This window comes from Streptomyces sp. NPDC024632, from assembly GCF_055559175.1.
In genome coordinates this window covers 408,588-455,510 of the sequence record NZ_JBVHLD010000005.1, presented here as the reverse complement: position 1 = coordinate 455,510, position 46,923 = coordinate 408,588, and the positions used below count along the sequence as shown (strand labels likewise).

Here is a 46,923-nt window from a genome sequence, read left to right as displayed (position 1 = left end):
CGCCCCCCCCCCCCCCCCCCCCCCCCCCCCCCCCCCCCCCCCCCCCCCCCCCCCCCCCCCCCCCCCCCCCCCCCCCCCCCCCCCCCCCCCCCGGGACCGGAATTCCGGCCGGGCGCGGGCACGTAGACTGGAGGGCTTGTCCCCTCGGACACCCCGGCACGCGCGGGGCCCGTCCCCGCGCACCCCACCTTGAAGCTCAGGAGCACCGCCCCCATGCAGACCGAATCCGCACCGTCACTGGTCGGCCAGGAGTACGAGGTCGAGGTCGGCCAGGTGGCGCACGGCGGCCACTGCGTCGCGCGCACCGACGCCGGGCAGGTGCTCTTCGTCCGGCACGCGCTGCCCGGCGAGCGGGTCGTCGCGCGGGTCACGGAGGGCGAGGAGGGCGCGCGGTTCATCCGGGCCGACGCCGTGAAGGTGCTGACCGCGTCCAAGGACCGGGTCGAGCCGCCGTGCCCCTTCTCCGGGCCCGGCCGCTGCGGCGGGTGCGACTGGCAGCACGCGGCGCCGGGCGCGCAGCGCCGCCTCAAGGCGACGGTCGTCGCGGAACAGCTCGAACGGCTTGCCGGGCTCACTCCGGAGCAGGCCGGCTGGGACGGCACCGTGATGCCCGCCCCCGGCGACAAGGTCGCCAAGGGCGAGGTGCCCGCGTGGCGGACCCGCGTGCAGTACGCGGTGGACGCCGAGGGCCGCGCCGGACTGCGCAAGCACCGCTCCCACGAGGTCGAGGTGGTCGACCACTGCCTGATCGCCGCCCCCGGCGTCAGCGACCTCGGCGTCGAGGACCGTACGTGGCCGCAGATCGCCACCGTCGAGGCCATCGCCGCCACCGGTTCGAACGACCGTCAGGTGATCCTCACCCCGCGCCCCGGCGGGCGGCTGCCGATCGTCGAGCTGGACCAGCCGGTGTCGGTGCAGCGGATCGGCGAGCGCGACCACGCCGTGCACCGCGTGCACGGCCGCCCCTTCGTCCGTGAGCGGGCCGCGGGACGCACCTGGCGCGTCGGCGACGGCGGCTTCTGGCAGGTCCACCCGAAGGCCGCCGACCTGCTGGTGGAGGCCGTCATGCAGGGCCTGATGCCGCGCAAGGGCGACATGGCGCTCGACCTCTACTGCGGGGTCGGCCTCTTCGCGGGCGCGCTGGCCGAACGCGTCGGCGACCAGGGCGCCGTCCTCGGCATCGAGTCGGGCAAGCGCGCCGTCGAGGACGCCCGGCACAATCTCCAGGACTTCGACCGCGTCCGCATCGAGCACGGCAAGGTCGAGCAGGTCCTGCCCAAGACGCGGATCGACGAGGCCGACCTCATCGTCCTCGACCCGCCGCGCGCGGGCGCGGGCAAGCAGACCGTCCGCCGGCTCGCCGCCCTCGGCGCCCGCCGCATCGCCTACGTCGCCTGCGACCCCGCCGCCCTCGCCCGCGACCTCTCCTACTTCGCCGAAGCCGGCTACCGCCCCACCACCCTGCGGGCCTTCGACCTCTTCCCGGTCACCCACCACGTGGAGTGCGTCGCGATCCTCGTGCCGGAGAAGCCGGAGAAGAAGGACGCCTGACGCCGGAATGACGCGCGGGGCGTCCGGCTCGCCCTGGTCGCCACGGCCGCCGAACACGAGCGGCTGATGGACCGGCTGTCCGAAGCGCTCTGCCCCGACCCGGACCACGAGGGCCCCTGCCCGGTCCCCTGGGCGATGCACAGCAGCAACGAGGACTCCCTCCCGCTCCGACAGTCAGTCCGTGAAGTAGTCGGGGTACTGCTCGCGCAGGGCGACGCCGTAGCGGCGGACGCGGCTCACGTGGTCGCTGAGCAGGCGACGGCCGCCGGTGACGTCGGCGGCTTCGAGGGCGTCGACGATGGCCGTGTGCTCGGCGACCAGGGCGCGGACGGTGTCGGGGTCGGGGAGGCTGAGGCGGCGCAGCCGGTCGAGCTGGAGCTTCATCGGCTGCATGACGGTCCAGACGCCGTGGTAGCCGCTGATCACGAAGATCTGCTCGTGCAGGGCCTCGTCGGCGTCGAAGAATCCGGCGAGGTCCTGTTCCGCCTCGCAGCGGACCTGTTCCGCCAGCAGGGCGCGGCATACGCCCAGGCGGCGGTCCGGAGCGGCGCACGCGACGGCGAAGGCGGAGATCTCCAGGCTTTCGCGGACGAACCGCGCTTCCTCGACGTCGCGCAGGCTGATCTTCGCCACGGTGGTGCCGACTTGGGGGATGACGGTCACCAGTCCGTTGTCCACCAGGCGGGCGATGGCCTCGCGCACCGGGGTCCTGCTCACCTGGAGCCTGGCCGACAGGTCGGTCTCGGACAGCGAGGCGCCGGGCGCGATGCGCAACGTCCTGATCGCCGAGACCAGCTCTTCGTAGACGCGGTCGGAGGTGCGGGCGCGACCGCGGACGACCGGACGCAGCGGGGAGCCGCCGCCGCGCGCTTCCGCTGGGGGGCTGTTCAACGATCGTTCCACCCTCGCAAGATTTTCGGGCCAAACTCCTCGTCAGGATATCGGGATTCGTCCGTCGGGCAGCGGGTCCCGCGCACACCGCGGCCGGCCGGGTCCCGCGACCCGGCCGGCCGTGTGTCTCATCGATGCGACGCGGCGGTCAGCGCTTCGCGCTCTGTGTGCCGGGCGTCACCGTCCACTGGTCGAAGTCGTACGCGACCGACTCGTCGCCGACGGTCGCGGTGAACGTCGAGCCGAGCTTGTCCTGCTGGAGCCACGGCGTGTCGAACAGCTTGAAGCTGTCGTAACCGATCGCCTGGCCGTTGACCAGGTGGGTCGCGCCGGGCGCCTGGGACGCCTTGTCGTAGGTGAGGTCGAGGTCGTCCCCGGCCAGGCTGTGGTAGACGACGCGCGGGGTGGCGTCGTTCACGTGGCTGGTGTCCAGGCCGGTCTGCGTGGTCAGCGCCGTCGCGAAGGCGTCGAGGTCGGCGTACGCGGAGGCGTCGGCCGTCTCCAGCACCCACGCGTTGGTGTCGGCCTGGCTGCGCAGGATGTCGTAGGTGTAGCCGAGCGTCGCGGTCGGGTGGATCTGCGTCGTCGTCTTCACCTTGTTCGACGGGTCGTTGGGCGTCTGGTGGTACCAGGTGCCGGGCTTCGCCAGCTTGAACGCGAAGTACATCGGCCCGGTGCTGACGACCGTCCAGCCGTCCACCTGCTTGCGCTCCACGATCGAACCGTTGTCGGGGAACATCGCGTTGATGTAGTTCGACGTCTGGTCACCCGACGACTTGTAGATGCCCAGCGCCGTCGGACCGTCCTGCATCACCCGGTGGTTGTCGGGCTGGTCGTACGACCCGATCTGCGCGGTGCCCTGGTCGAGCGAGATCCGGAACAGCGGATTCGCCGCGTTGGACTGCCAGCGCAGCACCATCGGCATGTCCTCGATCCAGTTGTCGACCCTGCGGTACTGCGTCTCGGTGGCCAGTCCCCAGGTGGGCCGCACATAGCTGGTGCGGTAGACGTCCATCGCGTTGCCGCCGGAGTTCTGCAGATTCGCCTTGTACGCGCTGTACGACTTGTCGGTCATCCGACCGATCTTCACCGCGAGCGGCGGCGGCGTGTAGGACGTGCCGGACCAGGCCAGCATGCCCACGTACTCCAGGTCGGGCCGGTACGCCGACGGCGCGGTGTTGTCCGACTCGCCCACGCCCTGCTGCGCCCGGTGCTCCCCGAAGTACGTCCAGGCGAGCGTCGTGTGGTCCGCGGACCGCCAGGTCGGGTCGTTGGCGGAGGCCAGGTCGCCCTTGGCGCGGCTCTCCGACGAGATCAGGTAGCCGTTGTCCCAGTCGTTCGCCCACTCGAACCACATGACGTCCATGGCCATTTTGACCTCGGAGCGCAACTGCTGGTCGTCGGACCACTGGTAGATCGCGTTCAGACCGACATACGTCATGATCGTGTACTCGGGGCTCTCGTACTCGGCCCAGCCGCGCCGCACCCCGGCCTTGACCATCTCCTCGATGTTGGCCTTGCTGCTCGCCTTGAGCGCCGCCCCGGAGCTGCCGTTGAGGTCGGCCACGTCCGGGAAGTACTGCCCGACCAGATAGCCGGTGACGTACGTGCTCATCCGCAGGTTCTCGGTCTGCGGGAGCTTCTGGTAGCCGTACTTGGCGAAGTACGCGCGCACGTCCTGGAGCATCGCGGGGCTGAACTGGTCACCCGCCATCAGGTACGTGTACATCTTCGCCATGATCTTGTACTGCTCGTAGTCGTAGCCCTGGTAGAGCTTGTCCAGCTTGCCGAGGTTGGCCGCCACGTTCTGGTGGTCCACCAACTGCGCGGTGTACTGCGCCACGTTGATGGGGCCGTCCTCCTCCTTCATGGCCTTCGTCCGGTCCCACAGCCACTGCGTCCGGGTCTGCTGGGTGCCGGGGAACGGGGCGGGAGCCGCGGGTACGTACGTGGCGGTCGTGACGTGCACGGGGGCGCTCAGCGCGCTGACGTGGCCGAACGCGTCCTTCGCGCGCACCGCGAAGTCGTAACCCGTGCTCGGCATCAGGCCGGTGACGACCGCGGAGGTGCTGGAGCCGCTGACCGAGGAGGCCAGGTAGCCGTCGCGGTAGATGTCGTAGCCGCTGACCCCGGTGTCGTCGGTCGAGGCGTTCCACAGCAGCGGGACGCTGTCCGAGGAGGCCGTCCCGGCGTGCAGGGACGTCGGCGTGGTGGGCGGCGCGCTGTCGGACACCGCGCCGGCGTCGTACACACCGACGTTGTCGACGTCGATCGCCTCGTCGGTGCCGCCGGTGTCGACGCGCACCTGGAAGCCGAGTTCGACGGTCGTCACGAGCCGCTGGCCGCCGTTGGGCACCACGGTGAAGCGGTACTCGGGGATGTCGCTGTCGTCGACCGTCGCCAGGGCGCCCGACGTGCTCTTGTACGCGGCGGTGCCGGTCAGGCTCACGGCCGGTACGGCGAACCGCGGCACCAGGACGTTGTCGGCGTTGCCGAACTGGATCTCCGCGTAGATGTCCTTGGCGACGGGCTTGCTGCTGGCCGCGGCGCGCTTGAGGTCGAACTTCAGGACGAACTGCTCGGCCGGGCTGCCGACCGGCGCCCCGTAGACGGCGTTGACGCGGCTCACCAGCGAGCCGGTGGAGAACCGGTGGTAGAAGTAGCTGGCGAGGTTGGTCCCCTGGGAGGCGTCGCGCAGTTCGAGCGCGTTGTTCCCGCCGACGCTCACGATCTGCTGGCTGCCCCCGCCCGAGGCGGTGGACATGGTCAGCGGACTGGTGCCGCTGTCCATCGTGGTGTCCATGTCCGCCGCGAGCAGGTTGACCTGTGGGTCGTCGGCGGCGACGGCACCTTGGGACGGTGCCGCGAGGAGCACGATGACGCACGCGGACGCCATGGCTCCGTACAGGACTCTCATTGATCATCCTTTCGTTGGCACTGGCTGACTTGCCGACCGTTGAACCGACCGGTTACTTGACCGACCCCGCGACCAGGCCCTTGCTCCAGAAGGACTGCAAGGACACGAACATGGCGACGACGGGCACGACCGAGAGCAGCGCGCCCGTGACGACGGTCGCGTAACCGATCGGATAGCCCTGCATCTCACGCCAGCCGACGAGCCCCACGGTCACGGGCTGGAGCGATCTGTCGGCGAGCATGAGTGAGGGGAGCAGGAAGTTCGTCCAGATCGCGACGAACTGGAACAGGAAGATCGTCACCATCGCGGGCGCCATGATCCGCATCCCCATCACGAAGATGCGGAACTCGCCCGCCCCGTCGATCCGTCCGGCCTCGATCAGCGCGTCCGGGATCGACGACGCGGCGTAGATCCGGCTCAGATACACGCCGAAGGGGCTGACGATGCTGGGGATGAACACCGACCAGAAGGTGTTGATCACGCCGGTGTGGCTGAAGAGCAGATACAGCGGGACGGCGAGTACGGGGGCGGGCAGCAGGACGGCGGCGAGCACCGTGCCGAAGACCGCCTCACGACCGGGGAAGGGGAACTTCGCCAGCGCGTAGCCGCACATCGTGGCCAGCAGCGTGGAGACGACGCCGCCGCCGACCGCGTACAGCAGCGAGTTCAGCAACCAGCGGGAGTAGATGCCGCCTTGGGCCTCGAACAGCGTCTGGACGTTGTCCCAGAGGGCGAAGTGCGCGCCGAACCAGAAGCCGTTGCCGGAGAAGAGCTCCCCGCTGCCCTTGGTGGCGGAGACGATCAGCCACCACACCGGGAGCAGGAAGTAGAGGGCGAACAGGCCCATGACGGCCAGCACGAACATCCGCGAGGCCGGGTTCACGGTCGTCAGCGGGCTGCCCGAGGCGCGCTTGGGCCCCGGTCGCGGCTTCGGGGGAGCCGGCGTGGCGGGCGCGGGTGATTCCACGGTGGCGGTCATCAGTCGGTCCTCTTGGCCGACGCGCGGAAGACGGCGACGGAGAGCACACAGATCAGCGCACCGAGCACCACCGACTGCGTGGCCGCGTAGTTGAAGTTGTTGGAGGAGACCGACCGCAGCGTGGCCATGATCGGCGTGTAGGTGGAGGACAGGTTCGGCGCCACGGACTTCATGGTCGCGGGCTCGTTGTAGAGCTGGAACGTGCCGATGATCGAGAAGACCAGGGTCATCAGCAGGGCGGGGCGGATCTGCGGGACCTTGATCAGCCACGCGGCCCGCCACCCCGTGCAGCCGTCCATCGCGGCGGCCTCCATGGTCTCCTCGGGGATCGCCTGGAGCGCCGCGTACAGCAGGATCGTGTTGTAGCCGGTCCACGCCCAGGTGAGGATGTTCGCGATCGAGAACGGCAGCGCGGCGTCGGTGACGAAGCTGGCGTGGACGCCGATCGAGTCGAGCGCGCGGGTGATCGGGCTCAGCGACGGCGCGTACAGGAACGACCAGACCAGTCCCGCGATCACACCGGGCAGCCCGTACGGGACGAAGTAGGCGAGCCGGAAGAACCGGCCGCCCTTGATCGCCGCGGAGTCCAGGAGAAGGGCGAGTACGAGCGCGATGCCGAGCATCACCGGCACCTGGATCACGCCGATGAACGCCACCCGTCCCAGCGAGGCGAGGAAGTCCGCGTCGTGGAACACCTCGACGTAGTTGTCGAAGCCCGCGAAGACGGTCTTCGAGCCGCCGAGCCCGAGGCCGGAGCGCTTCACCGAGAACAGGCTCTGCTCCAGTGAGTACGCGGTGGGGATCAGGTAGACGACGACGAAGAGCAGGAGGAAGGGCAGGACGAACGGCGCGGCCCGGCGGAGCTCGCGTAGTCGGCGCCGTTGAGTCGTCACGGAGGACACGGTCACCTTCTCTCTGAAGGAACGTGGGTGCTGGGGGACTTGTCGGGGCGGGGGCGGGGGCGGGGGCGAGGGCAGGGCAGGGCAGGGCAGGGCAGGGCCAGGGCGGCGGCGGGGGCGGCGGATTCGCGGCCCCCGCGCGGCCCTTCTTCCTGGCCCCGGCTAATTGACCGAGAAGCCCTGGGACTTCAGCGCCTTGAGCGTGTCCTTCTGGGCGTTGCCGAGCGCGTTCTCGTACGTGGCCTTCTTCGTGTGCACCTTGCCGAGGCCGTCACCGAGCGTCGTGGCCGAGATCGACATGATCGGCCCCCACATCCAGCCGGAGTTGACCTTGGCCGACTCGGTGCGGAACAACTGGTAGACGGGCTGGCCGCCGTAGTAGCTCTGCGGGGCGTCCAGCGCGGGGTTGGTGAGCCCGGACTTGGACGCGGGCAGGATGGCCGCGGAGGCGATGAGGTTCGACACCGACTCCTTGTCCGTCGACATCCAGGTGGCGAATTCGGTCGCCTCCTTCGGGTGCGAGCAGTCCTTCATCACGGCCGTGGCCGATCCGCCGGAGTTCCCGACCGCGTCCGTACCGGCCCATCGGGGCATCGGCGCGACGGCCCACTTGCCCGCGGAGCCCGAGGCGTTGTCCCGGATCAGGGACGCCGACCAGACGGGACCGACCTCGGCCCAGACCGTCCCCTTGCTCCACGCGGAGTACAGCGCCGCGTCGAAGGCGGGGTACGAGGCGAGCAGCCCCTTGTCGTACAGGCCCTGCCAGTAGTCGCCGACCTTGCGGTTGGCGGCGCTGTCGAACGACACGGACCACGCGTCGTTCTTCACCCCGAACCAGGGGGCGCCGCCCTGCCACGCGAACCCGGCGTAGAGGTAGGGGTCGGTGGGCAGGTTCATGATCCGCGACGCCGGGTCCGCGGCCTTCACCGCGGCGGCGGCGGCCGTGAACTCGTCCCAGGTCCTGGGCAGTGCGATGTGCGCCTTCTTGAACAGGTCGGCCCGGTAGAACATCGCCATCGGCGCGGTGTCCACCGGTACGCCGTACGCCTTGCCGTCGACGCCGACGTTGCCCCACACCCAGTCGGGGAACTCGCTCCTGCCGTCCTTGACGTACGTGCTGACGTCCTGGAGCACGCCCGCCGCGAGGAAGCTGGAGAACGTCTCGTACCCGACCTGGGCCAGACAGGGCGCCTTGCCCGCCTTGGCGGCGGTGAGCATCTTGTCGTAGCCGCCGGCGCCGCCGTTGGTGATGGCCTCGTACTTCACGTGGACGTCGGGGTGCGTCTTGTTCCAGAGCGCGACGGACTTCTCGTAGCCCGCGGCCCAGCCCCAGAAAGTGATGTCCGCCGGGCCGCCGGTGTCCGCCTTGCCGCTGCCGCTGCCGTTGCCGCCGCCGCATCCGGTCAGCGCGAGGCTGAGCGCGGCGAGGACCGCGGCGGTGGTGAGTCTTGCCCTGCGCATGATCATGGCGACCTCTCGGTTTGCTGCTGTACAGCGCGGTTCGTGTCTTCGTGCCGTGGTGATGGGGGGCGTTGGCGGGGGCGATGAGGGGGCGATGGGGGAGCGGACATACCGCCGCGGACGACACCGGGTAGGCGACCGGGATACTTGCATACAAGAATACTGGCATGCAAGGATTCGGACGTGAATCCTCCCCGACCAGCACGCATCCAGGAGCAGGCACCCCCCGGCCCCGCCGGAGGGCTGTCGCCGATCACCCGGGACCGCACGCGGAACCGCGCCTCCGACCACGTCTACGACGAGTTGGTCTCCGCGATCCGCAGACTGCGGCTCGCCCCCGGCTCCTCCCTGTCGGAGACGGACATCGCGGAACGGCTGCACGTCAGCCGTACGCCCGTCCGGGAGGCCATCGCCCGGCTCGCCGACACCGGCCTCGTCCACGTCGTGCCGCAGGTCGGCACGCAGGTCGGGCTGATCCGGCTACGCGACGTCGAGGAAGCGCGCTTTGTGCGCGAGAGCCTGGAGGTCTCGGCCTTCGAGGCGGCCTGCGGCAATCCGGCACTGGACGTCGGCATCCTCCGCGACCTGCTCGAACAGCAGGAGCACGCCTACTGCACCGCCGACTACGACACGTTCTTCCAGGCCGACGAGGCCCTGCACAGTGCGATCTTCACCCTCAGCGGCCACCCCGGCGCGTGGCAGGTCGTCCAGCGGATGAAGCTGCAACTCGACAGAGTGCGCCGGCTCGCCCAACCCGACACCGCCACGATGCGTGACCTGATCGACGAACACCGGCTGATCGTCGACGCGTTGGAGTCCCGCGACATCGCGGGCGGGCGCGCCCTGATCAGCCGTCACGCCAGACGCGCGCTCGAACGCGTGCCAGGGCTGCGCGCGCAGTATCCGCACTACTTCACGGCGTGACCGCGCGCGGCGGCGTACGACCGGGCGCGGGGGCGTACGACCACGCGCGGCAGCGTCGTACGACCGGGCGGGGCAGCGTCGTACGACCGCCCCATAACGTGCACGACCGCGCACGACCACGCACGACCGCGCATGACAGTCAGGTGCACCGAATCACCGCGACGAAAGGACAACCCCACGTGAACAGGTTCGCCGGACGGACGGTTCTCGTCACAGGCGCCGGTTCCGGCATCGGCCGCGAGATGACGCGCCAGTTCGTGGCGGAGGGGGCGACCGTCTACGCGGCGGACCTCGACCCCGCCGACGTGCCCGACGGCGGCATCCCGCTCACCGCCGACGTCACCGACCCCGACTCCTTCGCCGCGGCCGTCTCCCGGGCGGTGTCGGAGACCGGCGCGCTGCACGTGCTCTGCAACAACGCGGGCCTGGCCTCCAGCACCGACACCCTGGCGTGCAGCGTCGAGGAGTGGGACGCGACCTTCGCGGTCAACACCCGCGGGGTGTTCCTCGGCACCAAACTCGCCCTGCCGCACATGCTCGCCCAGGGCGACGGCGCCATCGTCAACACCGCCTCCGCCGCCGGACTCGTCGGACTGAAGGACCGCGCCGCGTACTGCGCCAGCAAAGGCGCCGTGATCGCCTACAGCCGCCAGGTCGCCGTGCAGTACGCGGGCACCGGCGTGCGCTGCAACTCCGTCTGCCCCGGCACCGTCGACTCCCCGTGGGTGGGCCGCCTGCTCGCCGCGGCCGACGACCCCGGGCAGGCCCGCGCCCAACTCGTCGCCCGGCAGCCGATGGGCCGCCTCGGCACCCCGGCCGAGGTCGCCGCCGCCGCCCTCTACCTCGCCTCCGACGCCGCCGCGTTCATCACCGGCACCGAGCTGGTCATCGACGGCGGGCTGCTCGCCGGCTGACCATCCCTACCACCGAACGGATCACCGTGAAGCTCATGCGTGTCGGCCCACCCGGGGCCGAACGGCCCGTCGCCCTGCTTCCCGACGGCCGCCACCTCGACCTGTCCGCGCTCACCGACGACATCGACGGCGCCTTCCTCGCGGGCGACGGCCCCGACCGGCTGCGCGACGCGATCGAGGCGGGCGGCCTGCCGGCCGTCGACGTCACCGGGCAGCGCGTCGGCCCGCCCGTCGCCCGCCCCGGCGTCGTGCTCTGCGTCGGCATGAACTACGCGGCGCACGCGGCGGAATCGGGCGCCGCACCGCCCCAGGCGCCGGTCGTGTTCTACAAGTCACCGCACTGCGTCGTGGGACCGGACGACGACGTCCTGCTGCCGCGCGGCTCCGCCAAGACGGACTGGGAGGTCGAGCTCGCGATCGTCATCGGACGCCGGGCCCGCTACCTCGACTCGCCCGCCGACGCCCTGGCCCACGTGGCGGGTTACACGATCTCCAACGACGTGTCCGAGCGGGCCCTGCAACTGGAGACCAGCGGCGGCCAGTGGTCGAAGGGCAAGAGCTGCGAGACGTTCAACCCGCTGGGTCCCTGGCTGGTCACCCCGGACGAGATCACGTCCCCCCAGGCCCTCGGCCTGCGCTCCTGGGTCAACGGCGAACCCCGCCAGGCGTCCGGCACCAAGGACATGATCTTCGACGTCGCCACGCTGATCCACGAGCTGAGCCAGTTCACCGTCCTCGAACCGGGCGACGTCATCAACACCGGCACGCCCGAAGGCGTCGCGCTGTCGGGCCGCTTCCCCTACCTCAAGGAGGGCGACACCATGGAGTTGGAGATCGACGGGCTGGGCCGTCAGCGGCAGCGGGTCGGCCGGGCATGACCATACGACTCTCGCTCGGACACATCGACACCTACGACGCGCGGGTCGCGACCTTCGCGCGCCAACTCGGTCTCACCGGCGTGCAGCTCCACACCCCCGACCTGCTGCCCGGCGAGGACGGCTTCTGGAGCGAGTCCGAACTGCGGGCCCTCAAGGACCGTTGCGAGGCCGACGGTCTCGCGATCGACGGCCTGGAGAACGTACCGCTCGCGCACTTCTGGAAGATCCAGCGCGGACTGCCGGGCCGCGACGAGCAGATCGAGAACTACCTCAGAACCATCCGCAACCTCGCCGCCGTGGGCATCGACCTGCTCGGCTACAACTTCCTCGCCACGTACGTCTGGCGCACGGACATGGCGGCGGCGGGCCGCGGCGGCGCCAAGGTCAGCGCCTTCGACCTGGCGGACGTCTCCCGCGGCAACGCGCTCGCCGGATACCGGCTCACCCCCGACCACCCCGTCGACGAGCCGGCCACCGCCGACCGGATGTGGGCCAACCACCAGTACTTCCTCGACGCCGTCCTGCCCGTCGCCGAGGAGGTCGGCGTACGGCTGGCCCTGCACCCCGACGACCCGCCCGTCGACGTGCCGTTGGGCGGCATCGCCCGGATCTTCACCTCGCCCGCCGCCATCGGACGGGCCCGCGACCAGGCGGGCGGCAGCCCGTCCTGGGGCCTGAACCTCTGCCTGGGCACGGTGTCGGAGATGGCGGGCGAGGAGAGCGTCAACGAGGTCATCGACCTGCTGGGGCCGTCCATCTTCTACGTCCACTTCCGGGACGTCCGCGGCACCGTGCCCCGCTTCAGCGAGTGCTTCCTCGGCGAGGGCAACTTCAACCCGGCGCGGGTCATCCGCCGTCTTGAGGACTCCGGATTCGACGGGTTCCTCATCGACGACCACGTCCCGGCGATGATCGGCGACCTCGACACCTGGGGCGACATCTCCTCCGAGGCGTACTGCAGCCGCGGTCGGGCCCACGCGATCGGCTACCTGCAAGGCGTCCTCAACGGCCTCGGGCTCGACCAGCCGGAGGCCCGCCCGCGGGCCGGCCGCTCGGCGACGGTCGGCCGGCAGCCTCAGGCCAGCCAGTAGTACGGCAGGCGCAGGAGGTCGGCGACGCGTGCGGCGACCTCCCGCGCGTGCGGCGGGACGCCCTCGTCGGCGATGCCGCGTATCAGGTGCAGATGGAGCGACTGGAGGGTGGCGAAGGTGTTGAACGCCCAGACCGGGACCGCGCCGGGTCCGCCGCCCTCCAGGGCCTTGTGAACGACGGTCAGCCAGTCGGTGGCCTCCTCGACGGTCAGTCCGGGGGCCTGGAGGACACGGGTGAGCGCGCGGGCCAGCCGCGCGTCCTCCAACTGCGCGTAGCGGTAGTCGGTCTGCTCGACCGTCATCCTGCGGGCGCACAGCTCCAGCAGTCCGGTGCGGCGCTCCGGCAGAGCCTTCGCGAACGCGGCGGCGGCGTCGGCGCCGTGCGCCACGGCGTGCAGCCAGCCCAGCGCGTCGTCCCAGCCGCGGGTGTCGCGCTCGGCCGGATACCAGGCCGAGAACCGCGCGTACCAGCGCTCCGCCGCCTCTCGCGGCACGAGCCCGGGCACGGCGTCGCCCCGCGTCAGCACGGAGCAGATGATCAGCGGTGCGAAGGCCCTGGCCTGAACCTCCGGGTGGGTGAGACGGCCGGCCGCGTCGTCCCCGAGCGTTTCGAGGACGGCGTCGAGACGCCCCTCCCTGATCCAGCGGGCAGCGCCGGTATAGGCGTGGTCGTCGCGTGTCCCGGGGTCCGGGGACGTCAGCATGACGGACAGCTCGGCGGCGAGCCGCGGCGCGGGGACGCCCTCGGGGAAGGGGAATCCGTTGGCCGCGACCGACGTCCAGTCGACACGATCGGCGTTCATGGCATCAGGCTATTCCTCGCTCATCGCCACCAGTTTGGTGACCGTGTTCCAGTTGCGGGTGGACGCCGTCAGGCCGAGGCGGCGGTCGGAGAACTGGGCGGCCAGCTTGGAATTGTGCACACCGCCGGGGAAGTGGCCGTAGATCTCGCTCTGCCCGGGACGGAATTCGTCCGGCGCGTACGCCGCCGCGTCGATCGCCGCCAGCTTGTCGAGGGGGACGGGCCCCGACAGGAACGTCACCATGAAGCGCGACGGATTCACCCCGTCCATCGGGAACGGGTTGGCGTCCACGACCCGCCGGAGGTCCGCGCCGGTACGGATCAGGCAGGCGACGGTCAGCCCCAACTCGTCGCTGATCCGCTGCTCCAAATCCGCTGCCAGCCGCCCCGGATCGGCCTGCGCGTGGGTGAAGACGGCGTTGCCGCTCTGGAGGTGGGTGCGGATGTCGGCGGCGCCGATGGAGGCCAGCAGGTCCCTGAGGGTCCGCATGGGCAGCTTGTTCTTGCCGCCGACGTTGATTCCGCGCAGCAGCGCGACGTAGCGGGTATCCGTGTCCGTATCCGGGGTCGTGCTCTTACTGGTGCCGGTGCTGGTCCTGGTGTTGGTCTTGGTGTTGGTTTTGGCGCCGGTGGCCTTGGTCGTCACGATCGCCACGCTAGCGGCCGGCACTGACAATCGGTCGATTCCGGGTGGTGCCGGGGCAAGCGCGGCGTCGCGCGAATCATGCGCGATGTCCCTCGTTCGGAGGACGGTACGGTCGCTGGAACGGTTCGGCAGGCCGGGGCCTGGTTACGTTCGCGCATATGACCAGCATCCATGACAGACCCGTCGTCACCGAACTGCGGCTGTCGGCCTTCAAATCGCACCGGGGCGCGTCGTTCGGACTCGGGCCGCTCACCCTGCTCTGCGGGGGCAGCGGCACCGGCAAGTCGAGCGTGCTGGAGGCGCTGGCCGCGCTCGGTCGGCTGGCCTGCGGGGACGGGCTCGACGAGGTCTTCGAGTCCGTGGTGCGCGGTGGCGCGGCGGCGTGCGTACCGCAGGACGCGCAGCCCGACCCGCAGGGACGGCGCGGCTTCCGGATCGGCTGCACGGTCACCGGCCCGGTGGGTCCCGTGCGGCTCGACGTCGCCGTCCAGGCGGAGCCCACGCTGCGGATCGTCGGCGAGCGGCTGACCGGCGCGGGCGAGACGCTGCTGACGACGGCGCTGCGCGACCCGGAACGCCCCACGGTGCAGGCCGCCTGGCACACCGCGGGCCTGGTCGCCGTCACCCGCGCGCCGCTGCCCGACGACCGCCTCGCCACGGCCCTGTTGCCGCTGCGCGTCGCCGGACGCACCGACGGGCAGCGCCTGGTGCTGGCCGCCGCGGAACAGGTCGTCGTGGCGCTGCGCGGGGTCTTCCCGATCGCACCGCGCCCCGAGCTGATGCGCGGCCCCGTCCCGGTCGGCGACGGACGGCTGCGCGCCTCCTGCGACAATCTGTCCGCCGTCCTGGCCAGGACGGAAGGCGAGTGCGGCACCCGGCACGCGGCGCTGGTCAACGCGGTGCGCGCGGTGTGCAGTCCGCCGGTGGAGGGGATCACGGCGCTGGCGGCGGGCGCCGCCGCGAGCACGGGCGCAGGCGGGCGTACGTGCGCCGGTCCGCGTACCGGTGCCGGTACGGCGGAGGGCGCCCGCGCGGGCGGCGGGTCGGTGGCGGAAACGGCGCGTGCGGTGGACGCCGTGATCGCCGCGGTGGACCGAGGCCCGCTCGGCCTGGTCCCGGTGGACCGCCTCGGCGACGGCGAACTCCGCTTCCTCGCGCTGGCGTTGGTGCTGCTCACCGGCCCCGGAGTGCTGGACGTCGACACGAGTACGGAACTGCTGCCCGCCAGTCAGGTGCTGACCGTGCTGGGCGACGGCCTCGACCACGGCCTGGACCGTCGTCAACTGACCGAACTGCTGCGGCTGGCGGGCCCGGCCGCGGAACGCGGGCACATCCGGCTGCTGGGCACCGTCCAGGACGCGAGCTTCGCGGAGGGGATCGGCGGTGTCTCGGTCACCGCGCTCGGGGTCCCGAGGCCACGCCGCCGCGAGGATGCGGTAGACCAGTCGGGGTGACCGAAGAAACCGACGCACCCGATCTCGCGGCGCTCCAGCACCGCCTCGCCTCCTTCGCCGCGGCCCGGAACTGGCAGCCGTTCCACACGCCCAAGAACCTCGCCGCCGCGCTGAGCGTCGAGGCCGCGGAGCTGCTGGAGATCTTCCAGTGGCTCACCCCGGAACAGGCGGCGGAGGTGATGGCGGACGACGGGACCGCGCACCGGGTCCGCGACGAGGTCGCGGACGTGCTGGCGTACCTGCTGCAATTCTGCGAAGTGCTCGGCATCGACGTGCTGGCCGCGCTGGCGGCGAAGATCGACCGCAACGAGCTGCGGTTCCCGCGGGCCGATCCCTCGTCCGGGTGACGAGGTTTTCCACAGGCGCGGAGTTGTCCACAGATCTCCCGAGGGGCCTTTCCGCACCCGCGAAACTCTGTCACTCTGAGTAATGGCGAAGGGATCGCCGCAGGACAGAGGGGGTGCGGGACATGGACGCAGCGCGACTGGTGGCCCAGGCGGAGCGCGTGATGAGCCGGTCGCCGCAGCCGGACGACGTCATCGCGGAGGCATGGCAGGCGTTCGAGCTGACCGAGGCCGTGGGACGGCTGCTCACCGCCGATCACGAGCGGCCGGTGGTCCGCGCCGGGCCGGGACCGGTGGTGGGCGCGTCAGGCGGCGACCCGCCGCGGGCCGCACGGCTGACCGGGGTGCGCGACCCGCACGGCACGCTGCGGGCCCTGCGCGCGCTGCTCGGCGAGATCGGCCTGTCGCTGGTCGCCATCACCTGCACGGCGGAGGACGAGGCGGCGTACTGGAACTGCATCGAGGCGCTGGACGCGGTGGACGAGGCCAAGGACCGCGTGCGCGCGCTGACCCGGGAGGTGGACCGTTGACGGAGATCGCCGTGATGGGGGCAGGATGGAGGAATGGATCTGCGAATCTTCACCGAGCCCCAGCAAGGTGCCGAGTACGACACCCTGCTCACCGTCGCGAAGGCGACCGAAGACCTGGAATTCGACGCCTTCTTCCGCTCCGACCATTACCTGAAGATGGGCGACGGGACCGGACTGCCGGGACCCACGGACGCGTGGATCACCCTGGCCGGACTCGCCCGCGAGACCAGCCGGATCAGGCTCGGCACCCTGATGACGGCCGGCACCTTCCGGCTCCCCGGTGTGCTGGCGATCCAGGTCGCCCAGGTGGACCGGATGTCGGGTGGACGGGTCGAGTTCGGCCTCGGCGCGGGCTGGTTCGAGGAGGAGCACACGGCGTACGGCATCCCCTTCCCGAAGGAGAAGTTCGCCCGCCTTGAGGAGCAACTGGCCATCGTCACCGGCCTGTGGGAGACCCCGGTCGGCAAGACCTTCGACTACGACGGGACGTTCTACCAGCTCAAGGACTCGCCCGCGCTGCCCAAGCCCGCGCAGGCGAAGGTCCCGGTGCTGATCGGCGGCATGGGCGCCAAGCGGACACCGGAACTGGCGGCGCGCTACGCGACCGAGTTCAACATCCCGTTCGCCTCGGTCGAGGACAGCGGGCTCCAGATCGGCCGGGTGCGCGCGGCGGCGGAGGCGGCCGGGCGCGGCCCCGACGACCTGGTGTACTCCAACGCCCTGGTGGCCTGTGTCGGCAAGGACGACGCCGAGGTGGCCCGCCGGGCCGCCGCGATCGGCCGGGAGGTGGACGAGCTGAAGGCGAACGGGCTGGCGGGCACGCCCGCCGAGGTCGTCGACCGGATCGGGCAGTTCGCGGAGCAGGGCTCCACCCGCTTCTACCTCCAGATTCTCGACCTGTCCGACCTCGACCACCTGGAGCTGATCTCGTCCCAGGTCAGGACCCAGGTGGGCTGAGGCCGCGATGTCCATGACCCCGCCCGCACCGCTCTTCCCGGCCGCCGCCGGGAGGGCACTAGTCCTGGACGGCGGGCTGTCCAACCAACTCGCCGACCAGGGCTGCGACCTGTCGGACCCGCTCTGGTCCGCCCGGCTGCTCGCCGACGCCTCGGAGCAGATCGAGGCCGCGCACACCGCCTATGTGCGGGCGGGCGCCCGGGTGCTGATCACCTCCAGCTACCAGGCCACCTACGAGGGGTTCGCCCGGCGCGGCATCGGGCGGGCCGAGGCGTCCGCGCTGCTGACCCGCAGCGTGGAGCTGGCCCGGCGGGCGGGCGCGGGCCGGACCGACGTGCGGGTGGCGGCGTCGGTCGGGCCGTACGGGGCGATGCTCGCGGACGGCAGCGAGTACCGCGGGCGGTACGGGCTGAGCGTGCGGGAGCTGGAGCGCTTCCACCGGCCGCGGATCGAGACCCTGGCGGCGGCCGGTCCCGACGTCCTGGCCCTGGAGACGGTGCCGGACACCGACGAGGCCGAGGCCATGCTGCGGGCGGCCGAGGGGACCGGCGTGCCGGTCTGGCTCTCCTACACCGTCGACGGCGACCGCACCCGGGCCGGGCAGCCCCTGGCGGACGCCTTCGCGGTGGCCGCGGGCCGCGACGAGGTGATCGCGGTGGGCGTCAACTGCTGCGCGCCCGCCGACGCGGACCATGCGGTGGAGGCGGCGGCGACGGTCACCGGCAAGCCCGTCGTCGTCTACCCCAACAGCGGCGAGCACTGGGACGCCGGCCTCCGCCGCTGGGACGGCGCCGCCACCTTCTCCCCGGCCCGCGTGACCGCCTGGGAACGGTCGGGCGCCCGCCTGATCGGCGGCTGCTGCCGAGTGGGCCCGGCCCGGATCAGCGCCCTGTCGAAGGTGCTGGGCGGCGGCTAGGGCCGGGAAAATCCCCTGGTCGGGGGGCGGCCGGAAGAGAATACTCGGTGAGGTGTTCCTGACGATCTCCACCACCGGCACCGCGGCTGCCCCGGCTACTGACCTGGGGTTTCTGCTGCACAAGCACCCGGAGAAGGCGCAGACCTTCTCCACCTCCTACGGCAACGCGCACGTCTTCTATCCCGAGGCGTCGGTCGAGCGGACCACGGCCGCACTGCTGTTGGAGATCGATCCGCCCGCGCTGGCGCGCCGGGGGAAGGGCAAGGGCAAAGGCCGGGGCGGCGCGCCCGACTCCGCGCTCGCGCAGTATGTGAACGACCGGCCCTACGCGGCCTCGTCGCTGCTCGCGGTGGCGCTGCGTACCGTCTTCTCCAGCGCGCTGCGCGGCGAGTGCCGCTCGATGCCGGAGCGGGCGGCGGCGCCGCTGCCGCTGCGGATCGAGGTGCCGGTGCTGCCCGCCCGCGGCGGCCCCGCGCTGGTGGCCGGGCTGTTCGAGCCGCTGGGCTGGCGGGTGGAGGCCGAGCCGGTGGCGCTGGACACGCGGTTCCCCGAGTGGGGCGACTCGCGGTACGTACGGCTGGTGCTCGAAGGGGAGTTGCGGTTGGCGGACGCGCTGCGGCAGATCTATGTGCTGCTGCCGGTGCTCGACGACGCCAAGCACTACTGGGTGTCGGCGGACGAGGTGGACAAGCTGCTGCGGTTCGGCGAGGGGTGGCTGGAGGAGCACCCGGAGCAGAAGCTGATCACCAGCCGCTATCTGGCGCGGCGTTGGGCGCTGACCCGGCAGGCGATGGAGCGGCTTGAGCTGGCCCGGCTGGCGGACGCCGACGACATCGAGGTCGAGGCCATCGACAACGCGGTCGAGGACACCGTGGGCCCGGACGGCGAGGAGGCGCAGGAGCGGCCGACGCCGCTGGCCGTCCAGCGGCGCGAGGCGATCCTCGGGGCGCTGCGCGACGCCGGGGCCACACGCGTGCTCGACCTGGGCTGCGGGCAGGGCCAGTTGGTGGGCGCGCTGCTGAAGGACGTGCGGTACACGGAGATCGTCGGCGTCGACGTATCGGTGCGGGCGCTCGGCAGCGCGGCGCGGCGGCTGCGCCTGGACCGGTTGAGCGAACGGCAGGCGGCGCGGGTCACGCTGTTCCAGGGCTCGTTGGCGTACACCGACGCGCGGCTCAAGGGTTACGACGCGGCCGTGCTCAGCGAGGTCGTCGAACACCTCGACCTGCCGCGGCTGCCCGCCCTGGAGTACGCGGTGTTCGGCTCCGCCCGGCCGCGGACCGTGGTCGTGACGACGCCGAACGTCGAGTACAACGTGCGGTGGGAGTCGCTGCCCGCGGGCCATGTCCGGCACGCCGACCACCGTTTCGAGTGGAGCCGTGAGGAGTTCCGCGGCTGGGCGACGACGGTCGCCGCCCGGCACGGCTACGACGTCGCCTTCACCCCCGTCGGCCCCGACGACCCCGAGGTCGGCCCGCCCACCCAGATGGCGGTCTTCACGATCGCCGCGCCCACGACCGACACCCGTCACACGACCACTTCCACGAACACCAACACCGGCACGACCACGAACACGACCACGACCACCGGCAAGGAGGCGGCGGCATGACCGCACCGCGCACGCTGCCCGTCACCGACCTGTCCCTCGTCGTCCTGATCGGCGCCACCGGCTCCGGCAAGTCCACCTTCGCCGCACGGCACTTCAAGCCCACCGAGGTCATCTCCTCCGACTTCTGCCGCGGCCTGGTCAGCGACGACGAGAACGACCAGAGCGTCAGCGCCGACGCCTTCGACGTCCTGCACTACATCGCGGGCAAGCGGCTCGCGGCGGGCCGCCGCACCGTCGTGGACGCCACGAACGTGCAGGCGGAGAGCCGCAGGGAGTTGATCAAGCTGGCCCGCGAGTACGACGTGCTGCCGATCGCCGTCGTCCTCGACGTACCCGAGCAGGTCTGCGTCGCGCGCAACGCCGGGCGCCCCGACCGGGCCTCGCTGCCGCGCCACGTCGTGCAGCGGCACCAGCGCGAACTGCGCCGCTCGCTGCGGGGCCTGGAGCGCGAGGGCTTCCGCAAGGTGCACGTCCTGCGCGGCACCGAGGAGATCGACTCCGCCGAGATCGTCACCGAGCGCCGTTACAACGACCTGACGCACCTCACCGGGCCGTTCGACATCATCGGCGACATCCACGGGTGCAGTTCCGAACTGGAGACGCTGCTGGCCGAGTTGGGCTACACCGACGGCACGCACCCCGAGGGGCGCACCGCCGTCTTCGTCGGCGACCTCGTCGACCGCGGCCCGGACAGCCCCGGTGTGCTGCGCCGCGTCATGGGCATGGTCGAGGCGGGCACCGCGCTGTGCGTGCCCGGCAACCACGAGAACAAGCTCGGCCGCTACCTCAAGGGCCGCCAGGTGCAGCAGACCCACGGACTGGCCGAGACCATCGAGCAGTTGGAGCGCGAGGACGCCCGCGACCCGGAGTTCCGCAAGCGGGTCGCGGCCTTCATCGACGGTCTGATCAGCCACTACGTGCTGGACGGCGGCAAGCTGGTGGTCTGCCACGCGGGTCTGCCCGAGAAGTACCACGGCCGCACCTCGGGCCGGGTCCGCTCGCACGCGCTGTACGGCGACACGACCGGCGAGACCGACGAGTTCGGCCTGCCCGTGCGCTACCCGTGGGCCGAGGACTACCGCGGGCGCGCCGCCGTGGTCTACGGCCACACCCCGGTTCCGAACACGTCCTGGATCAACAACACCATCTGCCTCGACACCGGGGCGGTCTTCGGCGGCAAGATGACCGCGCTGCGCTGGCCCGAGCGCGAGATCGTGGACGTACCGGCCGAGCGGGTCTGGTACGAGCCGGCCAAGCCGCTCGTGGTCGAGGCGCCCGGTGGCCATGACGGGCGCCCGCTCGACCTCGCCGACGTCACCGGGCGGCGGATCGTGGAGACCGGGCAGATGGGACGGCTCGCCGTCCGCGAGGAGAACGCGGCGGCGGCCCTTGAGGTGATGAGCCGCTTCGCCGTCGACCCGCGCCTGCTCGCCTACCTGCCGCCGACGATGTCGCCCTGCGCGACCTCGCGGCAGGAGGGCTGGCTGGAGCACCCGGCGGACGCCTTCGCCGACTACCGCGAGAGCGGTGTCGCCCAGGTCGTCTGCGAGGAGAAGCACATGGGCTCCCGCGCGGTCGTCCTGGTCTGCCGTGACGAGGCCGCCGCGCGGAGGCGCTTCGACGCGCCCGAGGGCACGACCGGCGCGGTGCACACCCGTACCGGGCGGCCGTTCTTCGACGACGGGGCCGTCACCGAGGAGGTGCTGGCCCGGCTGCGCGCGGCCGTCACGGCGGCCGGACTGTGGGACGAGCTGTCCACGGACTGGCTGCTGCTCGACGCCGAACTGCTGCCCTGGTCGCTGAAGGCGTCCGGTCTGCTGCGCAAGCAGTACGCGGCCGTCGGCGCCGCGGGCGGCGCGGTCTTCCCCGCCGCCCTGAGCGCGCTCGAAGCCGCGGCGGCTCGCGGCACCGATGTCGCGGACCTGCTGGGCAGACAGCGCGAACGGGCGTCGGACGCGGCGGCGTTCACCGACGCCTACCGCCGGTACTGCTGGACCACCGACGGGCTCGACGGCGTACGGCTGGCGCCGTTCCAGCTCCTCGCCGTCCAGGGCCGCAGCCTCGCCGCGCTCCCGCACGACGAGCAGTTGGCGCTCATCGACCGGCTGGTCGAGGCCGACCCCACCGGGCTGCTCAGGACCACCGGGCGGTTGCTGGTCGACACCACGGACGAGGAGTCGGTCGCGGCCGGAGTGCGCTGGTGGCTCGAACTGACCGGCGCGGGCGGCGAAGGCATGGTCGTCAAGCCGCTCGCCGCGCTGGTCCGCACCGAGAAGGGGCGGCTGGTGCAGCCGGGCATCAAGTGCCGCGGCCGGGAGTATCTGCGGATCATCTACGGTCCCGAGTACACCCGTCCGGAGCACCTGGAGCGGCTGCGGTCCCGTTTCCTCGGCCACAAGCGCTCCCTCGCCCTGCGCGAGTACGCGCTCGGCCTGGAGGCGCTGGACCGGCTGGCGGCCGGCGAACCGCTCTGGCGCGTCCACGAGGCGGTCTTCGCCGTACTGGCGTTGGAGTCGGAGCCGGTCGACCCCCGGCTGTGACGCCGTGAGTCGTGCCCGTCGAACGGTCGGGCCGCCCACACCCCTCCGGTGGGCGGTCCGACCGGGCTCGATCCCCGTGTGCCGAACCGGTCCTACCCCAGCAGCCGCAGCGCCGTCGCCGACCGGCCGAGGCGTACGGTCTGACCCCAGGTCAGCTCCAGCGCGTCGGACTCCATGCCGTCGCCGAAGGCGACCAGACGGTCGGACTCGACGGTCAGCCGGAGCCGGTCGGCCGCGGCCAGCACGCCCGCGACCTGCGAAGTGCCGGTCGCGGGGGAGGGCCAGGCCTCGCGGACGAACCACAGCAGCCGCGGCTCCGCGGGACCCGGCAGCGGAAGGCCGCTGCCGCGTTCCTGCCACAGCGACCGCAGCCAACCCGTGGCACCCGTGCCTGTACCCACCAGAACGCCCGATGACGCCTGGGCTTCCGCGGGCGCGGCGTCGTCGTCGGGACCGAGCCGGTAGCGGGCGGTCTGGTGTCCCGGCGGTCCGAGGTAGATCTCGTTGAGCGCCAGCAGCCGCTGTGTGTCGTCGGCGACGGCCTCCACCATGGTCAGTTCGTCGGCCCGGCCGCCGCGCGCGGCGGAGTCGAGCAGCTTGCCCGCGTCGCCCGCCCGGTGCCGTACGAGCACGCCCGGATTACGGCCGGGGTCGGTGTCGATCCCCACCACCGGCTGCCCCGACAGGTACTTGGCGGCGTTGGCGACCAGCCCGTCCTGGCCGATCACCACGACCACGTCCTCCGGCGCGAAGAGGAAGCGGTCCAGATCGGCCCGCTCCACCCGCGCCTGCCGCCACCGCAACGGCACCGCCGCGGCCACCTCGGCGAGCGCGGCCCGCCCGCGCTGATGGCGTTCGCGCACCTCCTGGATGCTCCGGCCGCGCGAGGAGAGGAAGAACGCCGCCTGGCCGTGGGTGCCGTGCCGGGCCAGCAACTCCTCGTACTCGCTGACCCGGTGCACCAGCACCGCGCGCGGGGCGAGGCTCACCGCCGCTCACCACCGGAGCCCGGGACCGCGCCGCCGCCACTGGGGCGCCCGAGCCGTTCCACCAGGCCGGTGAGCATGTCGGGGGTGAGCGTGAGGCTGTCGATCCGCGGCAGATTCTCCGCGACCCGGTTGAGCGCCAGCGCGTGCAGCGTCGCCGGATCCACGTCGCCGTGCACCCGCAGCCACCCGGCCTGTGCCTCGGCGCGCGCCGTACCCGCCTCGCGCGCCGCCTCGGCCTTCGCACGGGCGAGGCGGACGAGCCGGGCGGCCTCGGCCTCGGCGCGCACGGCGTCGGCCGCCGCGTTCTCCTCCGCCTCGCGGCGCGCGTTCGTGCCGTGCTGCTCGACCAACTGCTCCTCGCGCCGGGCCAGTTCGATCCGGCTGGCCAACTCGTTCTCGGCGATGGCCCGTTCGCGCTCGACGGCGACGGCCCGCCGCTCGTACGTGGCCCGGTCCGCCTCCTGCTGGATCTGCTCGCGGGCGGGCGTCCGCAGCGCGCGCTCCACCTCGGGCTCCGGCCGGATCGCCACCACGCGTACGGCGACGACCTCGATGCCGGTGGTGGCCAGTCGCGGCTCGGCGGCGAGCCCGTCGGCGATCCGCTGCCGTACCGCCGCCACGCCGTCGACCAGCGCGGACGCCAGCGCGGTACGGGCCAGGACGTCGAGCGCGTGCTGCTGGGCGGTCTCGGTGAGCAGAGTGGCGAGCTGTTCCAGCGGGGCGCCGCGCCAGATCCCGGTGTCGGGGTCGATGGAGAAGTCCAGGCGCTCGGCTGCGGTGGCCGGGGCGCTGATCCGGTACGTCACGGTCGACTGCACGCTGACGTCCTGGAAGTCGGAGGTCCTGGCATGGAAGGACATCGCCAACTCGCGGTCGTCGACCGGCACTTCGGAGAGGGCCGCGGTCAGTGACCGGTACCAGAAGCTGAGGCCGGGCCCGTCGTGCACGAGCGCGCCGCGCGAGTGGTGGCAGATGTGCGCGGTGGGCGCCGAACGCAGATGGCGCCAGCCGAAGCGCCTGGTGATGTCGGCCATGGTGGGCCCCTCCTTCTCGTCAGTGCGACGATATCGAGCGATCCTCTTATCGTCAAGAGGACGAGATGGGGAGTTCGGCGTACCCGCCGGGGTGCGCGGGCGCGGGCTGGCAGGGCGCGCGCGGCGCGTCCTGCCGCCGGGGCGCGTGAATCGCGGGCGCGGTGGTCAGGATGGAGGCATGGGATTCCACGTCGACTCCGAGACCGGGCGGCTGCGCCGCGTCATACTGCACCGCCCCGACCTCGAACTGAAGCGCCTGACCCCCAGCAACAAGGACGCGCTGCTCTTCGACGACGTCCTGTGGGTGCGCAGGGCCCGCGCCGAGCACGACGGCTTCGCGGACGTGCTGCGCGACCGGGGCGTCGAGGTCCACCTCTTCGGCGACCTGCTGCGCGAGTCGATGCTGGTGCCCGAGGCCAAGAAGCTGGTCCTCGACCGGGTCTTCGACGCCAAGGAGTACGGACCGCTGGCCACGCCCCATCTGCGGGAGGCGTTCGACCGGTTGGGCGTCGTGGAGCTGACCGAGGCGCTGATCGGCGGCATGACCAAGCGCGAATTCCTGGAGCGCTTCGCCGAACCCGTCTCCGTCCGCTTCCACGCCATGGACCTGGACGACTTCCTGCTCGCCCCGCTGCCCAACCACATCTTCACCCGCGACACCTCGGCCTGGGTCTACGACGGCGTCAGCATCAACGCCATGCGGTGGCCCGCCCGGCAGCGCGAGACGGTGCACTTCGAGGCGATCTACCGGCACCATCCGCTGTTCTCCGGCGGCGGCTTCCACGTCTGGTCCGAGGGGCAGGCCGACTACCCGTCCACCATCGAGGGCGGCGACGTCCTGGTCATCGGCAGCGGCGCCGTGCTGATCGGGATGAGCGAGCGCACCACCCCGCAGGCCGTGGAGATGCTGGCGCAGGGGCTCTTCGAGGCCGGCTCCGCGCAGACCATCGTGGCCCTGGACATGCCGAAGCGGCGGGCCTTCATGCACCTCGACACGGTGATGACGATGGTCGACGGCGACACGTTCACGCAGTACGCGGGGCTGGGGATGCTGCCTTCGTACACCATCGAGCCGGGCTCGGGCGCGGGTGATCTCAAGGTCACCGACCACTCGCCCGAGCACATGCACCGGGCCATCGCGGCGGCCCTCGGCCTGGACTCCATCGACGTGCTCACCGCGACCCAGGACGTGCACGCCGCCGAGCGCGAGCAGTGGGACGACGGCTGCAACGTCCTGGCCGTGGAGCCGGGCGTGGTCGTCGCCTACGAGCGCAACGCGACCACCAACACGTTTCTGCGCAAGCGCGGCGTCGAGGTGATCGAGATCCCGGGCAGCGAGCTGGGCCGGGGCCGGGGCGGCCCGCGCTGCATGAGCTGCCCGATCGAGCGGGACGCGGTCTGAACGCCCGACCGGAGCTGAGGGGCGGCCCGAACGCCTGGTCGGGGGCGGGGTGGGGTCTGAACGCCTGATCTCGGCGGGGCGCGTGTGCGGCGCGGGAGGGGTCTGTATAAGAATGCCGATCTACGTATAGACTTCCAGTCTTGTCCGTCCCGCACCCCGACCTAGGAGTCCCCGCATGGCCGTCGACCTCAAGGGCCGCCACTTCCTCAAGGAGCTGGACTTCACGCCCGATGAGTTCCGCCACCTGGTGGAGCTGGCCGCGGAGCTGAAGGCGGCGAAGAAGGCGGGCACGGAGGAGCAGCGGCTGCGCGGCCGTAACATCGCGCTGGTCTTCGAGAAGACCTCCACCCGTACCCGGTGCTCCTTCGAGGTCGCCGCCGCCGACCAGGGCGCGTCCACCACCTACCTCGACCCGTCCGGCTCGCAGATCGGACACAAGGAGTCGGTCAAGGACACCGCCCGCGTGCTGGGCCGGATGTTCGACGGCATCGAGTACCGGGGCAGCGGCCAGGACGTCGTCGAGGAGCTGGCCGCCCACGCGGGCGTCCCCGTGTGGAACGGCCTCACCGACGACTGGCACCCCACCCAGATGCTCGCCGACGTCCTCACCATGACCGAGCACAGCGCGAAGCCGCTCACCGGCATCGCATACGCCTACCTCGGCGACGCCCGCTCCAACATGGGCAATTCGCTGCTGATCACGGGCGCGCTGCTGGGCATGGACGTACGTGTCGCCGCGCCCGCCACCCTGTGGCCGCGGGAGTCCGTGGTCGCCGAGGCCCGCCGCCTCGCCGAGGTCTCCGGCGCCCGCCTCACCCTCACCGAGGACGTCACCGAGGCCGTGCGCGGCGCCGACTTCGTCCACACCGACGTGTGGGTGTCGATGGGCGAGCCGAAGGAGGTCTGGGACGAGCGGATCGCGCTGCTCGCGCCGTACGCCGTCACCGCCGACGTCCTCGCCGCCACCGGCAACCCGGACGTGCGCTTCATGCACTGCCTGCCCGCGTACCACGACCTGGGCACCGCGATCGGCCGCGAGATCCACCAGCGCACCGGGCTGACCTCGCTGGAGGTCACCGACGAGGTCTTCGAATCCGACCGGTCGGTCGTCTTCGACCAGGCGGAGAACCGTATGCACACCATCAAGGCGGTCCTGGTGGCGACGCTGGCCTGAGCCCGGTGCCGCCTCGGTCCTGAGGCCAGGCCCGGCCGCCCCGGCGGTCAGTGCAGGGTGAACCAGACGGCCTTGCCGGTGCCGGTCAGCCGGCAGCCGGAGTCGGCGCTCAGCGCGCGGATCAGGATCAGGCCGCGGCCGTGCTCGGCCAGCTCGTCGTGGCACGGGGGGTCGGGCTGGGCGGGGATCAGGAGATTGAGGCCGACGGGGAAGTCCAGGCCCTGGTCGTGGACCTCGACCTGGAAGCCGTGCGGAAGCAGCTCCACGAACAGCTCGATCGCGCCCGGCGGGGTGTGCTCCACGGCGTTGGCCACGACCTCGGCGGTGAGGAGCTCCGCGGTGTCGGTGTCGGGGCCGGTGTCCTGACCGAGTTCGACCAGGACGGTACGGACCATGGCGCGCGCCAGCGGGACGGCGGCGGGGGAGTGCGGCAGGTCGATCCGCCAGACCGTCGGCCGGTCGGGGAACTCGCCTGCGGTGCGGGTGGGGCTGGTCATCGCTACTCCGATCCGGACGGGGCGGGGGCTCGCTCACCCCGATGTCCTCCACCTTAGGAATCGGACAATACGGTCAGCAGAGGCGTCCGGAAGGAGGTCGTAGGGACCAAAGGCCCGCGAGCGGACGGACCTCCTGCCCGTACCCGGCGCGGGCGCCGCTCTCGTTCCGCCTGTGTTCGCGCCCCGCCCCCTCCTTGTCTCGCCCTCCTGACGACAGTCACAAACAGGTGATAACGTCGGGACGAGGAGGCCGCGCATGAGTCCGTATCCCAGCTCCGCGAGCCCCACCGGCCACTGGCGCCATCTGCGCGTCGACCGGGCCGAGGGCGTCGTCACCGTCACCTTCGACCGGCCCGAACGGCTCAACGCACTGACCTTCGGCGCCTACGCCGACCTGCGCGACCTGCTGGCCGAGCTGGCCAGGGAGGGCGGGACCCGCGCCCTGGTCCTCGGCGGCGCGGGCCGCGGTTTCTGCTCGGGCGGCGACGTGGACGAGATCATCGGCGCCACCCTGGCCATGGGCACCGGCGAGCTGCTGGAGTTCAACCGGATGACCGGACAGGTCGTCCGGGCGATCCGCGAGGCGCCCTTCCCGGTGATCGCCGCCGTGCACGGCGTCGCCGCGGGCGCGGGCGCGGTGCTCGCCCTCGCCGCCGACTTCCGGATCGTGGAGCCCTCCGCGCGCTTCGCCTTCCTGTTCACCCGCGTCGGCCTGTCGGGCGCCGACATGGGCGCCGCGTATCTGCTGCCCCGGCTCGTCGGGCTCGGCCACGCCACCCGGCTGCTGATGCTCGGCGACAGCGTCGACGCGGCGGAGGCGGAGCGGATCGGCCTGGTCAGCCAGCCGGCGCCGGAGGGCGGCGCCGACGAGGCCGCCGCCGCGCTCGCCCGCAGGCTGGCGGCGGGCCCGGCGCTGGCCCACCAGCAGACCAAGGCGCTGCTCACCGCCGAGTTGGACATGCCGCTGGGCGCCGCCGTCGAAATGGACGCCGCGGCCCAGGCGTTGCTCATGACCAGCGGCGACTACGCCGAATTCCACGCCGCCTTCACCGCGAAGCGCGAGCCGACGTGGGAAGGCCACTAGCGATGCCGGGCGGTCACCGGACCGCGGGCGCCCGCCGTCCCGAGCGCGTCGCCGTCATCGGCGGCGGCCCCGGCGGCCTCTACGCCGCCGCGCTCCTCAAGCGCCTCGACCCGGACCGCACGGTCACGGTGTGGGAACGCGGCGCGCCCGAGGACACCTTCGGCTTCGGTGTCGTCTTCTCCGACGAGACCGTGGGCGGCATCGAGAACGCCGACCCGGCCGTCTACGCCGCCATGCGCGAGGAGTTCATCCGCTGGGAAGCGATCGACATCCGGCACCGCGACCGCCTCACCCGCTCCGGCGGCCACGGTTTCGCGGCCCTCGACCGGCGCCGGCTGCTCGCGCTGCTGTACGAGCGCTGCCGCGACCTCGGCGTGGACGTCCGCGTCCGCACCCCGGCCCCCTCCGCCGACCGGCTCGCTCTCGACCACGACCTCGTGGTGGCCGCAGACGGCGCCCACAGCGCCACCCGCGCCGCGCACGCCGACGTCTTCCGCCCCCGCCTGACCACCCACGGCTGCCGCTACATCTGGCTCTCCGCCGACCTCCCGCTCGACGCCTTCCGCTTCGAGATCCTGGAGACCCCGCACGGTGTGATGCAGGCTCACGCCTACCCGTACCGGCCGGGCGCCAGCACCTTCGTCGTCGAGATGACCGAGGACGTCTGGCGGCGCGCGGGCTTCGACCGCGAGGCCGCCGAAGCCGCCGAGGCCGCCGAGGGTGCTGTCGGCGCCGTCGGCGCTGTCGGCGCGGAGGGCGCAGCGAACGGGTCCGATACGGAAGCCGCCACCGCCGCCACCATCGCCGCCTGCGAAAAGCTCTTCGCCCGCCTCCTCGACGGCCGCGCCCTGCACGCCAACCGCTCCCGCTGGCAGCCCTTCACCACCGTGGTCAACGAGCGCTGGCGGCACGGCCGTACGGTCCTGCTCGGCGACGCCGCCCACACCGCGCACTTCTCCATCGGCTCCGGCACCAAGCTCGCCATGGAGGACGCGCTGGCGCTCGCCGCTTCCCTGCGCGAACAGCCCGACACCGAAACGGCGTTGGCCGCCTACGAGAGCGAGCGGCGGCCGGTGGTGGAGAGCACGCAGCGGGCGGCGCTGGCCAGCCTGGAGTGGTTCGAACGGCTCGGCAGCTACGTGGACCAGCCGCCGACACAGTTCGCGTTCAATCTGCTGACCCGCAGCCGCCGCGTCACGCACGGCAATCTGCGGCTGCGCGACCGGGAGTTCACCGACCGCGTCGAGCGCGGCTTCGGGGCGCCGCCCGGCACACCGCCGATGTTCACCCCCTTCCGGCTGCGCGGCCTGACGCTGCGCAACCGCGTCGTCGTGTCACCGATGGACATGTACGTGGCGCGGGACGGTGTGCCCGGCGACTTCCACCTCGTCCACCTGGGCGCGCGGGCGCTCGGCGGGGCCGGTCTGGTGATGACCGAGATGGTCTGCGTCAGCCCGCGCGGCCGGATCACCCCCGGCTGCACCGGCCTGTGGAACGGCCAACAGGAAGCCGCCTGGCGGCGGATCACCGACTTCGTCCACCAGCAGGGCGGCGCGGGCGGGACCGGCGCGGGTGCGAGCGGCCCGGACGGAACCGGCCCGGACGGAACCGGCGCTGGTGGGACCGGCGCTGGCGGAACCGGCACCGCCATCGGCCTCCAGCTCGGCCACAGCGGCCGCAAAGGCTCCACCCGCCTCATGTGGGACGGCATCGACCAGCCGCTCCCCGACGGCAACTGGCCGCTGGTCGCCCCCTCGCCGCTGCCGTACCGCGAAGGCGTCAACCAGGTGCCGCACGCCCTGCGCGCGGACGAACTCGCGCAGATCCGCGACCAGTTCGCGGCGGCGGCCGAGCGCGGCGCCCGCGCCGGTTTCGACCTGCTCGAACTGCACTGCGCCCACGGCTACTTGCTCTCCTCCTTCCTGTCCCCGCTGACCAATCACCGCACCGACCGCTACGGCGGCGACCTCGCGGGGCGGCTCCGCTTCCCGCTCGAAGTCCTGGACGCGGTACGGGAGTCGTGGCCGTCCGACCGGCCGCTGACGGTACGGATCTCCGCCACCGACTGGGCGCCGGGCGGTGCCACGGGAGACGACGCCGTCGCCGTCGCCCGCGCGCTGGCCGAGCACGGCGCCGACGCCGTGGACGTCTCCACCGGCCAGGTCGTCGCCGACGAGCGGCCCGCCTTCGGACGCTCCTACCAGACGCCGTACGCCGACCGGATCCGTAACGAGACGGGCCTGCCGGTGATCGCGGTCGGCGCCATCTCCTCCTGGGACGACGTCAATTCCCTGCTGCTCGCGGGCCGCGCCGACCTCTGCGCGCTGGCCCGCCCGCACCTGTACGACCCGCACTGGACACTGCACGCCGCCGCCGACCAGTCCTACGAGGGCCCCGGCGCGCCCTGGCCCACCCCGTACCTCGCGGGCCGCCGCCCGCCGCCCACCGGCCGTACGGACGCGCCGAAACCCCGCCTGGCGCTGGACTCCTGAGCGCAAGGGGCCGGGCTACTGGTCCGCCACGAAGCGCGCCCCCTGGTCGCGCAGCAGCACATGCAGGGCCGTGAACACCGCCGCCGAGCGGATGCCCGGCCAGTCCGCGGGCAGCAGCGCCGGGGGCAGGCCGGGGTCGGCGTACGGCAGGCGGCGCCAAGTGTCGAGCGCGCGCAGATAGTCCCCGAAGGCCCGCTCGGGCGAGGGCTCCCCGGCCCCGGCCCCGGACTCAGCCCCGACCTCGGACTCAGCCCCGGCCCCGGACTCGGCCGACCACCTCCCCAGCACCGGCTCGTGCGCCGCCAGGAAGGTGTGGTGCAGCGCGGCCAGCGCGTCCAGATCCCACCAGCGCCGTACCGCCTCCTCGGTCGCGGTGAAACCGAGGTGCGCGCCGCGGAACAGGTCGACGTACGGGGCCAGTTCGAGCCGCCGCAGCACGTGCCGGGTCTCCTCGTGCAGCGCGCCCGGCGCCACCCACACACCGGGCGCGGCCGTACCGAAGCCGAGACCGGCCAGCCGGGACCGCAGCAGATGCCGCTTGTGCCGCTCGGACTCCGGCACCGAGAAGACGGCGAGCAGCCAGTCCTCCGGGTCGGGATCGGGCGCGGCGCCGACCCCGTAGATCCGCCCGTCGCCGTCCGCGAGCAGCAGCCGCGCGTCGTCGGACAGCGCGTACGCGGCCGCCCCGCCGACCCGGTCGGGCACGAGGAGGCCGCGCCGCTTGAGCCGGGAGACCGCGGACCGGACCGACGGCGGGTCCACGCCCACCGCCCCCATCAGCCGGATGAGCGCGGCCACCGGCACCCGGCCCGCCAACTCCGCGCGCCCGTAGGCACCGTAGAAGGTGAGGATCAGGGAACTCGGTGTGTGCTGCTCGGTCACATGATCACCCTAGGGCGTCTCAGTCCAGGTCGCGCAGCCGGAAGCGCTGGAGCTTGCCGGTGGGCGTACGGGGGAGCGCGGGCACGAAACGGATCTCGCGCGGCGCCTTGTACGGCACGATCACACTCTTGGCGAAGTCCCGCAGCGCGCCCGCCGCCCGGTCCCCGCCGTCCACGCCCTCGTGCAGGACGACGAACGCCCGGACGATCTGCCCGCGCTCCTCGTCCGGCACCCCGATCACCGCAGCCTCCCGCACGTCCGGGTGCCGCAGCAGCGCCTCCTCGACCTCGGGCCCCGCGATGTTGTACCCGGCCGAGATGATCATGTCATCGGCGCGCGCCACGTAGCGGAAGTAGCCGTCGGCGTCCCGGACGTAGGTGTCGCCGGTCAGATTCCAGCCGTCGCGTACGTACTCCGTCTGGCGTTCGTCGGCCAGATACCGGCAGCCGGTCGGTCCGCGCACGGCCAGCAGCCCCGGCTCGCCGTCCGGCACCGGCCGCAGGCGCTCGTCCACGATCCGCGCGGTGTAGCCGGGTACCGGCAGCCCGGTCGCGCCGGGCCGGGCCGCGTCGTCGGCGGCGGAGATGAAGATGTGCAGCAGCTCCGTCGCCCCGATCCCGTTGATCAGCCGCAGTCCGGTCCGCTCGTGCCAGCCCATCCAGGTCGCGGCGGGCAGATTCTCCCCCGCGGACACGCAGCGGCGCAGCGACGAGACGTCGTACGACGGCAGGTCGCCGAGCATCGCGCGGTACGCGGTCGGCGCGGTGAACAGCACGCTGACCCGGTGCTTCTCGACCGCCGCCAGCAGCTCCTCCGGTCCGGCCCGCTCCAGCAGCAGCGAGGACGCGCCCGCGCGCAGCGGGAAGACCACCAGGCCGCCGAGTCCGAAGGTGAAGCCCAGCGGCGGGCTGCCGGTGAAGACGTCCTCGGGCACCGGGCGCAGCACCCGCGCGGAGAAGGTGTCCGCTATGGCCAGCACATCGCGGTGGAAGTGCATGCAGCCCTTGGGGTGCCCGGTCGTGCCCGAGGTGAAGGCGATCAGCGCCACGTCGTCCGCCGAGGTCGGCACCGCCTCGTACGTCTCGGCGCGCCCCTCGGCCAGCCGCAGCAGATCGTCGTCGCCGGTACCGCCGTACGGGGTGATCCGCAGCCCCGGCACGCGCGCCGCCGTCAGCTCCTCCAGAAACGCGGCGTCGCACAGCGCGTGCGAGACGCGGGCGATCCGGCCCACCTCCGCCAGCTCGTGCGCGCGCTGCGCGGCCAGGACGGTGACGGCCACCGCGCCCGCCTCCAGCACGGCGAGCCAGCAGGCGACCAGCCAGGGGGTGGTCGGGCCGCGCAGCAGCACGCGGTTGCCGGGGACGACGCCCAGCTCGTCGGTGAGGACGTGCGCGATCCTGGCGGTCGTCGCGCGCAGCTCGGCGTACGTCCACTCCGAGCCGTCGGGCAGCCGGAGGCAGGGGGCGTCGGGGCGTCCGGTGGCGAGGAGTTCGGCGGCGCAGTTGAGCCGATCGGGGTAGCGGAGACCGCCGTCGGCTCCGGGGCCTTCACCGAGGGCGTCGCGGTCGTCGCCGTCGTCGCCGTCATCGCCGTCCAGGCCGTCGAGGCGCGGCCACTGGTCGGACGGCGGAAGGTGATCGCGCGCGAAGGTGTCCACATGGGCTGACGGCAGCAGGTCCATGGCGACAGTGCCCCTCGACGAGTAAGCATCCAGCGGACGATTTCAGCGTAACGTGTTGATGACGGCAGTCAACAGGACGCGATAAAGCTGGGAGGCGGGGCGATGGAGGACGGGGTTTCCCGCGGTGCGGATTCCGACGGTCCGGCGGCCGGGGAAGGAGCCGTGGGCCGCGCCGGTGGCGGTGGCATCGGTAGGGGCGGCGGCGCCGGTGGCGGCGGTGGCGCCCGTGTGGCGTTCACCCTCGACCCGGCACGGGCGGCCTGGGCGGACCGGATCAGGGCGCTCGCGGCGGAACGCCTGAAACCGCTGGCCGAGGCCGGTGAGCCGGGCCGCGTCAACCGGCCGCTGCTGGCCGAACTCGGCGCGCTCGGACTCCTGGCCCGCGTCCTGCCGGGAGACGGCGCCCCGGTCTCCGCCCTCGATCTCTGTGTACTGCGGGAATCGCTGGCGCGCGAGTGCACCGAGGCCGAGACCGCCCTCGCCCTCCAGGGCCTGGGCGCCCATCCGCTGCTCACCGCGCCCGCCGTCGCCGCGCGCTGGCTGCCCGAGGTGACCTCGGGCCGGGCCGTCGCCGCCTTCGCGCTCACCGAACCGGGCGCGGGCTCCGACGCGGCGGCGCTGTCCCTGGCCGCCGAGCCGGACGGCGCGGGCCGCTGGCGGCTGACCGGCGAGAAGTGCTGGATCTCCAACGCGCCCGAGGCCGACATCCTCACCGTCTTCGCCCGGACGGCCCCCGGGCCGGGCCCCGGCGGCAGCGGCGCGCGCGGTGTCACCGCCTTCGCCGTCCCCGCTGACCGCCCCGGCCTGACCGGCGAACACCTCGACATGCTCTCGCCGCACCCCATCGGACGGCTGGTCTTCGACGGCGTCCCGGTCGGCGCCGACGACCTCCTCGGCGTGCCCGACCACGGCTTCCGTACCGCCATGGCCACCCTCGACCTCTTCCGGCCCAGCGTCGGCGCCTTCGCGGTCGGCATGGCGCAGGCCGCACTCGACGCGGCCGTCGCGCACGCGGGTGAACGCACCGCGTTCGGCGGCCCGTTGAAGGACCTCCAGGCCGTCGCGCACCCGCTCGCCGAGATGGCCACCCGCACCGAGGCCGCCCGGCTGCTGGTCCACGCGGCGGCCACCGCGTACGACACCGGTGCCGCCGACCTGACCGCCCGCGCGGCGATGGCCAAGCTCTACGCCACCGAGACCGCGCAGTACGTGGTCGACGCCGCCCTCCAGATCCACGGCGCCCGCGCACTGCGCCGCGGCCACCTGCTCGAACACCTCTACCGCGAGGTGCGCGCCCCGCGGATCTACGAGGGTGCCACAGAGGTCCAACGGACCATCATCGCCAGGGAGTTGTACCGATGAGCCTGCGCCGTATCAACCCCGCCGAACTCTCGCCGCCCACCGGCTTCTCGCACGCCGTCACCGCCACCGGCCGCAGCCTGGTGATGCTCGCGGGCCAGACCGCGCTGGACTCCTCCGGCGCGGTCGTCGGCGACGGCCTGCCCGCCCAGTTCGAGCGCGCCCTCGCCAATCTGCTGACCGCCCTGCGCGCGGCGGGCGGCACCCCGGCCGATCTCGCCCGGCTCACCGTGCACACCACCGACGTTGCCGCGTATCGCGCGTGCGCCGCTGAACTGGGCCGGATCTGGCGGGAGTCGGCGGGCCGGGACTATCCGGCGATGGCGGTGATCGGGGTGGTCGGACTCTGGGACGAACAGGCCCTGGTGGAACTGGACGGCATCGCGGTGCTGCCGTAACGCCCTTCCTCGCGTAACCCCCTTCCGCGCGTAACGCCCTGCCTGGGCTGCGCACTTGGCGGCACTACGCGTCCACGCCGGTCCGATAGCTGTCGCGCGTCCACGCGCGGGCCCGGTCGGTGAGGGTGAAGCCGAGGCCGGGGCGGTCGGACAGGTGCATACGGCCGTCCCGGATCTCCAGCCGCTCGTTGAACAGCGGTTCGAGCCACTCGAAGTGCTCGACCCACGGCTCGTGCGGGTAGGCGGCGGCCAGGTGGAGGTGGATCTCCATGGCGAAGTGCGGGGCGAGTTGCAGCCGGTGGTGGTCGGCCAGCGCGGCCAGCTTGAGGAACTGGGTGATCCCGCCGACGCGCGGCGCGTCCGGCTGGATGATGTCGCAGGCCCGCGCGTCGATCAGCGCCACGTGCTCCGCGACACTGGCCAGCATCTCCCCGGTGGCGATCGGCGTGTCCAGCGCGGCGGCCAGCGCGGCGTGCCCCTCCGCGTCGTACGCGTCCAGCGGTTCCTCGATCCAGGTGAGCCCGAACGACTCCAGCGCCCGCCCCAGCCGCGCCGCCGTCGGCCGGTCCCACTGCTGGTTGGCGTCCACCATCAGCGGTACGCCGTCGCCGAGATGGGCCCGTACCGCTGCGAGCCGCTTGAGGTCCTCGGCGCTGTCCGGCTGCCCCACCTTGATCTTGACGCCGCCGATGCCGCGCTCCAGCGAGGCCGTCGCGTTCTCCATCACCTGCTCGACGGGCGTGTGCAGAAAGCCGCCGGAGGTGTTGTAGCACCGCACCGAATCCCGGTGCGCGCCCAGCAGTTTGGCCAGCGGCAGCCCCGCCCGCTTCGCCTTCAGATCCCACAGTGCGATGTCGAACGCGGCGATCGCCTGCGTGGCCAGGCCACTTCGGCCCACCGAGGCGCCCGCCCACACCAGCTTCCCCCACAGCCGCCCGATGTCGTTGGGGTCCTCGCCCACCAACTCCCCGGCCACCTCCCGCGCGTGCGCGAACTGCCCAGGACCGCCGGCCCGCTTGGAGTAACCGAACCCGATCCCCTCGTGCCCGTCCTCCGTCCCGATCTCCGCGAAGAGCAGCGCGACCTCCGTCATCGCCTTCTGCACCCCCGTCAGCACCTTGGCGTCGCTCACCGGCACCGCCAGCGGCAGATAGACGGACGACAATCTGACCGACCGGATCCGGTCACCGGCGGGCGGTAACGACACCACGGAAATCCTCCCGATCACATATCTAAACGCCAAGCGCATCCCTGAACGCGCCCAGCATACGACCAGCCGCCGCACCCCGCACCGACCCGCTCAACAGCAGGTCAGACGGGGTGCGGTGGCATCCGTGTGTCAGATGTCGCGGAAGATCTCGATCTGGGCGCCGATGGAGTTGAGGCGCTCGGCGAGGTCTTCGTAGCCGCGGTTGATGACGTAGACGTTGCGGAGGACGGAGGTGCCTTCGGCGGCCATCATGGCGAGCAGGACGACGACGGCGGGGCGCAGGGCCGGGGGGCACATCATCTCGGCGGCGCGCCAGCGGGTGGGGCCCTCGACCAGGACGCGGTGCGGGTCGAGGAGCTTGACGGCCGCGCCGAGGCGGGTCAGCTCGGTGAGGTAGATGGCGCGGTTGTCGTAGACCCAGTCGTGGATGAGGGTCGAGCCCTGGGCGGTGGCGGCGATGGCCGCGAAGAAGGGGACGTTGTCGATGTTGAGCCCGGGGAACGGCATCGGGTGGATCTTGTCGATGGGGGAGCGCAGCTTGGACGGGCGGACGGTGAGGTCCACCAGCCGGGTGCGGCCGTTGTCGGCGCGGTACTCGGGAGTCAGCTCGTGGTCGAGCCCCATCTCCTCCAGCACGGCCAGCTCGATCTCCATGAACTCGATCGGCACCCGCCGGATCGTCAGCTCCGACTCGGTGACGACGGCCGCGGCCAGCAGGCTCATCGCCTCGACCGGGTCCTCGGACGGCGCGTAGTCCACGTCGCGGTCGATCGAGGAGACGCCGTGCACGGTGAGCGTCGTCGTACCGATGCCGTCGACGCGGACGCCCAGCTCCTCCAGGAAGAAGCAGAGGTCCTGGACCATGTAGTTGGAGCTGGCGTTGCGGATGACGGTGACGCCGTCGTGCCGTGCGGCGGCCAGCAGCGCGTTCTCGGTCACCGTGTCGCCGCGCTCGGTCAGCACGATCGGCCGGGTCGGGGTGACGCTCCGGTCGACCTCCGCGTGGTACGTGCCGTCCGTCGCGGTGATGTCCAGGCCGAAGTGGCGCAGCGCGTTCATGTGCGGCTGGACCGTACGGGTGCCGAGGTCGCAGCCGCCCGCGTACGGGATGCGGAAGCGGTCGGTGCGGTGCAGCAGCGGCCCGAGGAACATGATCACACTGCGGGTGCGCCGCGCGGCCTCGGTGTCCATCGAGTCCAGGTCGAGGCTGGCGGGCGGCACGATCTCCAGGTCGTTGCCGTCGTTGATCCAGCGGGCGCGGACGCCGATGCTGCCCAGCACCTCCAGGATCCGGTAGACCTCCTCGATCCTGGCCACCCGGCGCAGCGTGGTGCGCCCGGCGTTCAGCAGGGTCGCGCACAGCAGGGCCACGCAGGCGTTCTTGCTCGTCTTGACGTCTATGGCGCCGGACAGGCGACGCCCGCCGACCACCCGCAGATGCATGGGGCCCGCGTAGCCGAGGGAGACGATCTCGCTGTCCAGCGCTTCGCCGATGCGGGCGATCATCTCAAGACTGATGTTCTGGTTGCCGCGCTCGATACGGTTGACTGCGCTCTGGCTGGTCCCGAGAGCCTCGGCGAGCTGGGACTGTGTCCAGCCTCTGTGCTGCCTGGCGTCCCGGATGAGCCTGCCGATACGTACGAGGTAGTCGTCGGTCATATCGCCGAGGCTATCTCACATATGAGATGCGGCAACCGCAGATCGGCCGTCCGTGACGGACCCCACTCCCGCCGCGTGCCATCCGGCGTACGCCAGCGCGTGCCGCCCGTGCCCGCACCCGCGACCGCCATCACCGTACTCGCGGGTCACGGCCGCGCAACCCGGAGCGCCGCCCGGCCCACCATCCGACCGCGGAACCCGGTCCCGCAACCCGACCGCGCGGCCCCGGCCCCCGCGGCCCGATGCGCACGCCCCGGCCACGCGCCGCCGCGGCGTACGGCACACTTCCGATCATGCTCACGCGCATACGTTCCCCACGGCCCACGCGGCCCCGGCCCGCGCACCGCGCGGCCGGTGCGGGACTGGCCGTCGCCGTACTCGCCCTGGCCGGAGCGCTCGCCGGGTGCGGCGGGGGCGCGGGCCCCTCGCGGGACCAGCCGAAGCTGCCCTTCGGGTGGTCGCCGAGCGGACCCTCCCGGACACCCCCGACCCGGGCGGAGACGACGGGCGCCGCGGCCACGCGGGGTACCGGATCGCCCTCGGCCGGCTCGACGTTCGCCCTCACGGCGCCGCCGGCGCGCGCGGGCGCGACCGCGGTGACGCCCGGCGTGAGCGGGAACGCGCGCACATGCCCGACCCCCGGACACCCGTATCGCGTGTGCGGCCACTACACGCTGGTCCGGCCGACGATCGACCCGTCCGCGCCATGCGTCGACAGCGACCAGGGGGTCCACGGCGGCACGACGTATGTGTGCCTCTACGGCTACTGGGTGGAGCTGCCGAAGGTCCCGACACCGGCCACGCCGACGTAGCGCGGCCGGTGCCCGCTACCGCCCGTGCGGTACGAAGATCCGCTCGTCGTCGGCCGCTGCCCGCGGCGCCGGAATCCGGCGGCGCGCCACCCACCGCGGCGTACGCGGCAGGACCACGGCCAGCAGGCAGCACACCGCCATGCCGAGCAGCCCGGTGACGACGCCGAGCTTGGTGGCCAGGGAGACCTGCGGCAGGACGAACACGGCGATGTCGAGGCCGAAGGACGCGGCGCTCACCACCGTCAGCGCCGCCGCGACACGGTTCAGCCGGGCGTCCAGCGCCTCCGCGCGCTGCGAGGACGCGGCCAGCAGGGAGTTGCTGACGTAACCGAGGAGCTTGTCGGCGCGCTCCTGGGTGTCATCGAGCCCGATCACCTGGCGCGCGGAGAGATAACTGGCCCGGTGCGCCTGCGTCGACTCGATCCGGTAGCCGTCGAGATGGTGGAAGTCGGCCCACAGACCGTCGAGGAACCGCCGGAAGGCGTGCACATCGGTGGTCTCGGGGTGGCCGTGCGCCAGGTCGGCCAGCACCCACCGCCTGGCGACGAGCGCGCCCACCAGCAGCGACTGCTGCGCCACCGCGATGTCCGTGGGCTCGGTCATGGTCAGCAGATCGTGCAGCGGCGTCGCCGGATCGCGGTCCCAGGCGTAGGTGTACGGCAGCAGGATCCGGCAGTCGGGGCCCGATATCAGCGCGGGGACCCGTGCGTCGGCCGCCCACGGCGGGTCCCGCGTCACGAAGTGGCAGTTGTAGCGCGCCGATTGACGGTCGATCGGCGAACCCGCCCCGGTCAGCGCGAGATCGGGACGCAGGGCGATCCCCTGGACTAGACCACTGGCGACGGCCGCGGCCAGCACCGCCGTCAGGATCGGCGCGTCCGCCTCCCGCAGCGCCTGGTTGACGGTCGCGTCGAGCGCGTCGAGGTCATGCAATGCCATCCGCCGCAGATCGGCCTCGTGCCGCAGCGCGTAGACCACCAGCACCGTGCCCGCGGTCAGGATGCGCGCGTGGCAGGCCACGATCTCCGTGCCCGGCAGGCTGATCGCCGGTCCGACCATGCCGGTCAGGTCCATCTCGATGGTGGTGTCCGGGTTGTACGCCAGCGACCGCAGGCCCCCGACCACCGGCCGTAACTCGCCGTGGCCCGGCACCGCGACCAGCTCCAAAGAGCTGACGGGGGAGCGGTGGTGCAGCGGATACGCCCGGCTCTGGAGGTGCAGCACCTCGCTCGCGCCGAAGCTCATACTGCCGCTCGCGCCGCTTCTCGCGCCGCCGCTCATGCCGCCGCGCCCGCGCGGCCGGTGCCGGAGCCGGGGGTCCAGGAGACCGCCACGTACTCCGGGATCAGGTCGGACTCGCTCACCGACACCCCGCCCAGATAACGGCGTTGCAGATCCTCGGGGCCCCGGTCCTCGATCGCCGTGCCCAGCAGCGACTCCAGCTCGTCGTGCGTGAGATGGCTCGCGTCCGCGGGCACCGACCTGCGCAGGAACCAGTCGCGCTGCTCGGCCAGGACGCGGCAGCCCGCCGCCGCCGCGGGCCAGTAGCTGACCGCGGTCACCGCCGTCGTGCCGAAACCGGCGCCCAGCGTCACCACCGACCGTGCCGCGTCCCCCGGCAGATAGAAGACGACGCCCTCCGCGACGTACGCGACCGGCCGACCGGCCGCCAACTCGCGTGCGGCGGAGGTCACTTCGGCGCGGCCCTGCGCGCTGTTCAGATCGGCCGCGAGATGCCGCACCTCACGCTCCGGCGCGACACCGGACGCCGTCAGCTCCGCCGCCCGCCGCCGCTTGGCCGCCGCCATCTCCGGCAGGTCCACCTCCAGCGCCGCGGGGAACGGCAACAGCCAGGGATACGAGGAGAAACCGGCCCCGCACACCACGAGCACCGTGTCCGGGTCGGCGCGCAGCGCCCGCGCGAGGGTGTCGGCGATGTAGCGTCCGCGCAGCGACACCACCAGGTCGTCGTGCGGGTACACCTCGTCGGCGAACTCCCGCCACAACTCCCTCACCGCGGGCCGGTCACCGTCCGGAATCCACGCGCCCGCCAGAGGATCCTCGGCGAGGTCGGGCTTGCGCGCCCGCGACTCGTTGACCAGATACGCGGTCAATTCGACCCCACCGTGCTGCATGACCCGTCGACCCCCGAGTGTGTGACGTTGCGTCACCCACCTTGGTATCACGTGCCGTTGCCGTTGTGGATCTCCCCGTCGGCCGCACGAAGGGTCCCGCGGGTCAGGTCCGCAGTCGCGCCAACTCCGCTTCCCTGGCGTCGATGTACGGTCCGAGGTCGGTCACGGTCGCCAACCGGACCTGTCCGATGGGCACGTGGTGCCCGACGACGGTGACCGTGACGGGTTCAGCGTCAGCGTCCGCATCAGCGTCCGTACAGGCATCCGCCACCGCCTCGATCCGCGCCGCCCACCACGTCCCTTCCGTCAGGACATCGGCCGCCCGCGGCGCACCGTCCACGACGACCTCCGCCCGCGACGTACGGCCCGCCCCGGCCTCCCGCGCCGAAGGGTCCTCGTCCGCCCGCGGGTACCCGTCCCGCTCCAGCCGCAGCGACTCGGCCAGGCTCACCGGCTCGGCGTCACGCACCGCGCTGGTCACCCAGACCGCCGCCTCGTCCTGCCCCAGTCGTCCGTGCCGCACGGTGATCCGCTGCCATACGTCGTCTCTTTTGTGGCCCTCGGCGAACCACGCCGGTTCCGGCGCGGGACCGGTCACCGCGCACACCCGGAAAGGCGGCGCCCCCCGCAGCGCGGCCATCCGCCGCGCCGCCTCGGCCAGGACCGCCGCGACCCTCGCGCCCTCGTCCTCCGTCGCATACCGCATGAGGGCATTGTCCCGGCACCCGTCAAGCGGGCACACTCCCGCGCGAGGCCCGCGCCCCGTCCCGCGTCCGACCCGCCGCACGGCACACCCGTTGGTCACGCCCGTCCGACCAGCCCGTCCGACCCGGCGCGCGCCACGCCGCCGTCCCCGGGCGGGCCGGGCATGACCCAGCGGCGGTCATGTACTAGAGTTATCTCGACATCGAGATATCTGCTGAGGCGTACGACGACCGCACCGCACGAGGTAAGGGTTACCTAACCAGGGCCCACCTTAGCGGACCGGCCGGCGGGCATGTCACCGACATGCGGCCGGGCCGGGGGACCGCGGTGGTACGCGCGCAATGACGCAAGACGACGCATGAAGGAGACTGTCGTGTCGGCGAACAGCTTCGACGCCCGCAGCACGCTGCGCGTGGGCGACGAGTCGTACGAGATCTTCCGGCTGGACAAGGTGACGGGCGCGGCCCGGCTGCCGTACAGCCTGAAGGTGCTGCTGGAGAACCTGCTGCGTACCGAGGACGGCGCGAACATCACCGCCGACCACATCCGGGCGCTGGGCGGCTGGGACTCCCAGGCCCAGCCGAGCCAGGAGATCCAGTTCACGCCGGCCCGCGTGATCATGCAGGACTTCACGGGTGTGCCCTGCGTCGTGGACCTGGCCACCATGCGCGAGGCCGTCAAGGAGCTCGGCGGCGACGCCGCCCGGATCAACCCGCTCGCCCCGGCCGAGCTGGTCATCGACCACTCGGTGATCGCCGACCGCTTCGGCACCGCCGACTCCTTCGCGCAGAACGTGGAGCTGGAGTACGGCCGCAACAAGGAGCGCTACCAGTTCCTACGCTGGGGCCAGACCGCGTTCGACGAGTTCAAGGTCGTCCCGCCCGGCACCGGCATCGTTCACCAGGTGAACATCGAGCACCTGGCCCGTACCGTCATGGTCCGCGGCGGCCAGGCGTACCCGGACACCCTGGTCGGCACCGACTCGCACACCACCATGGTCAACGGCCTCGGCGTGCTCGGCTGGGGCGTCGGCGGCATCGAGGCCGAGGCCGCGATGCTGGGCCAGCCGGTGTCCATGCTGATCCCGCGGGTCGTCGGCTTCAAGCTGACCGGCGAGCTGCCCACCGGCACCACCGCCACCGACCTGGTGCTGACCATCACCGAGATGCTGCGCAAGCACGGCGTGGTCGGCAAGTTCGTGGAGTTCTACGGCGAGGGCGTCGGCGCCACGTCGCTGGCCAACCGCGCCACCATCGGCAACATGTCGCCGGAGTTCGGCTCCACCGCGGCGATCTTCCCGATCGACGAGGAGACGCTGAAGTACCTGCGGCTGACCGGCCGCGACGCGCAGCAGGTCGCGCTGGTCGAGGCGTACGCCAAGGAGCAGGGCCTGTGGCTGGACCCGGCCGCCGAGCCGGACTTCTCCGAGAAGCTGGAGCTGGACCTCGCCACCGTCGTCCCGTCGATCGCCGGGCCCAAGCGCCCGCAGGACCGTATCGTCCTGGCGAACGCCTCCCAGCAGTTCGCCCGCGACGTGCGCAACTACGTGACCGACGACGAGGAGGCGGGCAAGGAGTCCTTCCCGGCCTCCGACTCCCCGGCCACCCACAACGGCGTGCCGACCAAGCCGACCGTGGTGACCGCCCCCGACGGCAGCACGTACGAGATCGACCACGGCGCCGTCACCGTCGCCGCGATCACCTCGTGCACCAACACCTCGAACCCGTACGTGATGGTCGCCGCCGCCCTGGTCGCCAAGAAGGCGGTCGAGCGCGGTCTGACCCGCAAGCCGTGGGTGAAGACGACGCTGGCGCCCGGCTCCAAGGTCGTCACGGACTACTTCGACAAGGCGGGCCTGACCCCGTACCTGGACAAGCTCGGCTTCAACCTGGTCGGTTACGGCTGCACCACCTGCATCGGCAACTCGGGCCCGCTGCCCGAGGAGGTCTCCAAGGCGGTCAACGAGGCGGACCTCGCGGTCGCCGCGGTGCTCTCGGGCAACCGCAACTTCGAGGGCCGGATCAACCCGGACGTCAAGATGAACTACCTGGCGTCGCCGCCGCTGGTCGTCGCGTACGCCATCGCGGGCTCGATGAAGGTGAACATCACCGAGGACGTCCTCGGCACCGACACCGACGGCAAGCCGGTCCGCCTCCAGGACATCTGGCCGACCGAGGCCGAGGTCAACGACGTGGTCGCGTCCGCGATCGGCCAGGACATGTTCAACGAGTCCTACCGCGACGTCTTCGCGGGCGACGCGCAGTGGCAGGCGCTGTCGATCCCGACCGGCGACACCTTCGAGTGGGACCCGCAGTCCACCTACGTCCGCAAGCCCCCGTACTTCGAGGGCATGACGATGGAGACCACCCCGGTCACCGACATCGAGGGCGCCCGCGTCCTGGCCAAGCTCGGCGACTCGGTCACCACCGACCACATCTCCCCGGCCGGCGCGATCAAGGCCGACACCCCGGCGGGCAAGTACCTCACCGGACACGGCGTCGACCGCCGCGACTTCAACAGCTACGGCTCGCGCCGCGGCAACCACGAGGTCATGATCCGCGGCACCTTCGCCAACATCCGGCTGCGCAACCAGATCGCGCCGGGCACCGAGGGCGGCTACACCCGCGACTTCACCCAGGCGGACGGCCCGGTCGCCTTCATCTACGACGCCTCGCGCAACTACATCGAGCAGGGCGTGCCGCTGGTCGTCCTGGCGGGCAAGGAGTACGGCTCCGGCTCGTCCCGCGACTGGGCGGCCAAGGGCACCGCGCTGCTCGGCGTCAAGGCGGTCGTCGCGGAGTCCTACGAGCGCATCCACCGCTCCAACCTGATCGGCATGGGCGTGCTGCCGCTCCAGTACCCCGAGGGCGCCTCCGCGGCCTCCCTGGGGCTCACGGGCGAGGAGACGTTCGCCATCTCCGGCGTGACCGAGCTGAACGACGGCACGACCCCGCGCACGGTGAAGGTCACCACCGACACCGGCGTGGAGTTCGACGCCGTTGTCCGGATCGACACCCCCGGAGAGGCCGACTACTACCGCAACGGCGGCATCATGCAGTACGTGTTGCGGTCGCTGATCCGCAAGTAACGATCAAGTGACGTTCCGCTACGGCGGATACGCAGAAGAAACCGCAGGCGGGCCGCGCTCCTCTCAGGGGAGTGCGGCCCGTCCGCTTATGTCCGTACATGCAGACCGGCTCGGCCCGGTTCGGTCTTCACTACTTGAACGCACTTCCGTGACAGTCGTGTTGACTAGTGAATACAAGATCCGGCGCGCTCGGGATCGGTGAGACATCCCACGTTTCGCGGAGGTCTCAACTCGGGAAAGCTTGCCGCCCAAACCATCATTCGATCTTGCCCTGCCGACTGCAAGTGGACTATACCTGTCGGCGTCCAAGGAACCCGCTCACAGCGGGGCGGGGCGGGGGGGAACGTCGGGCAGAAACACCCGGCGGCCTACGGTGACGTACCCCTCCTCGATGGATGCACGGCATCACTCAAGCTTCAACTGTTCGCGGTCGTCGGCGGATTCCGCTGCACCGCATGAGTCCTGATGAGAGCGAGGACTTGAGCATGGGATCCGAAATGAACCGCCGGGATCTGGTCAAGCGTTCCGCGGCGCTTGGCCTCGTAGCCATTCCGTCGGCCGGTCTGCTGAGCGCCTGCGCGTCCAGCGGCGGTGACAGCAGTAGCGACAAGCCCACCAAGAGCGCGACTGCGGCCTCGAAGGACAACCCCTTCGGCGTGAACGACTCCACGGCCCTCGACATCGTCATCTTCGACGGTGGTTACGGCCACGACTACGCCACCGCGCTCGGCAAGCTGTACGAGTCCAAGCACCCGGGCTCCAAGTCCAGCGTCCTGCCCACGCAGGACATCGCCGGCAAGCTCCAGCCGCGCTTCAACGCCGGCAGCCCGCCGGACGTCATCGACGACTCGGGCGCCCAGCAGATCAAGCTGGACGTCCTGCAGAAGAGCGGTCAGCTCGCGGACCTCACCCCGCTGCTCGACGCGCCCTACATCGACGACCCGAGCAAGAAGATCCGCGACGTGCTCCAGCCCGGCACGATCGAGACCGGCACGCTCGACGGCAAGATGTACTCGCTGAGCTACATCTACACCGTGTTCGGCCTGTGGTACTCCGGCAAGCTGTTCAAGGACAAGGGCTGGACCGAGCCCAAGACGTGGGCCGACTTCATCTCCCTTTCCGCGGAGATCAAGAAGGAGAAGATCGCGCCCTTCTGTCACCAGGGCAAGTACCCGTACTACATCAACGTCGCGATCATGGACCTCATCGCCAAGAACGGCGGCCTGGAGCTCCAGAAGCGCATCGACACGATGGACCCGACGGCCTGGGACGACCCGGCCGTCAAGGCGGGCATCGAGGCGGTCTACGAGATCGTGGACAAGAACTACCTGCTGCCCGGCACCAACGGTCTGACCCACATCGAGTCGCAGACCGCGTGGAACCAGTACAAGGCCGCCTTCATCCCGTGCGGCTCCTGGCTGGAGAACGAGCAGATGAAGGCCACCCCGAGCGACTTCGACATGAAGTTCATGCCGATGCCGTCGCTCACGGGCGACAAGCTGCCCTTCGAGGCGATCCGGGCGGGCGCGGGCGAGCCGTTCATCGTCCCGGAGAAGGCCAAGAACAAGGCCGGCGGCCTGGAGTTCCTGCGCATGATGCTGACGAAGGAGGGCTCCGGCAAGTTCGCCGCCGCCGCCAACTCCCTCACCGTCCTCAAGGACGGCGTCGGCTCCGACGTCCAGCTCCGTCCGGGTACCGCGTCGACCGTGACCGCGCTGAGCGCTGCCGGTGCGAACACGTTCAACTACAACTACCCGAACACCAACAGCGAGTTCGATGTCGCCCTGCAGAACCTGAGCGGTGAGCTGATGGCCAAGCGCCTCACCCCCGCCCAGTGGATCTCGAAGGCCAAGGCGCTCGCGGCCAAGGCCAAGAAGGCCTGACCCAGCGACGTCGTGCGGTGGGGGGGGGGGGGGGGGGGGGGGGCGCCCCCCCCCCCGCCCCCCCCCCCCCCCCAAAACCCCCCCCCCCCCCCCCAAAAACCCCCCCCCTCTGTCTTCTCCCCCCCCCCCCCCCCCC

38 protein-coding genes are annotated in these 46,923 nt (G+C 71.9%); 21 read left to right on the top strand and 17 right to left on the bottom strand.

Annotated elements, in window-relative coordinates; translation table 11 throughout:
• Positions 1-213: 213 nt before the first annotated feature.
• Positions 214-1,551: a class I SAM-dependent RNA methyltransferase gene (locus tag ACZ37P_RS13620; RefSeq protein WP_401857140.1), complete on the top strand. Its 1,338-nt coding sequence runs from the start codon at positions 214-216 to the stop codon at positions 1,549-1,551.
• A gap of 174 nt (positions 1,552-1,725) precedes the next feature.
• Here ACZ37P_RS13620 and ACZ37P_RS13615 read toward each other — a convergent pair whose 3' ends face one another.
• The 5 genes from ACZ37P_RS13615 to ACZ37P_RS13595 all read right to left on the bottom strand — a co-directional run bounded on the left by ACZ37P_RS13615 (position 1,726) and on the right by ACZ37P_RS13595 (position 8,698).
• On the bottom strand, positions 1,726-2,442 hold the full coding sequence (locus tag ACZ37P_RS13615) for a GntR family transcriptional regulator (protein ID WP_391048870.1): 717 nt from the start codon (positions 2,440-2,442) through the stop codon (positions 1,726-1,728).
• A 148-nt stretch (positions 2,443-2,590) separates the two neighbouring features.
• Positions 2,591-5,359, bottom strand: coding sequence for a fibronectin type III domain-containing protein (locus tag ACZ37P_RS13610; RefSeq protein ID WP_467346514.1), 2,769 nt, complete (start codon positions 5,357-5,359; stop codon positions 2,591-2,593).
• Between the two features lie 52 nt (positions 5,360-5,411).
• Positions 5,412-6,338: a carbohydrate ABC transporter permease gene (locus tag ACZ37P_RS13605; RefSeq protein ID WP_355338524.1), complete on the bottom strand. Its 927-nt coding sequence runs from the start codon at positions 6,336-6,338 to the stop codon at positions 5,412-5,414.
• Positions 6,338-7,231 (bottom strand): carbohydrate ABC transporter permease, encoded by an 894-nt coding sequence (locus tag ACZ37P_RS13600; protein ID WP_355338527.1) that lies wholly within the window; start codon positions 7,229-7,231, stop codon positions 6,338-6,340. The genes ACZ37P_RS13605 and ACZ37P_RS13600 overlap by 1 nt, the downstream gene beginning before the upstream one ends.
• A 168-nt stretch (positions 7,232-7,399) precedes the next feature.
• Positions 7,400-8,698, bottom strand: coding sequence for an extracellular solute-binding protein (locus tag ACZ37P_RS13595; RefSeq protein WP_467346512.1), 1,299 nt, complete (start codon positions 8,696-8,698; stop codon positions 7,400-7,402).
• Positions 8,699-8,881: 183 nt separating this feature from the next.
• Here ACZ37P_RS13595 and ACZ37P_RS13590 point away from each other — a divergent pair, with 183 nt between their 5' ends.
• The 4 genes from ACZ37P_RS13590 to ACZ37P_RS13575 all read left to right on the top strand — a co-directional run bounded on the left by ACZ37P_RS13590 (position 8,882) and on the right by ACZ37P_RS13575 (position 12,505).
• Positions 8,882-9,622, top strand: coding sequence for a GntR family transcriptional regulator (locus ACZ37P_RS13590; protein ID WP_467346511.1), 741 nt, complete (start codon positions 8,882-8,884; stop codon positions 9,620-9,622).
• A gap of 179 nt (positions 9,623-9,801) precedes the next feature.
• Positions 9,802-10,536 (top strand): SDR family NAD(P)-dependent oxidoreductase, encoded by a 735-nt coding sequence (locus tag ACZ37P_RS13585; RefSeq protein WP_401723912.1) that lies wholly within the window; start codon positions 9,802-9,804, stop codon positions 10,534-10,536.
• Positions 10,537-10,562: 26 nt separating this feature from the next.
• Positions 10,563-11,414, top strand: coding sequence for a fumarylacetoacetate hydrolase family protein (locus tag ACZ37P_RS13580; RefSeq protein WP_401312079.1), 852 nt, complete (start codon positions 10,563-10,565; stop codon positions 11,412-11,414).
• Positions 11,411-12,505, top strand: a complete 1,095-nt coding sequence (locus tag ACZ37P_RS13575; RefSeq protein ID WP_355338542.1) for a mannonate dehydratase — start codon at positions 11,411-11,413, stop codon at positions 12,503-12,505. Before ACZ37P_RS13580 ends, ACZ37P_RS13575 begins: the two co-directional genes overlap by 4 nt.
• Here the strand turns inward: ACZ37P_RS13575 and ACZ37P_RS13570 are convergent.
• Together ACZ37P_RS13570 and ACZ37P_RS13565 are read right to left on the bottom strand one after the other, a co-directional pair.
• Positions 12,490-13,308, bottom strand: coding sequence for a DUF2785 domain-containing protein (locus tag ACZ37P_RS13570; RefSeq protein WP_467346509.1), 819 nt, complete (start codon positions 13,306-13,308; stop codon positions 12,490-12,492). The genes ACZ37P_RS13575 and ACZ37P_RS13570 overlap by 16 nt on opposite strands.
• A 9-nt stretch (positions 13,309-13,317) precedes the next feature.
• Positions 13,318-13,953, bottom strand: a complete 636-nt coding sequence (locus ACZ37P_RS13565; protein ID WP_467346507.1) for a DUF1697 domain-containing protein — start codon at positions 13,951-13,953, stop codon at positions 13,318-13,320.
• Between the two features lie 158 nt (positions 13,954-14,111).
• Between ACZ37P_RS13565 and ACZ37P_RS13560 the strand changes: the two genes are divergently transcribed.
• The 7 genes from ACZ37P_RS13560 (at position 14,112) to ACZ37P_RS13530 (ending at position 22,303) form a co-directional block, all read left to right on the top strand.
• Positions 14,112-15,407 carry an AAA family ATPase gene (locus ACZ37P_RS13560; RefSeq protein ID WP_467346505.1) on the top strand — a complete coding sequence of 432 codons (1,296 nt, stop codon included), beginning with the start codon at positions 14,112-14,114 and terminating at the stop codon, positions 15,405-15,407.
• A complete protein-coding gene (locus ACZ37P_RS13555; protein ID WP_391048853.1) occupies positions 15,404-15,754 on the top strand; it encodes a nucleotide pyrophosphohydrolase in 351 nt (116 codons plus the stop codon). The genes ACZ37P_RS13560 and ACZ37P_RS13555 overlap by 4 nt, the downstream gene beginning before the upstream one ends.
• Positions 15,755-15,876: 122 nt before the next feature.
• Positions 15,877-16,281: a DUF6099 family protein gene (locus ACZ37P_RS13550; protein WP_355338556.1), complete on the top strand. Its 405-nt coding sequence runs from the start codon at positions 15,877-15,879 to the stop codon at positions 16,279-16,281.
• A gap of 33 nt (positions 16,282-16,314) precedes the next feature.
• Complete coding sequence (locus tag ACZ37P_RS13545; protein WP_391048848.1) at positions 16,315-17,238, top strand: LLM class F420-dependent oxidoreductase; 924 nt, start codon at positions 16,315-16,317, stop codon at positions 17,236-17,238.
• A 7-nt stretch (positions 17,239-17,245) separates the two neighbouring features.
• Entirely contained in the window at positions 17,246-18,154 is a 909-nt protein-coding gene (gene mmuM, locus ACZ37P_RS13540) for a homocysteine S-methyltransferase (protein ID WP_391048846.1), read from the top strand.
• A 52-nt stretch (positions 18,155-18,206) separates the two neighbouring features.
• Positions 18,207-19,763: a 3' terminal RNA ribose 2'-O-methyltransferase Hen1 gene (locus ACZ37P_RS13535; protein WP_467346502.1), complete on the top strand. Its 1,557-nt coding sequence runs from the start codon at positions 18,207-18,209 to the stop codon at positions 19,761-19,763.
• Positions 19,760-22,303: a polynucleotide kinase-phosphatase gene (locus ACZ37P_RS13530; RefSeq protein WP_467346501.1), complete on the top strand. Its 2,544-nt coding sequence runs from the start codon at positions 19,760-19,762 to the stop codon at positions 22,301-22,303. The genes ACZ37P_RS13535 and ACZ37P_RS13530 overlap by 4 nt, the downstream gene beginning before the upstream one ends.
• A 92-nt stretch (positions 22,304-22,395) precedes the next feature.
• Here ACZ37P_RS13530 and ACZ37P_RS13525 read toward each other — a convergent pair whose 3' ends face one another.
• Together ACZ37P_RS13525 and ACZ37P_RS13520 are read right to left on the bottom strand one after the other, a co-directional pair.
• Positions 22,396-23,292 (bottom strand): NAD(+)/NADH kinase, encoded by an 897-nt coding sequence (locus ACZ37P_RS13525; RefSeq protein WP_355338568.1) that lies wholly within the window; start codon positions 23,290-23,292, stop codon positions 22,396-22,398.
• Entirely contained in the window at positions 23,289-24,326 is a 1,038-nt protein-coding gene (locus tag ACZ37P_RS13520) for an SPFH domain-containing protein (RefSeq protein ID WP_401723929.1), read from the bottom strand. The genes ACZ37P_RS13525 and ACZ37P_RS13520 overlap by 4 nt, the downstream gene beginning before the upstream one ends.
• A gap of 178 nt (positions 24,327-24,504) precedes the next feature.
• Here ACZ37P_RS13520 and ACZ37P_RS13515 point away from each other — a divergent pair, with 178 nt between their 5' ends.
• Together ACZ37P_RS13515 and argF are read left to right on the top strand one after the other, a co-directional pair.
• Positions 24,505-25,728 (top strand): arginine deiminase, encoded by a 1,224-nt coding sequence (locus ACZ37P_RS13515; RefSeq protein ID WP_355338574.1) that lies wholly within the window; start codon positions 24,505-24,507, stop codon positions 25,726-25,728.
• A gap of 175 nt (positions 25,729-25,903) precedes the next feature.
• A complete protein-coding gene (argF, locus tag ACZ37P_RS13510) occupies positions 25,904-26,902 on the top strand; it encodes an ornithine carbamoyltransferase (protein ID WP_467346499.1) in 999 nt (332 codons plus the stop codon).
• A 47-nt stretch (positions 26,903-26,949) separates the two neighbouring features.
• On the opposite strand, the gene ACZ37P_RS13505 is transcribed toward argF, so the two are convergent.
• The gene (locus ACZ37P_RS13505; RefSeq protein ID WP_355338580.1) at positions 26,950-27,399 is read right to left on the bottom strand and encodes an ATP-binding protein; all 450 of its coding nucleotides are present in this window, start codon (positions 27,397-27,399) and stop codon (positions 26,950-26,952) included.
• A gap of 256 nt (positions 27,400-27,655) precedes the next feature.
• Here ACZ37P_RS13505 and ACZ37P_RS13500 point away from each other — a divergent pair, with 256 nt between their 5' ends.
• Both ACZ37P_RS13500 and ACZ37P_RS13495 read left to right on the top strand, forming a co-directional pair.
• The gene (locus ACZ37P_RS13500; protein WP_391163869.1) at positions 27,656-28,483 is read left to right on the top strand and encodes an enoyl-CoA hydratase family protein; all 828 of its coding nucleotides are present in this window, start codon (positions 27,656-27,658) and stop codon (positions 28,481-28,483) included.
• A gap of 2 nt (positions 28,484-28,485) precedes the next feature.
• Positions 28,486-30,975 (top strand): oxidoreductase, encoded by a 2,490-nt coding sequence (locus ACZ37P_RS13495; protein ID WP_467346496.1) that lies wholly within the window; start codon positions 28,486-28,488, stop codon positions 30,973-30,975.
• Positions 30,976-30,990: 15 nt separating this feature from the next.
• On the opposite strand, the gene ACZ37P_RS13490 is transcribed toward ACZ37P_RS13495, so the two are convergent.
• Positions 30,991-31,857 (bottom strand): PaaX family transcriptional regulator, encoded by an 867-nt coding sequence (locus tag ACZ37P_RS13490; RefSeq protein ID WP_467346494.1) that lies wholly within the window; start codon positions 31,855-31,857, stop codon positions 30,991-30,993.
• 19 nt (positions 31,858-31,876) lie between these two features.
• Positions 31,877-33,538, bottom strand: a complete 1,662-nt coding sequence (locus ACZ37P_RS13485; RefSeq protein WP_467346492.1) for an AMP-binding protein — start codon at positions 33,536-33,538, stop codon at positions 31,877-31,879.
• Positions 33,539-33,766: 228 nt separating this feature from the next.
• On the opposite strand from ACZ37P_RS13485, the gene ACZ37P_RS13480 reads away from it, so the two are divergent.
• Both ACZ37P_RS13480 and ACZ37P_RS13475 read left to right on the top strand, forming a co-directional pair.
• Complete coding sequence (locus ACZ37P_RS13480; protein WP_391119932.1) at positions 33,767-34,900, top strand: acyl-CoA dehydrogenase family protein; 1,134 nt, start codon at positions 33,767-33,769, stop codon at positions 34,898-34,900.
• Complete coding sequence (locus ACZ37P_RS13475; protein ID WP_401312122.1) at positions 34,897-35,295, top strand: RidA family protein; 399 nt, start codon at positions 34,897-34,899, stop codon at positions 35,293-35,295. The genes ACZ37P_RS13480 and ACZ37P_RS13475 overlap by 4 nt, the downstream gene beginning before the upstream one ends.
• Positions 35,296-35,359: 64 nt before the next feature.
• Here the strand turns inward: ACZ37P_RS13475 and ACZ37P_RS13470 are convergent, their stop codons facing one another.
• Positions 35,360-36,502 carry an L-talarate/galactarate dehydratase gene (locus ACZ37P_RS13470; RefSeq protein WP_467346490.1) on the bottom strand — a complete coding sequence of 381 codons (1,143 nt, stop codon included), beginning with the start codon at positions 36,500-36,502 and terminating at the stop codon, positions 35,360-35,362.
• 132 nt (positions 36,503-36,634) lie between these two features.
• Positions 36,635-38,164: a helix-turn-helix domain-containing protein gene (locus tag ACZ37P_RS13465; protein WP_355338602.1), complete on the bottom strand. Its 1,530-nt coding sequence runs from the start codon at positions 38,162-38,164 to the stop codon at positions 36,635-36,637.
• A gap of 293 nt (positions 38,165-38,457) precedes the next feature.
• Between ACZ37P_RS13465 and ACZ37P_RS13460 the strand changes: the two genes are divergently transcribed.
• Positions 38,458-38,976, top strand: coding sequence for a hypothetical protein (locus ACZ37P_RS13460; RefSeq protein WP_467346488.1), 519 nt, complete (start codon positions 38,458-38,460; stop codon positions 38,974-38,976).
• Positions 38,977-38,991: 15 nt separating this feature from the next.
• Here ACZ37P_RS13460 and ACZ37P_RS13455 read toward each other — a convergent pair whose 3' ends face one another.
• The 3 genes from ACZ37P_RS13455 to ACZ37P_RS13445 all read right to left on the bottom strand — a co-directional run bounded on the left by ACZ37P_RS13455 (position 38,992) and on the right by ACZ37P_RS13445 (position 41,817).
• Entirely contained in the window at positions 38,992-40,257 is a 1,266-nt protein-coding gene (locus ACZ37P_RS13455; RefSeq protein ID WP_467346487.1) for a hypothetical protein, read from the bottom strand.
• A complete protein-coding gene (locus ACZ37P_RS13450; RefSeq protein WP_391048788.1) occupies positions 40,254-41,111 on the bottom strand; it encodes a class I SAM-dependent methyltransferase in 858 nt (285 codons plus the stop codon). The genes ACZ37P_RS13455 and ACZ37P_RS13450 overlap by 4 nt, the downstream gene beginning before the upstream one ends.
• A 103-nt stretch (positions 41,112-41,214) precedes the next feature.
• Positions 41,215-41,817, bottom strand: a complete 603-nt coding sequence (locus ACZ37P_RS13445) for a hypothetical protein (protein ID WP_467346485.1) — start codon at positions 41,815-41,817, stop codon at positions 41,215-41,217.
• Between the two features lie 372 nt (positions 41,818-42,189).
• Here ACZ37P_RS13445 and acnA point away from each other — a divergent pair, with 372 nt between their 5' ends.
• Positions 42,190-44,904: an aconitate hydratase AcnA gene (gene acnA / locus ACZ37P_RS13440; protein ID WP_467346483.1), complete on the top strand. Its 2,715-nt coding sequence runs from the start codon at positions 42,190-42,192 to the stop codon at positions 44,902-44,904.
• 485 nt (positions 44,905-45,389) lie between these two features.
• Positions 45,390-46,787 (top strand): N-acetylglucosamine/diacetylchitobiose ABC transporter substrate-binding protein, encoded by a 1,398-nt coding sequence (gene ngcE, locus ACZ37P_RS13435; RefSeq protein ID WP_355338620.1) that lies wholly within the window; start codon positions 45,390-45,392, stop codon positions 46,785-46,787.
• Positions 46,788-46,923: the final 136 nt, after the last annotated feature.

Bases quoted from the DNA above. Each gene is read 5' to 3' on its own strand.
- ACZ37P_RS13620 (WP_401857140.1), top strand. From the start codon at position 214: ATGCAGACCGAATCCGCACCGTCACTGGTCGGCCAGGAGTACGAGGTC.
- ACZ37P_RS13610 (WP_467346514.1), bottom strand. From the start codon at position 5,359: ATGAGAGTCCTGTACGGAGCCATGGCGTCCGCGTGCGTCATCGTGCTC.
- ACZ37P_RS13605 (WP_355338524.1), bottom strand. From the start codon at position 6,338: ATGACCGCCACCGTGGAATCACCCGCGCCCGCCACGCCGGCTCCCCCG.
- ACZ37P_RS13595 (WP_467346512.1), bottom strand. From the start codon at position 8,698: ATGCGCAGGGCAAGACTCACCACCGCCGCGGTCCTCGCCGCGCTCAGC.
- ACZ37P_RS13575 (WP_355338542.1), top strand. From the start codon at position 11,411: ATGACCATACGACTCTCGCTCGGACACATCGACACCTACGACGCGCGG.
- ACZ37P_RS13570 (WP_467346509.1), bottom strand. From the start codon at position 13,308: ATGAACGCCGATCGTGTCGACTGGACGTCGGTCGCGGCCAACGGATTC.
- ACZ37P_RS13560 (WP_467346505.1), top strand. From the start codon at position 14,112: ATGACCAGCATCCATGACAGACCCGTCGTCACCGAACTGCGGCTGTCG.
- ACZ37P_RS13550 (WP_355338556.1), top strand. From the start codon at position 15,877: ATGGACGCAGCGCGACTGGTGGCCCAGGCGGAGCGCGTGATGAGCCGG.
- ACZ37P_RS13545 (WP_391048848.1), top strand. From the start codon at position 16,315: ATGGATCTGCGAATCTTCACCGAGCCCCAGCAAGGTGCCGAGTACGAC.
- mmuM (WP_391048846.1), top strand. From the start codon at position 17,246: ATGTCCATGACCCCGCCCGCACCGCTCTTCCCGGCCGCCGCCGGGAGG.
- ACZ37P_RS13530 (WP_467346501.1), top strand. From the start codon at position 19,760: ATGACCGCACCGCGCACGCTGCCCGTCACCGACCTGTCCCTCGTCGTC.
- ACZ37P_RS13520 (WP_401723929.1), bottom strand. From the start codon at position 24,326: ATGGCCGACATCACCAGGCGCTTCGGCTGGCGCCATCTGCGTTCGGCG.
- ACZ37P_RS13515 (WP_355338574.1), top strand. From the start codon at position 24,505: ATGGGATTCCACGTCGACTCCGAGACCGGGCGGCTGCGCCGCGTCATA.
- argF (WP_467346499.1), top strand. From the start codon at position 25,904: ATGGCCGTCGACCTCAAGGGCCGCCACTTCCTCAAGGAGCTGGACTTC.
- ACZ37P_RS13505 (WP_355338580.1), bottom strand. From the start codon at position 27,399: ATGACCAGCCCCACCCGCACCGCAGGCGAGTTCCCCGACCGGCCGACG.
- ACZ37P_RS13500 (WP_391163869.1), top strand. From the start codon at position 27,656: ATGAGTCCGTATCCCAGCTCCGCGAGCCCCACCGGCCACTGGCGCCAT.
- ACZ37P_RS13495 (WP_467346496.1), top strand. From the start codon at position 28,486: ATGCCGGGCGGTCACCGGACCGCGGGCGCCCGCCGTCCCGAGCGCGTC.
- ACZ37P_RS13485 (WP_467346492.1), bottom strand. From the start codon at position 33,538: ATGGACCTGCTGCCGTCAGCCCATGTGGACACCTTCGCGCGCGATCAC.
- ACZ37P_RS13475 (WP_401312122.1), top strand. From the start codon at position 34,897: ATGAGCCTGCGCCGTATCAACCCCGCCGAACTCTCGCCGCCCACCGGC.
- ACZ37P_RS13465 (WP_355338602.1), bottom strand. From the start codon at position 38,164: ATGACCGACGACTACCTCGTACGTATCGGCAGGCTCATCCGGGACGCC.
- ACZ37P_RS13460 (WP_467346488.1), top strand. From the start codon at position 38,458: ATGCTCACGCGCATACGTTCCCCACGGCCCACGCGGCCCCGGCCCGCG.
- ACZ37P_RS13455 (WP_467346487.1), bottom strand. From the start codon at position 40,257: ATGAGCGGCGGCGCGAGAAGCGGCGCGAGCGGCAGTATGAGCTTCGGC.
- ACZ37P_RS13450 (WP_391048788.1), bottom strand. From the start codon at position 41,111: ATGCAGCACGGTGGGGTCGAATTGACCGCGTATCTGGTCAACGAGTCG.
- ACZ37P_RS13445 (WP_467346485.1), bottom strand. From the start codon at position 41,817: ATGCGGTATGCGACGGAGGACGAGGGCGCGAGGGTCGCGGCGGTCCTG.
- ngcE (WP_355338620.1), top strand. From the start codon at position 45,390: ATGGGATCCGAAATGAACCGCCGGGATCTGGTCAAGCGTTCCGCGGCG.